Origin of the sequence: Bacteroides sp. Phil13 (assembly GCF_001940965.1) — a bacterium.
Lineage (GTDB): Bacteria > Bacteroidota > Bacteroidia > Bacteroidales > Bacteroidaceae > Bacteroides > Bacteroides intestinalis.
This window is the reverse complement of the sequence record NZ_MSHA01000028.1, coordinates 1-57,671: the sequence shown is the minus strand read 5'-3', so window position 1 is coordinate 57,671 and position 57,671 is coordinate 1. Positions and strand designations below refer to the sequence as shown.

At 42.2% G+C, this 57,671-nt stretch carries 38 protein-coding genes and 1 riboswitch (1 of these 39 running past the window's edge); of the genes, 11 read left to right on the top strand and 27 right to left on the bottom strand.

Annotated elements, in window-relative coordinates; translation table 11 throughout:
• From BWI44_RS04505 to BWI44_RS04455, 11 genes are all read right to left on the bottom strand, one after another.
• Window positions 1-2,013, bottom strand: partial view of a GH92 family glycosyl hydrolase gene (locus tag BWI44_RS04505; protein ID WP_286812053.1) — the 5' portion only. 255 nt of this gene lie to the left of the window's left edge; only the first 2,013 of its 2,268 coding nucleotides appear in the window; the start codon lies at window positions 2,011-2,013; its stop codon lies beyond the left edge, outside the window.
• A 28-nt stretch (window positions 2,014-2,041) separates the two neighbouring features.
• On the bottom strand, window positions 2,042-4,048 hold the full coding sequence (locus tag BWI44_RS04500) for a glycoside hydrolase family 97 protein (RefSeq protein ID WP_286812052.1): 2,007 nt from the start codon (window positions 4,046-4,048) through the stop codon (window positions 2,042-2,044).
• A gap of 149 nt (window positions 4,049-4,197) precedes the next feature.
• Window positions 4,198-6,171 (bottom strand): BT_3987 domain-containing protein, encoded by a 1,974-nt coding sequence (locus BWI44_RS04495; RefSeq protein ID WP_230372545.1) that lies wholly within the window; start codon window positions 6,169-6,171, stop codon window positions 4,198-4,200.
• 30 nt (window positions 6,172-6,201) lie between these two features.
• A complete protein-coding gene (locus BWI44_RS04490; RefSeq protein ID WP_286812051.1) occupies window positions 6,202-7,356 on the bottom strand; it encodes a DUF1735 and LamG domain-containing protein in 1,155 nt (384 codons plus the stop codon).
• A gap of 8 nt (window positions 7,357-7,364) precedes the next feature.
• Window positions 7,365-8,381, bottom strand: a complete 1,017-nt coding sequence (locus tag BWI44_RS04485; protein WP_118296408.1) for a glycoside hydrolase family 18 — start codon at window positions 8,379-8,381, stop codon at window positions 7,365-7,367.
• Between the two features lie 14 nt (window positions 8,382-8,395).
• Window positions 8,396-9,973, bottom strand: a complete 1,578-nt coding sequence (locus BWI44_RS04480) for a RagB/SusD family nutrient uptake outer membrane protein (RefSeq protein ID WP_007666457.1) — start codon at window positions 9,971-9,973, stop codon at window positions 8,396-8,398.
• Between the two features lie 22 nt (window positions 9,974-9,995).
• Entirely contained in the window at window positions 9,996-13,340 is a 3,345-nt protein-coding gene (locus BWI44_RS04475; protein ID WP_286812050.1) for a TonB-dependent receptor, read from the bottom strand.
• Between the two features lie 190 nt (window positions 13,341-13,530).
• On the bottom strand, window positions 13,531-15,810 hold the full coding sequence (locus tag BWI44_RS04470) for a GH92 family glycosyl hydrolase (protein ID WP_138291537.1): 2,280 nt from the start codon (window positions 15,808-15,810) through the stop codon (window positions 13,531-13,533).
• Window positions 15,811-15,851: 41 nt separating this feature from the next.
• Window positions 15,852-16,859 carry a FecR family protein gene (locus tag BWI44_RS04465; protein WP_007666461.1) on the bottom strand — a complete coding sequence of 336 codons (1,008 nt, stop codon included), beginning with the start codon at window positions 16,857-16,859 and terminating at the stop codon, window positions 15,852-15,854.
• Between the two features lie 31 nt (window positions 16,860-16,890).
• Window positions 16,891-17,451 (bottom strand): RNA polymerase sigma-70 factor, encoded by a 561-nt coding sequence (locus BWI44_RS04460; RefSeq protein ID WP_022394495.1) that lies wholly within the window; start codon window positions 17,449-17,451, stop codon window positions 16,891-16,893.
• Window positions 17,452-17,471: 20 nt separating this feature from the next.
• Window positions 17,472-19,706, bottom strand: a complete 2,235-nt coding sequence (locus BWI44_RS04455; RefSeq protein WP_118424699.1) for a GH92 family glycosyl hydrolase — start codon at window positions 19,704-19,706, stop codon at window positions 17,472-17,474.
• A gap of 137 nt (window positions 19,707-19,843) precedes the next feature.
• Here BWI44_RS04455 and BWI44_RS04450 point away from each other — a divergent pair, with 137 nt between their 5' ends.
• A complete protein-coding gene (locus BWI44_RS04450) occupies window positions 19,844-21,991 on the top strand; it encodes an HAD-IA family hydrolase (RefSeq protein ID WP_138291535.1) in 2,148 nt (715 codons plus the stop codon).
• A gap of 46 nt (window positions 21,992-22,037) precedes the next feature.
• Here the strand turns inward: BWI44_RS04450 and BWI44_RS04445 are convergent, their stop codons facing one another.
• The 4 genes from BWI44_RS04445 to BWI44_RS04430 are packed head-to-tail and all read right to left on the bottom strand — an operon-like array spanning window position 22,038 to window position 27,598.
• Window positions 22,038-23,021 (bottom strand): PKD-like domain-containing protein, encoded by a 984-nt coding sequence (locus BWI44_RS04445; RefSeq protein WP_138291534.1) that lies wholly within the window; start codon window positions 23,019-23,021, stop codon window positions 22,038-22,040.
• A 2-nt stretch (window positions 23,022-23,023) separates the two neighbouring features.
• Window positions 23,024-24,379, bottom strand: a complete 1,356-nt coding sequence (locus BWI44_RS04440; RefSeq protein WP_195209263.1) for a DUF5074 domain-containing protein — start codon at window positions 24,377-24,379, stop codon at window positions 23,024-23,026.
• A gap of 24 nt (window positions 24,380-24,403) precedes the next feature.
• On the bottom strand, window positions 24,404-26,416 hold the full coding sequence (locus BWI44_RS04435; protein ID WP_007666476.1) for a TonB-dependent receptor plug domain-containing protein: 2,013 nt from the start codon (window positions 26,414-26,416) through the stop codon (window positions 24,404-24,406).
• 9 nt (window positions 26,417-26,425) lie between these two features.
• A complete protein-coding gene (locus BWI44_RS04430; protein ID WP_021967055.1) occupies window positions 26,426-27,598 on the bottom strand; it encodes a DUF5074 domain-containing protein in 1,173 nt (390 codons plus the stop codon).
• Window positions 27,599-27,717: 119 nt separating this feature from the next.
• Window positions 27,718-27,925: riboswitch (cobalamin riboswitch) on the bottom strand.
• Window positions 27,926-28,354: 429 nt separating this feature from the next.
• Here BWI44_RS04430 and rplU point away from each other — a divergent pair.
• The 4 genes from rplU (at window position 28,355) to BWI44_RS04410 (ending at window position 32,924) form a co-directional block, all read left to right on the top strand.
• Window positions 28,355-28,672, top strand: a complete 318-nt coding sequence (gene rplU / locus BWI44_RS04425) for a 50S ribosomal protein L21 (protein ID WP_007666485.1) — start codon at window positions 28,355-28,357, stop codon at window positions 28,670-28,672.
• A 23-nt stretch (window positions 28,673-28,695) separates the two neighbouring features.
• A complete protein-coding gene (rpmA, locus tag BWI44_RS04420; RefSeq protein ID WP_195209262.1) occupies window positions 28,696-28,965 on the top strand; it encodes a 50S ribosomal protein L27 in 270 nt (89 codons plus the stop codon).
• A 144-nt stretch (window positions 28,966-29,109) separates the two neighbouring features.
• Window positions 29,110-30,384 (top strand): serine--tRNA ligase, encoded by a 1,275-nt coding sequence (gene serS / locus BWI44_RS04415; RefSeq protein ID WP_195209261.1) that lies wholly within the window; start codon window positions 29,110-29,112, stop codon window positions 30,382-30,384.
• A 233-nt stretch (window positions 30,385-30,617) separates the two neighbouring features.
• The gene (locus tag BWI44_RS04410) at window positions 30,618-32,924 is read left to right on the top strand and encodes a bifunctional dihydroorotate dehydrogenase B NAD binding subunit/NADPH-dependent glutamate synthase (RefSeq protein WP_195209260.1); all 2,307 of its coding nucleotides are present in this window, start codon (window positions 30,618-30,620) and stop codon (window positions 32,922-32,924) included.
• A gap of 332 nt (window positions 32,925-33,256) precedes the next feature.
• On the opposite strand, the gene panD is transcribed toward BWI44_RS04410, so the two are convergent.
• Together panD and panC are read right to left on the bottom strand one after the other, a co-directional pair.
• Window positions 33,257-33,610, bottom strand: coding sequence for an aspartate 1-decarboxylase (gene panD, locus BWI44_RS04405; protein ID WP_007212709.1), 354 nt, complete (start codon window positions 33,608-33,610; stop codon window positions 33,257-33,259).
• 27 nt (window positions 33,611-33,637) lie between these two features.
• Window positions 33,638-34,483 carry a pantoate--beta-alanine ligase gene (gene panC / locus BWI44_RS04400; protein WP_007666497.1) on the bottom strand — a complete coding sequence of 282 codons (846 nt, stop codon included), beginning with the start codon at window positions 34,481-34,483 and terminating at the stop codon, window positions 33,638-33,640.
• 246 nt (window positions 34,484-34,729) lie between these two features.
• On the opposite strand from panC, the gene BWI44_RS04395 reads away from it, so the two are divergent.
• Window positions 34,730-35,554 carry a glycogen/starch synthase gene (locus BWI44_RS04395; RefSeq protein WP_007666498.1) on the top strand — a complete coding sequence of 275 codons (825 nt, stop codon included), beginning with the start codon at window positions 34,730-34,732 and terminating at the stop codon, window positions 35,552-35,554.
• 20 nt (window positions 35,555-35,574) lie between these two features.
• On the top strand, window positions 35,575-37,122 hold the full coding sequence (bamH, locus tag BWI44_RS04390) for a BamH family beta-barrel-assembly machinery protein (RefSeq protein WP_195209259.1): 1,548 nt from the start codon (window positions 35,575-35,577) through the stop codon (window positions 37,120-37,122).
• 87 nt (window positions 37,123-37,209) lie between these two features.
• On the opposite strand, the gene BWI44_RS04385 is transcribed toward bamH, so the two are convergent.
• The 3 genes from BWI44_RS04385 to BWI44_RS04375 are packed head-to-tail and all read right to left on the bottom strand — an operon-like array spanning window position 37,210 to window position 41,855.
• Window positions 37,210-38,610, bottom strand: coding sequence for a glycoside hydrolase family 57 protein (locus BWI44_RS04385; protein ID WP_195209258.1), 1,401 nt, complete (start codon window positions 38,608-38,610; stop codon window positions 37,210-37,212).
• An 18-nt stretch (window positions 38,611-38,628) separates the two neighbouring features.
• Window positions 38,629-39,900, bottom strand: coding sequence for a glycosyltransferase family 4 protein (locus tag BWI44_RS04380; protein WP_007666504.1), 1,272 nt, complete (start codon window positions 39,898-39,900; stop codon window positions 38,629-38,631).
• A gap of 14 nt (window positions 39,901-39,914) precedes the next feature.
• Window positions 39,915-41,855: a glycogen debranching enzyme N-terminal domain-containing protein gene (locus BWI44_RS04375; protein ID WP_117706764.1), complete on the bottom strand. Its 1,941-nt coding sequence runs from the start codon at window positions 41,853-41,855 to the stop codon at window positions 39,915-39,917.
• A 192-nt stretch (window positions 41,856-42,047) separates the two neighbouring features.
• Between BWI44_RS04375 and BWI44_RS04370 the strand changes: the two genes are divergently transcribed.
• Window positions 42,048-42,701 (top strand): rhomboid family intramembrane serine protease, encoded by a 654-nt coding sequence (locus BWI44_RS04370; protein ID WP_195209257.1) that lies wholly within the window; start codon window positions 42,048-42,050, stop codon window positions 42,699-42,701.
• Between the two features lie 305 nt (window positions 42,702-43,006).
• Here BWI44_RS04370 and BWI44_RS04365 read toward each other — a convergent pair whose 3' ends face one another.
• On the bottom strand, window positions 43,007-43,603 hold the full coding sequence (locus tag BWI44_RS04365) for a MarC family protein (RefSeq protein WP_117706768.1): 597 nt from the start codon (window positions 43,601-43,603) through the stop codon (window positions 43,007-43,009).
• A gap of 175 nt (window positions 43,604-43,778) precedes the next feature.
• Here BWI44_RS04365 and BWI44_RS04360 point away from each other — a divergent pair, with 175 nt between their 5' ends.
• Window positions 43,779-44,444 carry a Crp/Fnr family transcriptional regulator gene (locus BWI44_RS04360; protein WP_117706798.1) on the top strand — a complete coding sequence of 222 codons (666 nt, stop codon included), beginning with the start codon at window positions 43,779-43,781 and terminating at the stop codon, window positions 44,442-44,444.
• A 115-nt stretch (window positions 44,445-44,559) separates the two neighbouring features.
• Here BWI44_RS04360 and BWI44_RS04355 read toward each other — a convergent pair whose 3' ends face one another.
• From BWI44_RS04355 to BWI44_RS04340, 4 genes are all read right to left on the bottom strand, one after another.
• Window positions 44,560-45,837 carry a rhamnogalacturonan acetylesterase gene (locus BWI44_RS04355; protein ID WP_118296399.1) on the bottom strand — a complete coding sequence of 426 codons (1,278 nt, stop codon included), beginning with the start codon at window positions 45,835-45,837 and terminating at the stop codon, window positions 44,560-44,562.
• Window positions 45,838-45,963: 126 nt separating this feature from the next.
• On the bottom strand, window positions 45,964-47,091 hold the full coding sequence (locus tag BWI44_RS04350) for a glycoside hydrolase family 88/105 protein (RefSeq protein WP_286812049.1): 1,128 nt from the start codon (window positions 47,089-47,091) through the stop codon (window positions 45,964-45,966).
• A 57-nt stretch (window positions 47,092-47,148) separates the two neighbouring features.
• A complete protein-coding gene (locus BWI44_RS04345) occupies window positions 47,149-48,570 on the bottom strand; it encodes a rhamnogalacturonidase (protein WP_044155128.1) in 1,422 nt (473 codons plus the stop codon).
• Window positions 48,567-49,247: a DUF4450 domain-containing protein gene (locus BWI44_RS04340; RefSeq protein WP_007666531.1), complete on the bottom strand. Its 681-nt coding sequence runs from the start codon at window positions 49,245-49,247 to the stop codon at window positions 48,567-48,569. The genes BWI44_RS04345 and BWI44_RS04340 overlap by 4 nt, the downstream gene beginning before the upstream one ends.
• Window positions 49,248-49,484: 237 nt before the next feature.
• Here BWI44_RS04340 and BWI44_RS04335 point away from each other — a divergent pair, with 237 nt between their 5' ends.
• Complete coding sequence (locus BWI44_RS04335; RefSeq protein WP_394368915.1) at window positions 49,485-51,524, top strand: beta-galactosidase; 2,040 nt, start codon at window positions 49,485-49,487, stop codon at window positions 51,522-51,524.
• Between the two features lie 36 nt (window positions 51,525-51,560).
• A complete protein-coding gene (locus BWI44_RS04330) occupies window positions 51,561-52,241 on the top strand; it encodes an SGNH/GDSL hydrolase family protein (protein ID WP_167507380.1) in 681 nt (226 codons plus the stop codon).
• A 256-nt stretch (window positions 52,242-52,497) separates the two neighbouring features.
• On the opposite strand, the gene BWI44_RS04325 is transcribed toward BWI44_RS04330, so the two are convergent.
• Complete coding sequence (locus tag BWI44_RS04325; protein ID WP_007666539.1) at window positions 52,498-54,588, bottom strand: RagB/SusD family nutrient uptake outer membrane protein; 2,091 nt, start codon at window positions 54,586-54,588, stop codon at window positions 52,498-52,500.
• Window positions 54,589-54,616: 28 nt separating this feature from the next.
• A partial coding sequence (locus BWI44_RS04320) for a SusC/RagA family TonB-linked outer membrane protein (protein ID WP_286812037.1) occupies window positions 54,617-57,671 on the bottom strand: 3,055 nt, incomplete at its 5' end.

Below are 57,671 nucleotides of genomic sequence, written 5' to 3'. Positions count from 1 at the left end.
ATTGAGAATGAACCACGCGGACATCTGTCCACAATCCTCATTGCCCGACAATCCGTCCGGATCATTGAAATAAAGGGTATGTAATACTTGATCCACCAGTTCTTGCGTTCGCCAGGGTTGATCCACATAGTTATACAGATGAGTAATATGATGGCTTGGTTCATTGCCATGTGCATATTGTCCTATCAAACCGGAGATATCAGCAGAAACCATATCACCCTCCAAAGCTGAATCGGCAATAAACAGAGAATCCAGTTTACCGATAAAGGCATCACGTCCTCCCATCAGTTCCACTAATCCATCTATATCATGAGGCACAAACCAAGTCCATTGCCAGGCTGTACCTTCGCAATAGTCGTCACTACGGTGATTGGATGAACGGGGATTGAAAGGAGTACGCCAGTTACCTTCACTGTCCAGTCCGCGCATAAAGCGGGTAGAGGCATCAAAATAAACTTGGTAGCCCTTAGCAAAGGCTGCATATTTTTCCTCATTCGGTTCATCTCCCATAGCTTCTGCCAGCACAGAAATACACCAGTCGTCATAGGCATATTCCAACGCCTTTGCTACCGATTCATTATCCTTGTCGCAAGGCACATAACCTATTTTATTCTTCCAGTATTTAGCTTGAGGCATCAGGTGAGGCAATACTAACGGCGGACATAATATACCGGTCGTATCATATTCCGCAGCGCGGATGCAAGCCTTGTATGCATCTTCCACATCGAAATTACGATAACCTTTTGTATAAGCATCAGCTATAATAGATGCAGCATGATAACCGATCATTGTTCCCGTATAGTTTCCGGCCAGTTCCCACATAGGATATACACCACCCTCATGCTGCTTCCGGATCAATGAACGGATAAAGGCTTCATTTAAATCAGGATCGATAATTGTCATCAACGGATGATATGCCCTGAATGTATCCCATAAAGAGAATACGGTATAGACAGGCTCTTCCACACTGCCCTGATGAGGTTTCAAATCCATACCCAGATAGCGTCCATCGGCATCTGTAAACAGATTAGGTTGCACACCGGTATGATAGAGTGCAGTATAAAACATCACTCGCTGATCCTTATCAGACGTTTCAATATCGATCTTGGCAAGATAATTATTCCATGATTCACGGGCAGCACTACGCACACCGTTAAAGTCCCATTCAGGTATTTCAGCTTCCACATTCTTTCGTGCCCCATCCATATCTACAGCAGAAACACCGACTTTCACAAGAACTTCCTCATTATTCTCTGTCTGGAACTGTAATAAAGCCTTAGCTGTCGGAAAAAGTGGACCACCTTCATCCAATGCCATAGAGTCGGTTACCAATGTATAGGTAAAAGGTTTGGAAAACTTCGCATAGAAATTGATATACTGGTCAAATGCCCAATATACTGTTTTCTTGCGTCCTCGTATCTCTGTATCACTGATTACCTCCAACTCCATCTCTTCATTCTTCTGACGCTGCAGGCTGTAATCCAGGTCCAGTATAAATCCGGCATCTTCCGCCTTCGGAAAAGTATAGCGGTGAATAGCTACACGTTTGGTAGCCGTCAATTCGGCTTTTACCTGATAACGATCCAAAAAGACTGAATAGTAACCCGGTTGTGCCACTTCATTGTCATGAGAGAAAGCAGAAGCGTATGCCATCTGTTGACTCTCTTCTCCCATTGCATGATAATCCTGTTTGCCTACGGTAGGCATCAGCAATACATCACCATAGTCTCCACAACCTGTGCCGCTAAGATGAGTATGCGAAAATCCATTCATAGTAGAATCTGCATAATAATATCCGGAACAGGCATCCCACTGATAAATGCGTGTGTCGGGACTGGGTTGTATCATTCCGTTCGGAACTACAGCCCCAGGGTAAGTATGTCCATGCCCTCCCGTACCGATAAACGGATTAACGTATGATGAATAATCCTGCGCTCCCGGGGTACAACTGTACATTCCGAATAACAGCACTCCACTCATCAACATAAAATTCAGTTTCATGTTTTTCTTCATATTCTTAATAGTATAACATATTCATAAATCAAAGTGGCATAAAGGTAATGGCTTGTCCCCCACCTCTTGCCATGTCCACGGACAGAATGTCTTCAGCAGTCACCTGCTTCTCTATAATCTCATAAGCCGTAGGATTCGTTATCCAGTCAGCCTCTTTACCATCAGCATAAATGACAGCCCTGTAAGTCTTGTCTGTTTCCAGAAAATCCAATTTGACTGTAACCTCACGTGCGTCTTCATTAGTAGCTGCACCCAGGAAATATTTGTCTCCTGCACGGCGCACTATAACTACATATTCTCCCGGCTCACCTGCCAGCGCTTCCGACCAGTCACAATCAGCATCAAAATCGCGAAAGAATTGAAAAGCAGGATGTCCTTCGTAATTTTCAATCATGTCGGCAGCCATTTGCAAAGGAGAATAAAGTATCACCCAGTTAGCGATCTGTTTCGCCAGCGTAGAATTGATCCGGCAATCCTTACTATCCTTCATATTCCACTTCTTGCGATAAGGAGACTTTTTGGCACGCTCATACAGTATGTCGAAGATTCCCGGAGTATAGTCCATTGGCCCTGACAACAGACGGGTAAATGGCAAAAGTACATGATGTTCGGGGGGATTTCCCTCGCTCCAGGCATTCCATTCCATGCCACGGGCACCCTCACGAGTCATCATATTGGGGTATGTACGGCGGATACCAGTGTCTTTGATCGGTTCGTGTACATCAAGAGTGGTATGATATTTTGCAGCAGTCTTTACCACTTTACGGTAATGGCGTACATTGTATTGTCCATGATGATTGTGCCCATTGGGAAGTCCGCCGGCATAACCGGTCTTCACACTATGAATACCCAAGTCAGCATACCATTTATAAGACTTATCCAGTTGTTTCTCATAATTGACTATGTTGCCACCCGTTTCATGATGTCCAATAATCTCAATTCCTTTTTCCTTAGCATAACGGACTATTTCCTTTATATCAAAGTCAGCATACGGACGCGTATAATCAAAGTCCTGAGAGCCTCCCCAATTTTCCCAACCGGCGTTCCAGCCTTCAAACATCACTCCTTCAATGTTGTTAGTTGCTGCAAAGTCAATATATCGTTTAGCATTCTCCGTTGTGGCACCGTGGCGGTCATTTATCACCCAGCTTTCTACCCCCAGATGCATTCCCCACCAGATACCTACATACTTCATTGGACGTATCCAATCCGTAGTTTCCAGTACACAAGGCTCATTCAGATTCAGTATAAGCCCGGAGTTAATTAGACCGACAGCTTTCGGAGCAATCTGTATGGTACGCCAAGGCGACTTGAAAACACTACCGTTTACCCGCACTTTAATGCCATCAGGCCAAGGAGCCAGTTCCGACTTGAAATTGCAACCACCTGTATTTTTCAATGTCATCTCGGGGAAGTCCGTCAATGCAGCTTCGTGAATGCTGGCATATACATTGCCTGCCTTAAATGTCATGGGAGTATTGGCATTGTCTATCCGGCTGACAGGCTGTGTACGATATAGCAATTCATAAGTATCATAATTGGCAGGTATGGACCATGAAGTACCATCCTGTGCTATATTGAACGCAGTCAGCTCATCCGTGATAAGAAGACTGTCTGCTCCGGCCACTTCATATTCGTAGCGGAATCCTACCCCGTCATCGAATACACGAAACCGTAAAATCAGTTTGGTAACAGCTGCATCAGACAAGTGAACAGCCATTTCATTGTAATGGTTGCGAATGGTTTTATTTTCTCCCCAAGGTTGCGTCCAGGTTTCATCCTGGGTAGTGAAATCAATATCTACAATGCGGAATTCTTTATGAAGATTAATCCCGTTCTCTGCTTCGAATCCCAAACAGGAAGAAGCTACAAAAGGAATACTGTCAACTTCAATTTGGTAGGTCATCCGGTTACTGTCATTCAGAGCAAACTGTAACCTGATACGACCATCAGGTGAAAAGACCTCTTTTTGCTTAGAAGAGCAACTACTTGCCAGACAAATAATTACAATAAAATAAATAAAATGTATTCTCATATTCGATTCATTATTTTGTTATCGGAAATATGTTTCACCAGAATTCATGTGTCCGAAGTTATCGGTCAGCAAGATAGTTAAGAGAATGTCTCAAAGATACATAAAATAGCATGATTATTTGAGACATTCTCTTTTAAAAAGCTAAAAGCTTACTTTTTAGTCAGATTATAATTAGCGCCAGGGTGATAATAAGCATCATAATATGCTTCCGGCAATTCTGCCGTACCATCTACTATACGGCACAGAGATATGCCATAACGTTGGCCTCTACCCGTCAAAGTCAGATTTCCAAGCGGATCGAATGCTCCCTTCGTAGCAGTCGTATTTGTATCGTATTTCCAAGTATTCTGGTTACCGTTCTTATAAGTTCCCCATCTCATTTCCCATGTTTCGGGATCCTCTGTATCACCTTCATGAATAACCTGAGGCATGGAAATAGTAAAGTTACCATTATTGGAATCAAATTCAGCTACCAAAGGATATTTATTGGTTATTTCAGGATATTCTCCCCAACCATAGATATAGTAAGTCTTACCATCCTCTTTAGTCTCAATACGAATATCAAATGTCTGATCTCCATTATAATCCCACCAGCCATTACCACCTTCGGGAGGTGTAAAGAAGAATAAAGAACTGGTAGAAGCTACTTGCCATTCACCCAGATAAGCCTCATAGTTAGACTTAACCCCTGTTGAAGCCGTGAAGTCCGTCCTTCCATAATACTTACCACTCCATTCTACCTCATCATTGAACAGAATCTTACTTACAGCCGTGAAATAATAATCATAAGAATACAATTGTGGTTTCGGGTTATAGAATACCTGCAAACCATATCCGGCATCTTTCAGGTCCTGAATCGTTTCTTCTTTAAAACTTGTCCAGCCACCTTTATATTCTTCATTAATCTTCAATGAATAAGGGCCATACTTTGATTTGGGAAGTCCGGTGAAATTAGATTCACGTCCTTTAACGTATCTCTGATAAGTTCCATAACACATATAATCTACCAATTCGCCAATAGACTTACCATCGACAGTTCCGCTTGGAGAATCCTCAAAATTACTTTTATATTCATAAATACCCAGCAATTTATCAGGCATCACCTTGCGACATTCGCTGATCAAGCGACAGTAATTCTCACGGGAACGTTGCTCGAAGCCCGGACTCGGATTCTCTTTGTAAACTGTATACTCGTCATCAAAATCAATGCCGTCCAAACCATAAATATCGACAAATGCTTTCAATTCTTTGGCAAAATCAGCCGCAGCAGCCTGCGATAAGTTACCCATACCGGCTTCATCATGATTACCCAAGATACTCATATTGACTTTGATACCTTTAGCCTGCAAAGGACGGATAAATTTATCCGCATTTTTCAACAGGAAAGATACCTGATCGTTACAATGAATATGCACACGACCGCTTTCACTATCCACATTGATATTGGCAGCAAAGATACTAACTACATCAAAGAACGGTTTTCCACTTTCCTTCATTACATATTCACCACAATTCAGGATATTTTCATCATTCACTTCCACAAAACAGAGGGTACGTACATCTCCCTTTTTAGAATCAGGCACAGCCGCCAATGGCTTCACCAGATAAATATAAGTCTGATTATTAGCTGAAACAGCCACTCCATCATTTGCAGTAGCTGAAACCGCTACTGCATAGGTTGAACCGATTGAACCTCCGGCATTAATAGTTAATTCTACTGCACCGGACTTTTTCTCTCCGGTTTTAACAGTCACCGTACCACCATTTGCCAAGCTCAATTTATCAGCAGGATACATAGCATAAGATGTACCATGAGCAGCATTATAAACTTCAAGCGCTGTTGCATCTACTTTAAAAGTAACCGTTATGTCTTTTTCAGCAGCTTTACTCAATTCAAAATAAAGATGTCCCGTACCGGATTTATCCCCGAAGAGAGAAATTGAAGTAAGTTCGCGTGCTCCGGCAGCTGATCTGACATAACCGTATACGCCGTCCACTGTATCCAGCTTTTCTGTATTAACGGCATTGATCGTAATGTCATCTTCACAACTTGTGAAAACAGTTCCTGCACAGGCAAAGGTAACTGCCAACAAGCCTAATTTTATGTGATTCATATATTTCATAATATACATCTATTTAAAATATAACTTAATTTATTTCGCAGGCAATTCTACTGCAGTCCAAGTAAGCGATTCCACCGCTGTAGCATGATTCTCATTCCCGCTATAATCGGCTATTGAAGTACCTACACCTTCATCAAATTTCCAATAGGCAACCAGTCCTTCCACCCCCGGTTCTACTTGGTAGAAATGATTCTTTGCATTAATCTCCTCCTGAGTTAAAACTTTATTCCAAATACGGCATTCGGACATTTCACCATCAAACCAACGATCACGGTTATAAGAGTGACCAATCCAGAAACCATTACCCTCATCTGTTTTGGTCTTTCCCAAATCCAATGCTCCCCAATTCGCAGTCGCTTCCAATTTATTCACGCCATTAAAATAGGCTATCACTTTTTGAGCATCAGCATCATAAGTCACAGCAATATGTGTCCATTCACCAGTAGCCACAGTCAGATCTTCTGAATTTATCTTCTTATCTCCAGGACCTACAATCTGCAAACAATTCTTCGCCGGCGCAGTATCTCCGAAACGGAGCAGGAAATATCCTTCAATACCCAAAACTGTACTGATAGCTTTATCGAGCTTGCTGGGATTCACTAATACTTCCACAGTCAGCTTCCGTAAACCATTTGCTTTTTCAGGTGTACCCCAATTTACATATACAAGATTCTTAGCAAGATCAGCTACTACATTGATAAGTGCAGCACCTTTAAATACGTAATACATGGTACGGGCACTTTGCAGAATACCTACGTTAGCCTGATCAATGGTTACAGGTAATACATAAACCTTTTCAGCATCCAGCTCTGTCAGATTACCAAATTTCAATGTGACTTTTTCTGAAAGAACAGATCCGGCAGGAATCACAGTCTGTGGAGTTTCCAATGTATAATGCTTACTCGGCAAAGCCTCAGCATTATCATAAAATGCAGCATTATAAGTATCAACCAACGCAGGTTCAGCTTTCAAGGAAATAGTTACATCTGCATTTTCCGGCTTAGCCATAGCAACCCTGAATTCACCTTTCGCAGAAGGAATCGTATTCTTCAGTAAAACATTACTAGTCTTCACCGAAGCATCTATATACACTTGGTTATCAAACGTTTCAGTATCATCACTACAAGCTGTTAAAGCTACAGACAGCAATGTGATCGATAATAAATATAAGTTTTTTAATTTCATAGCTTGATTTATTTTTTAGGAGCAGGGTTCATAATATTAATAGCCTCTTTCACATACTGGTATGTGTTAGTAGCATTGTAATAGTCATTCTGAACATTATAAATAGCCAATCCGGCACGGGTATAGCCATCAGATGGTTCCGTAGTCCAATAAGCTGCCTCCGTAAGCGCCCGGTCGGTACCGTAGAACCCGGTTTGCTTATCAGATGCATCCAGTGAAGCTGTGGAAACAGCAACTACGAAACGATCAGTCGGAACACCTGCAGCAGCCATGGCCAAACGGGCAAATACCGACAACTGTGCATCATCCGTTACATTATCCGTAGCCAGGATGATGTGCTTACAATTAGTCAAAATGGTCTGCTCAATCAAATTTTCCGGATATCCCTGAAATGTCAGCAACTTATCTGCATTAGCAGTTTTCCAGGTTGAAACAGCACTGAAAAAAATATCCTGATATTTCTTTGCCTCTGCTTTTTGTTCGGCAGACATATAAATAGGATTATTTCCTTTATATTCAGTAATCATACCATCGAAACTCCTTGCATAACCAATCTGTTTGTCCATTTCTGACTTCAGATAAGTATCGAAAGATCCGGTTTCCGTACCTTCCTTTACTTTTTCAGTATATTCTTTTTGAATCTTATCAAAACTGATAGTATATACCACCTTGGTACCCTTAGCATGTACAGTTTGCATATCAACTAATTCAAACGCAGCCAGTTCTGCTGGGTACATCATGGAAATTACGTCCAAACTGTCAGGAGCATCAGAGATATGCTGTCCACGACTGAACGGTGTTTTCTCGCTATTATCGAACCAGGCATATACAACCTTATGGTCCGAATTCTTATAGGCTACCAAATTTTGCAGATATTTGGCATACGCAGCCGGATCTTGTTCCTCTATTCCGGGAGTATTGATATTCACATTCTCTACTTCCGTCCAGTCGTCACATGCGCTGAAACAGGTTATGGCAGCGAAGCAGGAAGCTACGATGAATATATTTTTCATTTTATTTTTCATAATTCTTTTCTTTATTAGATGTTAGGGTTGCAGTCCCACCATACTTTGGAAGACATTCTATCGTTCGCAGGTTTCAAATCTTGCAGAGCATTCTGCACATTCGTACCATTGTCCTTGTACTCATCCTGCGGATAAGGCAAGCGGCGTGGAAAAGTACCTTCGGGAACTTCCGCCTTGTTTTTATTAACGGCAGCAGTCATCAGACGCGGGTAACCCGTACGACGGAATTCAGCCCATGCTTCGTTACCCAACGGGAATATGGCGATCCATTTCTGGGTAATTATACGTTCCAGATTTGTTTCAAAGACGGCGCTATTATCATACTTAATCGTAATAGTCGGCTGAGAACCGTTATAACTATAAGTACCCAGAGGATCTTTATACAGATCGGGCAAACTACTACCATCTTCCAGATAAGCATCCGCACCGGAAGCCCCCCATTGACTGAATGATAACTCTACGCCTTTCTTATAAAAACTTTCTGCAGTTCCACCCATGTTCCAACCACGCAATGCACCTTCGGCACGCAGGAAGGCAACTTCAGCAGCAGTCATCCAAACAAGTTTCGTATTGGCTTCAACATTCATGTTAGAATACTTATGAGCTGTTTCACTCGGAAGCGGTTCAGTTCCCAAACGAATACCATGATAACCGTTCTTCACTCCATCGGCTGTTGTAAAGGTAGATTCTACAAAATATTTTTCACGACGAGGATCTTTGTAGCCATTCATATAGGCAGTAATATCTGCCGCAATACGAGAGTCACCACCATTATATTCATACATAATAACTCTGAATGGATTAGTAGTAGCCTGAATGGTTGCATTATCATCATTTGATGTAAACACACCTCCTCTTTCTGAGTCAACGGCTTCCACCGCTTTAGCTTGCGCCGTAGTAGAATCTACATATACCATACGCATAGCCATACGCAATTTCAAAGAATTCGCTAGTTTTATCCAGTTTTCCACTTTACCACTATAAACCTTATCAGCTTTGGATGAAAAAGTCTCCGTACGATGTGGTAATAATGCAGTCACTGCCTCATCCAGTTCATTCAACATAGTCTCATAAACTTTCTTCTGAGTATCCAGCGGAGCAGTCAGGTCACCATTGGCTCCCAACTGGGAATAAGGAATAGGACCGTATCCATCTGTAACACGCAAGATAGCCGCTACCTTTACAACTTTTCCTACTGACAAATAAACGGGATCTTCTGTTGCAGCTTCCAACTGTGCATAGTTAGCATACACATTAGGAATAACATCTTTATATAATTTACCTACCCAGTCCTGAGATTGGTTGTAGTTGGAGAAACGGTTCGTGAAACCGGAATTGGATTCCGCCAGATAGCCACCGTAAGGTCCACCCAGAAGGGCCTCCAGAAACTGATTAAGAAGTACATCCGTAGGGATGACATATCCCTGCATACCTGTCAATGCCGAACGAGTCAAGTAGGCATCACGGTCCATCTGGTCTTTGGTTGCTTCATACGGATTGGTATTATAATCCATATAATCACCTGTGCAAGATGCCAACATGCCAGCTAACATTCCACCGCATAAAGCGAATTTTATAATTGATTTTCTCATTGTTTTTTCTTTCTTTAATCTGTTAGAACTTAAATCTTACATTGAATCCTAAGCTACGCGCACTCGGCGTCATAAAGTTGTCAATACCCTGATAGTAGTTACCGGTAGAAGCTACTGCTTCCGGATCGAACGGAGCTTTACAATAAAGCATCAGCAAGTTACGGCCTACCAGAGATACGGTCACGTCAGCCACATTCCAAAGTTTATCTCTCGGTATAGTATAACCAACACTAGCCTCCTGGAGACGCAGGTTAGTAGCACTGTAAGTGTAATATTGTGGAATACCAGACTGAGAACCGATAGTAGTATACCATTTCTGTGCATTTACCAAATCCGTTCCATTCACATAAACACCACCTTGATTACGCGCTATTTCTGTTGACTCAGAAACACCATACATATCCATAGCAGCCTGTGTAGCAGAGTAAACGATACCACCGATACGTGCAGAGAGCATGAAACCAAAATTCAGGTTCTTCCAGCTGAAATCATTTCTCCACGACATATTGCATTTTGCAAATACGCTACCCAATTTAATATCTTCTGCATTATAGTTAGCAGTCACACTACCATTCTGATCTACCAGAATATTGCCGTTACTATCACGTTGCAGGTCGGCAGTAGAATAGAGATCACCCAGAGAGCCACCTTTCTTCAGAATGAAACGAGCCTGTCCCATACCACCTACATCCAGGCGTTCTTTGGTGATGACAGTTCCGGTTTCAGGATGCACATAGTTTTCCAGCAGTTCAAGAATCTCATTCTTATTGGTACTGAACACGTAATTGCTGGACCATTTAAATTTACCCCATTCATTAGAGTAGCCTAATCCTAATTCAACACCCTTATTTCGTACGCTACCCGTCTGCACATACAATGTTGAGTAACCGGAAGATACGGAAATCTTAGGGTCAAACGTCTGATTATAAGTTTTAGTAGTATACAGAGCCAAATCCAGATTAAAATGATTCAGGAAACGGGCAGTAAGACCTACTTCCCATGAATCCGTTCTTTCCGGTTTCAGATTATACATCGGATAGTTACGTTTGGATTGCCAAACCTTATTGGAGTTATCCCATGAATAAGTAGGGTTGGCCAGGAAACGCGGGAAAGGAAGACCCACAGATGCAAATGAGCCGCGTACCTTCAGGAAAGAAATCTGTTGTGGTAATTTCAGTAACTCGGACAAAATAACAGAACCGCCGACTGAAGGATAAAGGAATGCACTCTGAGTAGAATTAGGACCAGCCAATTGTGAAGGCCAGTCAGAACGTCCGGTCAAAGTCAGGTAATAAGTACTCTTATATCCTAATTCAAGACTAGCAAAAACAGACTGAGTCTGATCATGAAAACCTGACTGCGTACGTTTTGTCTTACTGTCATCCAACTGGAATACATTGAAAACGTTAGGAATACCGTCTTCACTGATAGGACCACGATTTTGCAGTACATCTTGTTGCATATCCGATAAAGAAGCACCGATATTAGCTTGGAAAGTAAGATTTTCACCAAAGTTTTTATTGATGTTCAACATGATATCAGCATAAGTTTGCTTGTCATTCGTATTAGAAATACCATACAAACCGTTGTTAGAGCCTTCGGCCAATGTAGTATTACTTGTAGCATAAAGCTTTTCCGTATAAGTACTTGCAGAGTTATCCACACGCACACGGCCCGATACACTCAACCAATCTAAAATCTTATAGCTCAAGCTACCGCTCAGCATATAACGGTCCTTATTATTCTCACGCAGGTTACGATAAGCAATCCAGTACGGATTTTGTCCTGTAAAAGTATCGATACCCTGTGGCCAATATTGTGTATAGATGTTACGGGAAGTATCCCAGCGTTCGTACATCTTAATCTCATTCCAGTCGTCACCACGAGGGAACAAATAAGCTGTAACCAACGGATTGGAGTAAGTACCCTGATTCACCATGTTCTGGTCTTTCTGCTTGATATAAGAAGCACTTACATCCAGTGTCATCTTATCATTCAGGAAAGAAGTAGTGTTGCGGAAAGTAAAGTTATAACGGTCATAATCGTTATTCGGAACCATACCGACAGAATTCACAGCACTCGCAGAGAAGTAGGTCTGATTCTTTTCCGTACCTGTAGATAAAGAAACGGTTTCGGTAGCTACTACACCTGTTCTCAGGAAGTCATTGATCGGATCATATCCCATGTAATTGGAAGGGTTCAATTTATTACCCCAGCTTTTTTCTACAGAACCTGCACTGGACAGAAGATCGCCTGTACCATAGGAATTCTGAAAATTAGGAGTAACAAACGGACGGAGAAATTCAGTATTCTGTGATACAGTCAAACTCAGACGTCCTTCCTTACCTTTCTTAGTCGTAATAACAATAGCACCATTGGCAGCGTGACTACCATACAAAGCGGCAGCGGCAGCACCCGTCAGTACAGACATAGATTCGATGTCTTCCGGATTTATATCTGCAATCGCTTCTGAAGAACCTTTAGAGTCAAATTCCTGACCACCTTCACCTGAAAGATTGAACATAGGTACACCATCGATCACATAAAGAGCGTTGCTGGACTGATCAATCCCTTTCGTACCACGCATCACTACTTTACTGGCACCACCTACACCGGAGGAGCTGGCATTAATGGTAACACCCGCCACTTTACCAGACAAAGAGTTTACAAGGTTAGCATCTTTCACTCTGGTCAGTTCATCACTCTTGATTTCCTGAACATTGTAACTCAATGCTTTAGTGGCACGTTTAATACCCAAGGCCGTTACAACAACCTCTTCTACCAGTTGAGAATCGCTCTCCATCATCAGGTTGATAACACTCTGTTCCTTTGCTGCAATCTCCTGTGTTTTATAACCGACATAAGAGAATTGAATTACAGGATTTGCTTCTGTTGTGGTCAGCGTAAAATTACCGTCAAAATCGGTGATACAACCTACACTGGTACCTTTCACCAATACATTGACACCGATCAGAGGTCCCATATCGTCCGATACCTGACCAGTTATCGTACGTTCTTTTCCTTGTTGGGTACCTTCTTGTCCTGATTGAGACTTCTCTGAAAGATAAACGATGTTATCTTCTACTTTAAAAGAAATATTTTTCCCTTTAAGAATAGCAGTCAAGGCATCTTCGATAGATGCATTCTTCACATCGACTTTTTCCACTGTCGTGGCAGCAAGTTTGTCGTCATAAAAAAATTGATACTTGGATTGAGTTTTGATTTGTTCGATGACTGTACCTAATGTCGTGCGAGACATGTTCAAATTCAGTTGGGCAAAAGTCCACTGGACTGATACAGTCATGAAGAACAAGACTAATAAAGCCCGTAGAAATTTCGAACTTTGAAAAGCATGATTGTTGTCCATAAACAAAGTTTAAAGGTTACACATTGGTTAATTTTAATCTGTCAGGAGACCCTTTCTCCCGACTTTCATATATAAAACAACAGTCGGTAAAATTACACTTACTACAAAATGATATTTTTTTTCATTAAAACAAAAAAGGGAATAGTTTTAATTCCTATTCCCTTCTTTCTTACATTATTAACTTCAGCACTTACTTCTTTTTTATTTCATTAGAGAAAGAATATGGATAATCTTCCGGATGTATTCCTCTCTGCAAGTTGGGCTTATTACCCATATCAAATTTCAGGACACCACCCTTCAACAGGTCTTCATGTTTCACATAATTCTTCGTATATTCATTTCCATCCAGACGAAGCGATTCAATATACATATTTTCAGAACTATTGTTTGCTGCATCAATGACCAATGAACGACCATTCTCCAGATGAAGTGTAGCTTTCTTGAACAAAGGAGCACCGAGAACATATTCATCGGTTCCCGGACAAACCGGATAGAAACCTAATGCTGAGAACACATACCAAGCAGAAGTCTGTCCGTTGTCTTCATCTCCACAATACCCATCAGGACCGGGGGTATACATACGGTTCATCACCTGACGCAACCAATATTGAGCTTTCCAAGGCTGTCCGGCATAATTATACATGTAAATCATGTGCTGTATAGGCTGGTTACCATGCGCATAGTTACCCATGTTCATCACTGTCATTTCACGTATTTCATGGATCACCTGTCCATAATAGCTGTCATCGAAGATGGGAGGAACAATAAACACAGAATCCAGCATTTCGACAAATACTTTTTCACCACCCATCAAATCAATCAAACCTTGCGGATCGTGGAAAACAGACCAGGAATAATGCCAACTGTTTCCTTCTGTAAAGGCATCTCCCCATTTCAAAGGTGAGAAAGGTGCCTGAAACTGACCATCTTTATTACGTCCACGCATCAACAGGCTTTCCTTATCGAACACGTTCTTATAGTTCAGGGCACGATTGGCAAAAAGTTTCTGCTCTTTCTTCGGGCGATCCAGCGCTTTCGCCATCTGATAGATACACCAGTCATCATAAGCATATTCCAGAGTACGGGCAGCATTCTCATTGATCTTTACGTCATAAGGAACATAACCTAATTCATTATAATATTCATGACCGAGACGTCCGGTAGAAGAAACTTCCGGATGTACATTCTTTGTGCCATGGATAAGTCCTTCATACAAGGTAGCCACATCATCCACTTTAACCCCTTTCAGGTAGGCATCAGCCAGTACAGAGGCAGAGTTGTTACCAATCATACAACCACGATGTCCCGGGCTAGCCCATTCAGGGAAGAAACCGCTTTCTTTATATGTATTGACGAGACCTTCCTGGATTTGTTTGTTTACCGAAGGATACATCAGGTTGAGGAAAGGGAACAAGCAACGGAAAGTATCCCAGAAGCCGGTATCCGTATACATATATCCAGGTAATACCTGACCATTGTAAGGACTATAATGAACAGGATTGCCTGCCTCATCAAATTCATAAAAAGCACGGGGGAAAAGTACCGAACGATACAGACAAGAATAAAAAGTACGATACTGATCAAGATTACCACCATCCACTTCTATTTTACCTAATACCTCGTTCCAAGCATCTTGCCCTTTCTGAACCAAAGTATCAAAACTATCGTTTCCAAGCTCTTTCAGGTTTCCATCTGCCTGCTCAAAACCGATAAAGGAAGAGGCTACACGAGCATGCACAATTTCTCCTTTACGGGTTTTAAAACCAATAATTGCACCTGCATGTCCAGCCTTCTGCTCTTTTTGATTCTCTGTCAAAACGCCATCGGCAACAGAAGCTTGATAAGTGAAAGGCTTGTCGAACTCAATGACAAAGTAGTTCTTGAAGTTATCGGGCACTCCACCACTGTTACGGGTTGTATATCCGATAATCTTATTTTGTTCAGGAATAATTTTAATATAAGATCCTTTGTCGAAAGCATCCACTACAATATATGAATGTTCATTCTCCGGAAAAGTAAAACGGAATAAAACAGCACGTTCAGTAGGAGTAAATTCTGTCACGACATCGTGCTCAGCAAGATACACCTTATAATAATGAGGCAATGCAACTTCTCCTTTATGAGAGAACCAGCTGGCACGCTTATCTTCATTAAATTCGGGTTTACCTACTATCGGCATGATAGAAAACTGACCGTAGTCATTAATCCAGGGACTGGGTTGGTGGGTCTGTTTAAAACCACGGATTTTATGGGCGGTATATACGTACTGCCAACCATCTCCCATTTTTCCTGTTTGAGGAGTCCAGAAATTCATACCCCATGGACGTGCGATAGCAGGGTATGTATTACCTGTAGATAGTTCGAAACTGGATAACGTACCCATCAGCGGGTTAACGTATTGTGTTAAATCTTTAGCCTGCGCCCAGAGAGCACAGCCCAAAAAGCACATTGATAAAAGCAGCCTTCTCATACTATTATATTTATAAGATTATATATTTCAAAAGTTTCCTTTTATTTTTTGGGAGACAAAAATACACTATTTCCTACAATTTTATATTCAATAGGTATTGCATTTGTACTTTTAATCAAATTCAGGATATCCTCCACAGTGTTTTTCTTCTTCAGTGTACCCGAATATGTTTTAGTAGCATCCATATCAGGCGCCAGAATAATCTTCACTCCATAAGAATTCTCTAAAGTACGGGCAATCGTAAATATATCGGCATTTTCAAAGACAAACTGATTATTATGCCAATTCTCAATACCTGTATCCACTTGCTTCACTACCAGACGACGAGTTACAGCGTTCAATTCGGCTTTTTGTCCCGGGGCCAACACAATCATACCCTCATTGTGATTGCCTTTCACCTCAATTTCTCCCTTAATCAGTGTAGCTACTGCCGAACGGTTCATCTGATCACTCTTCAAGTTAAAGACCGTACCCAGCACTCTGACTTGCATGGCTTCACTTCGCACAATAAAAGGCTTTTCTACATTTCTCTTTACTTCAAAATAGGCCTCTCCCTCCATATACACATTTCTTCCATTTTCAGAAAACTCACGCGGGTACTTCAAGGTTGTATGCTTATTCAACCATACTTTAGTGCCATCGGGCAGCATCAACTCCTTCACCTCATCCCGGGCTACAACAGCCACTAACTGTTCTTCACTTTGAGACTGATAGATATGATAGCTCAAACCGGATACAAAAAAAATTCCTATGAACATAGCAGCATACTTCATCCAAGTATGCATTCTACGCACCTTGAACTGTTTAGCTTCTTCCTGTGCCAACCGTTTGAATAACTGCTTTTCTGCTTTTTCTATTTTTTTCTCATCAGTAGAATCGCCATTCTTTCCCAGATGATATATTTCCTCTATCCTGAACAATTCACGCGCATTATCGTCCGACTCGTTCAGCCAAGTGTTCACCTCACGGAGTTCTTCTTCAGAACATTCACCCATAAGGAATTTGACCAGTAATTCTTCATTCAACTTGTTTTTTCCTTCTTTCATCATACTAATAAAACAATCGTTTCGACAAAAACACTTATACCTTATTCAATAAAAACAGGACTAACATAAAGTTGAGGTAGCCCAATCTTTCACGCAGGAACTTCAAAGCTTTATACATGTGAGCCTCTACTGTCCGCAACGATATTCCCATTGTTTCTGCAATTTCCTTGTTCTTCATATCATGCAGATAACTGAGTTTAAAAACCATCTTGCATTTATCCGGCAGTTCATTAATGGCTTCGGAAAGCTCTCTTCTAAGCTCACGATCCTCTATCCTTTTCACTACATCATTACTATCCGGCTGATAGAATTCAACCCTCTTCTGATTAATTTCCGTTACGACAGCTTCGTAACTATTCTTGATGTCCCGGTGCTTCAAAACATTCAAAGCACGGGTATACACCGCCCGATACAGAAATGCCTGTATCTGCTCTCCCACCGTCACTGTATCTTTTCGTCGCCACAATTCCACAAATACATCTTGTACTACGTCCTCTGCTTCTTCCTCACCCACAATACGTGTGGCATAGAAAAGCAGATTGGCATAGTATTTACGGAAAAGGAGTTTATAAGTTGAATCAAAGTTATCACCCATAATCCCACAACTTCATTTTATCACTCTATAGCATACCACACTGCTCCCGGTTTATTCCCCATCTCAAATTCAAAGACAGAGCCATTCATTATTTGTTCATGTGTAATATAGCTTTTATCATAAGGTTTCCCGTCGAGTTTCACCGACTGAATATATATATTCTCTTTACTAACAGCCGGCGCCAATACCATAAATATCTTACCGTTATCCAAATGCATTTTCATTTCAGGATACATAGGAGTACCTATTTCATACCTGCCACTAACCGGATCTACCGGATAGAATCCCATTGCGCTAAATACATACCAAGCAGACATCTGACCACAATCCTCATTTCCGCACAAACCGGCAGGCGTATTCTTATAAAGTTCATGCATCACCTCGGCGGCATATTTCTGAGTCTTCCAGGGTTGCCCTACAGCATTAAACAAATAAATGACATGATGACTCGGTTCATTTCCATGCGCATACTGCCCAATCATTCCGGTACTGAAAATAGGCAGATCTTCATCCGCAGAAGGATTATAAGTGAACATACTATCCAGTTTCTGGGCAAAACGCTCCGTACCTCCGACCAAGCCAATCAAACCATCGACATCTTGCTGCACAGACCAAAAATATTGCCAACCGTTACTTTCGCAAATATGCGGAGTATAGTCATCCGGACTGAAGGGTTGAATAAAATTTCCTTTATTATCACGCGGCTGCATAAAAGAAGTCTGGGGATTATATACATTCTTATAGTTTTGAGAACGTTTATAGAATTCAGCTGCAATCTGCCTTTCACCCAACTTTTCTGCCATACGGGCAATACAATAATCATCGTAAGCGTATTCCAGAGTTTTAGAGAGCGACCAGTTCTCCGAGTTATAATGATCCGTCACATCATAAGGTACATAACCATACTTCTTATACAATCCAATTCCTCGATATTCATCTATATTGGCTGTAGCTACACAGGCTGCCAAAGCTTTCTTCGGATCAAAATTTCCTATACCTTTCAGATAAGCATCCACAATTACCGGTACAGCATGATAACCTATCATCATGTCCGTTTCACTTCCATAAAAGTTCCATACCGGAAGACGTCCGTTCTGTTCAAAAAAAGCAAGAAAAGACTGAACCATATCATTCACACGTTGTGGTTCTATATAAGTGTAAAGAGGATGAGCGGCACGATAGGTATCCCACAATGAAAAAGTACTGTAATTGGTCCATCCATCTGCCTGATGCACTTGTTTATCGGGACCGTAATAGGTACCGTCCACATCATTATAAATAGTCGGTGCCAGCATAGAGTGATACAAAGCCGTATAAAATTTGACTTTCTCGTCAGGATCATCGCATGTGATTTCTATTTTAAAAAGTTGCTCATTCCAATTTTTCCGGGTAACAGACAGATATTTATCGAAATCATCCTCCGGTGTTTCAGCAGCAAGATTACGGGCAGCACCTTCCATGCTTACACCTGATATAGCAGTGGTTACAAGAATCTGTTCCCCTGCAGTGGTATGGAAATCAAAACGGGCGATAGCAGACGTTCCAATTCGTTTGCCATCCTTGACAATAGCAGTAGTATCCAACTGCATTGTTGTAAACGGTTTAGAGAAGCGGGTACGAAAAAAAATATGCTGATCGCGTGCCCAACCGTCAGAAAAGCGGTACCCTTGTATAGTAACAGAATCGATTCTCTCAATATAAGTATCATTGGTAGAATCCCAATTCATAGCCTTTCGCAAGTTAAGGAAAATGGCAGCATCTGCTTCGGGGAAGGTATAACGTTGAATACCGCAACGCTCGGTTGCCGTCAGTTCTACATTGATATCATAGTCTTTCAACCGAACCTGATAATATCCGGCACTGGCAGTTTCTTCGGAGTGAGAAAATAAAGAATGAATACCTAACGGAGCATCCGCTTCTTTATAGGGCAAAGTAACAGGCATAAAAGATATATCATATAAATCACCTGCCCCGGTACCTGAAAGATGGGTATGACTAAAACCTGCAATTGTGCTGTCCGGATAGAAATAACCAGAGATACGATCCCATCCCGGAAGTCCGTTATCAGGACTTAACTGCACCATACCAAACGGGGCTTGTGCTCCGGGATACGTATTCCCGGTAAAATCCGTACCGATAAAAGGGTTGACATACTCCGTGGCATAGCACTTACTTTTCGTATCCGGTTGTTGGGACACACACGCTGAAAAGGAGAAAAGGAATAAAACCAGTAAAAACAATTCTGACAATTTCATAATACTACATAGTTAACGTGCATATGTAACAACTCAGCATCCGGAAACACTTAGCGGTTTCCCAAATAAATTCATCGAAAGAACAAATATAGGCTAAAAATTCCAATTAATTTATAACTTTGCCGCAAAAAGCGACAATGAGCTATACGACTTATCTCTTTGACTTTGACTACACGCTTGCAGATTCTTCTCGCGGCATCGTTACCTGTTTCCGTAATGTGCTCAATCAACATGGTTATACAGATGTAACCGATGAAGATATTAAACGTACCATCGGAAAAACTTTGGAAGAATCTTTCTCCATCCTGACAGGTGTGACGGATGAAGACCAACTGGCTGGTTTTAAGAGTGAATACAGAAAGGAAGCGGATACCCACATGACAATAAACACCGTACTCTTTCTGGAAACCAAATCCGTGCTGCTTGCACTGAAAGATGCAGGTGCATTCATCGGTATCATCTCCACCAAATACCGCTATCGCATAAAGGAAATGCTTGATCAACACTTCCCCGGCAGTTTCTTCAACATTATTGTTGGCGGAGAAGATGTACAAACAGCCAAGCCTTCGCCCGAAGGGTTGCTGCTTGCCATCAAACAGTTGCACGTCACCAAGGCAGAAACCCTCTACATTGGCGATAGTACAGTGGACGCTGCCACAGCCAAAGCAGCAGGTGTGGACTTTGCCGGTGTAACCCATGGAGTAACTACCGCCGAAGAATTAAGTAAATATCCGCATTGGAAAATTATGAACTCACTGGAAGAACTCTTGGAAGCAGATGAACAACCACCCCATCCGGTTGTCAATCCACCTTCCGTTCCGGTTATTGCCCCACGTCCCACTCCTCACAGAAAGAAAATGATCAATATCTGGCAAATATTAATCCTGGCAGTGCTACTATGGTTATCTTTTGAAGAAGGAGAAGATAGCAATGTCTTTATGTGGGCTTTCATTCTGGTGCTTTGGTATATCCTTACCAAACGCAGGATTCTGCCAAATCGAATATTAAACTCTTCGTGGTGGCTTCCCTGTAAGATACGCCTTCGCGCCCTACACATCAAAATGGTACAAGGAAAGAAAACACCGCCCATCAGTGAAGAAAGTAATATTTGCCTGAATTGTGATACCGTCTATACAGGTAGCTATTGCAACCGTTGCGGTCAAAGCCGGAATACTCCACGCTACCGTTTTAGTAATGCATTTAGAAATATATTAGGTGGATTCACTAATATTGATAATGGTTTCGGCCGTACCCTTCTGGATCTGCTCTATCGCCCGGGATACATGATCAGAGACTTCATTGCTGGCAAACGAATTTTATATTTCCGTCCCTTCCAAACATTATTTGTGCTTGCCGCCCTTTACATAATGGCTGTGCAACTGGTAGACCCTGAAGCCCTGAAAGAAAAGAAGGAAAAATCACAGGAAGTCCAAAGACAAGAAATACTTGCTGCACGTGAACAACTACAAAAACGAATAGAGGGAACAGAAGACTCACACACCAAAGATGTTCTGAACCAGGCCATAAAAGGCTTGAACAAGAAACTGGAAAATCTGGGAACAGAGGATTCTACGGAAATCCGGAAGAAGAATCTGATAGTCACACGCGAACTTTTGCAGAAACAGATAAAAAAGGCCAAAGAACCAGCTCAAAAGGAAGTTCTGACTCAAACTATAAAAGACCTGAATCTGGATTTGGAAAAACTAGAAACAAAAAGTTCTTTTAAAAAGGACAATATCACCATAAAAATAAATGGCGATGAAGATGATGAGCTCATAGACGAATTGCTGAAAGATGGGTCTTCAGCATTTGATAAACTTGAAAAAGTCATCCACAACACACCTTTCTTGGAAAAAGTATGGAACTTACTGAAAAGTTGGGGACATGGCAACAAGGCATTCCGCATCATTGCCACGTTACCTCTTTTTGCTCTGGCAACGCTCATGGCTTTCCGTCGTAAAAAGAACAAGCTGCGCTATAATCTGACAGAACATGTATTTATACAGGCCTATATCGCTTGCCAAATACTCTTGCTCAGCATCATTGTGCTTCCTTTCAACGGCAGTGCACAGGTAGGCGATTTATACGAATTGCCCATACTATTCATCTTTGCCCTCTTCTGCCTGGATTATAAGCAACTGTATGGATACACGTGGTGGAGAAGTTTTTGGACCACAGTACTTATGTTCTTCTACAGTCTAATATTGCTTATTATCTTTGCTATTATTGTAGTAGCCCTGATAGTTGCTGCGGTTTATATAATAAAAGTTCTCCCTATCAATTGATATGAGAGAACTTTTATTTATTTCAGGAAAAATCAATTCGTATCTATTATTGGGGATTTGCAAGAGCCCCTACCATCCATTCTGAAAAAGGATAAGTATTCATCATACCGGAATTGATTGAGGAACAAGTCCAAGCATCCCAACTGTTCTGAGTTAATGTGCGCAAGTCTGCCATATATGGAGAATATTCAAATGATTCCGGAACATTCTTCCCATCATCACCCAAATAATACGAACAATAATTCTCATACCAGCCACCCATCCAATAATCGGCAGGATCGGTTGATACAAATCCATCTCCCGTCACATCATCTTTCAGAAAGATTACCCCATCCGTAAAGTCCTTTGCATCATATGTAATAGACATGGATTCATTCTTTATAGAAAAACAACCATCACCATTGGCATCGTAGCCCAAACCACGAACAGACCGACTGTCATCACCACCAAAACCTGGTCCCATCACAACAAAGAAGCGAGGATCTGCTTTAGCAATTGCTAAGATCATCTGATATCCGGTAGATTGGTCGCTTTCTTTCCAACGATACCCCCAACTCAGGAAATGAACATTATCCTGTGTCGGATCTTCCCAGTTGTCACCACTTATCCATTGCACGCCTAATGCAGACTGACATTCTCCCTCTCCTGTCCAGAATTGAATATCACTCATAGACTTTACAGCATCATAAGCCACATATACATTCACCAGTATAGCGGCATAGGCTTCATCTTTATCCTTATAAGCTGCAAACTTCACGTCGTAGGTGCCTACCTTTGTGGGAGTAAACACATACTTCAGTTCAGTTGATACCTTCTCACCATCCACTGTCCACTCAAAACGAGCATTTTCACCATTTTCCACTTTCGCCTCCAAGGTGAGAGATTTTCCAAGTGCAACATCTTGTTTTTCACCATCGACAATGGATACTGAGAGTAGTAAAGCATTGTCGTTGGAATCATCGCTACTACAAGATTCCAATCCTATAGCAAGGACAAGACATGATAAAAAATAGATAATATTATTCTTCATAGTTATCTAAAATTAGAAGTAAAGAAGACTCCAGCCGGATATCTTGTACAATCATTATAATGTGCTTTCAAAGTAGGAGTTGCACCACTAAAATCGAATATACTAATCTGATTGATACCCACATTATCTCCATATCCTTTTATCGTATTGAAATAAACTCCTTCCGTTACCGGATCAACAGTAACTGTATTATAAACGATATTGGCATTTTCTACCATCTCTTTAACATCTACCATCAGTTTAGTTTCATTAGTACTAAAAATATGACGGTAAATTTTAGTAGCAAGACCACTCATATACAATGTATCTCCTTTGGCTGTTATACTGGGAGCAGCAGCAAATGAAGCTGACAACGTTTTTGTAGCATCTGTATTCGACGACAAATCGTTTTCTTTTATAATTGAATAATCTTTGGCACTGACTTTAGCTATTTTACCAGTTGAAACCGATACCCAAACGTTATTATCTGATGATTTTACCACACCCGAAATATTACCGTCAAATTCAACCGTTGCCGATACTTTATCCTTTCCGGATTCTATGACAAGAAGATTCTTGTTTTGCGAAGCAAAAACTTTTCCTCCAACAACTGCCATCGTATTTTTTCTGGCTCCTTTCGTTCCTTCGATAAGAGTCGCTTCTCCTGTAGAAGGATGAAACAACTTAATACCTCCGTTATCACGCAGATAAATGTTATCATCGCCCAACACTGCTACATGTGTAGGCCAACTTACCTGACTCTTCAATTCATCACCAAAAGCGGTTTCCAGTTTCAATGTTTCAGCATTGACTATCGTTAAAAAGCCTCCCTCGTTACCTCCGTTTTGAGAAACAATATACATTTTATTGTTGGCAATAAACACATCCTGCGGAACACTGCCTAACCATGATCCATTGTTCTCTTTTTGGAAAGCCTTCTCCACAAGTTCTCCCTCCGGACTTATAAAGATTAGGTAGCCACCTTTATCACCTCCCCAAGCTGCACCTTCGTTCAGTATAAAGGTTCCATACTTATACTTTCCATACACGTCGAGGTCTAACTTGGCTGCTGCTTCACCTTGCTCCGCATTTGAAACTTTCAGTTGAATTTCACTTTTTCCAAGATCCGTCGCAGTAAACTCATAAGCAGGGGTGGTAGAAACTTCCTTACCATTCAATGTCCAGACATATTTCACTTCTGAACTTCCTTCTACTACAGCCTTTAAATTCAGAGTTGCACCTTGCACTACTTCTTGTGCTTCGGCACCCTCTATCACAACTGTTAAAGGCGACAACGGTTCTTTGTCATCATCACTACAAGATACTAGTCCTACCGTAAGGACAAGGCATGATAAAAAATAAATAATGTTCTTCTTCATTGTTAGTATATAAAAAATTAAAAACTAAAATTCAAACATCAACGAGCACAGCACATTACGCAATGGCATCGGATAGTATTGTGTCGATTCATAATAGGTATTCAGAATGTTATCCACACGTACTTGCGAAGTAAGCTGCATGCCGTTCCCTAATTTCCACAAATAACCCACTAATAAGTTATGAACCGTATAAGGACGGGTTGAATAAGATTCATCAGTTGTGACATAACGTTTACCTATATAAGTAGTCTGCCACGAACAAAAGGCTTTTTTATAATCGAACGCCAGCCGTGCATTCCATTTCAATTCGGGCACATAAGGGATCTGCTGCATATAAGAGTTATCATCTACATGCTGCTTCTTCCGCGTACGCGAACGAGCCCAGCTGAAATTACCGGAAAGTGTAGTCTTGAAATCTCCAAAGCTAAGCACCATTTTACCAGTAAACTCTGCTCCCATCGAGAGGACATTACGTTTGTTCTGAGGTGTCCATATCCACTGGTTGCCATCTTTTGGAAGCCACAATATCCAATTGTCAATATGCATCAGATAACCGGACGCTTCTGCATTCAATGTCATCCAGGAGGTTAAATCATTCTTATAACCGATGGCTGCGTCATAAGAATAGCCGTCTTCGGGTTTCACATCAGGATTTCCACCGGGACGCCAATAAAGATCATTCATACTGGGAAAACGATAATTATACGACATGCTACCTTTTACGTAGAAGGTCTTATCGAAAAAGTTTGTGGCAAAACCAGCCGACCATGTAGACACGTTCCGGCTATTATTCTGCTCGAACATATACTGTCCATGCAGTTGTAACCATGGCAATAATGTCCAGTTCGCCGAAGCTTGCAACGACAATACATTGCGATGATGCTTCAATGGCGGTTCGGGTACCGGTATATTATAATACACATCGTCTATCAGGTACTTAGCGGAATCCACATCAATGTAACTACTCACATTTACCAAGTCGTGTGTATAGGTAAGCGTAGCATTCAATACCAACTCGTCAACAGGTGCACACGAATAATCAGCAACCCCCTGCCATGTCTGCGAAGAGTTGATATTGCCTTCCGGGTCGAACAACCCGCCATCAAACCATTTGTCATACTTCAGACGATAATAAAGCCATGCGCCTTTTACATGAAATTCATGGATGCCACGCACGTAGTCGAACCCTACATACCCGCGAATATTCGTTTCATTCTGCTGTTCGTGTGTCTTTCCCACAATGCCTAATGGTTGGGGCAACATACGCTTCCCTTGTTGTATCCAGCCTACAGCAGCCAGTTGTGCGTACGGATTCAGTTTAAAGTACCCTTCCTGCATCGCACTCCATTGTGAATATTTGGCATCTTGCCGCTTCTCACGGAAAGCTTCATTAGTAAGTACTTTATTAATATAAGTATAGTCATTATCCGAATGCTGATAAAACAAACGTGTTTTCGAAACCACCCGTTTGCCACTTACATTAATCTGTGTTCCTCCGGTATATGTGTTATAAGAACCATATTCTCCAAAAAATTTACCTGTAACTCCCTTTCCCCACTCCGGATCATTGAAGATGTTTACACTCCCACCCACAGCACCGGTACCACTCTTCACATGACTGCTTCCATAATAAAGGTTCACGTTGTCGGCAAAGAAGACAGGGAACTGCGAAAAGTCAAACACTCCGGACATCGGCGGCGTGATGTTGATTCCATTCCAGTTGACCCGGGTTTGCGCAGCACTTCCTCCACGGAAAGAGGCTGTAGATAATGCTCCCGTGCCCAGGCTCTTAATGTAGGTAGCTGAATTTTCGGTCAATAACTCAGAAAACGAACGGGTTTTATTGATTTGCAGCAATTCAGGCTCAAGATGCGTCACTTTTGCACCGGCATTTGCTTCATTGGCATGACGTATCCGACGGGCTACAATCTGCACCTCATCCAGATTCAGGCCATAGGCAATCGTATCCTTTTTTTGAGCTATCGCATCAGTCACCAGCAGGCATGCGGCAACTATCAGGAAAAACAGTTTTCTCATAAACTTAGATTATTGAACTTCGGATGATTCAGGGAAATAGACCTGATTGGGATAAATACCAACACGGTAACTTTCAACATTTCCACTCTCTTTATAATGACGAATATAGCCACGCTGTGCCGAATAGTCCAGACAGTCGCAGATATACACTTCCCCTTGCGGACTTACTCCACAACCATACATCATATCTACTCCAGGTACATGACGATGTAATTTAAAAGTGCCATCATCCGTATTCAACGTATAAATACTTTGTTGTGAGTCATTCGGAAGACCCGGTTTGCAGGTTCGCACACTAAAATAGATCAGAGTTTTAGTAGCATCCATGTCAGTCCGGTTATAGCTGATAGTTCCGGTTACATCCCCTTCTTTGGCTTCATTCTTACTGACAAAAGGCAGTCTGTAAGTAGTCACTACCTTCTCCGTCTGCGGATCAATACACTTTAACAGGATAGCAGTAAGTTTGCCTTTATCACGTTCGTTCATCAAAGCCCATATCTTGCCATTTTTGTCTTTCAGCAATTTACAGGTTTTAGTGACTTCCTCATTATAGACTTCTTCTATCATGCGGCTTCCTTCCAGAGTAATATTGTCCAGATCGAACACATAAACCCCTTTTGCTGTAATACCCAAAAGTTTATGTTCAGACACTTCCATATATTCTACCCATTTTCTGATAACGATATATTCCAAGGGAGTACCATAAGGAGGCACGGTACGAATCCGTACCAGCTGGCTGGGCAAATCAACACCGGAGACATTGTTACTTAAAAGATCGGAAACGATAGCAGTAGTATCCGATATAGCCACAATCTGACGTGGTAATCCTGCCTGTGTATAAAGTATCGTACCTTCGGATTCGAAAGTCTTGGAATTCACAATCTCGATTTTCTTAGAATTGTTCAAAGCGATGAAGTACTTCCCATTAATCATCGTAATAGATTGTGCTACATCCCCTAACGGTCGGTTATTCACAACACGAAAGACATCGGGACTCACCATCCCGTTACGGTACAATACAGATATAGCTCCCATATTCGTACCTATTCTTCCCTCGTTCAAAACAATAGCTTCGATATTACCCTCGCCCACTCCGGCAGGAAAATCATCCTCATATTCGCAGGCGGATAATGATACCATTAGCACTGCACAACATAACCTCAAAATGCGTTTCTTCTGCATACACACAATTATTTTCCGTTATGTTTCGAGGTACGAAGTCAGAGCAATGACCTCTCATATCTATAACAATATGAGTTGAAGCAATGTGAATCTCTTAAGTTCCTTTTCCCCCGAAACTGTAGATTGCAGACTTTGCAGGCAGGTCTTCTGACTCGCTTCCTCTCCGGAAGTCCTTCCCATCCTATACGGACAGTGGACAAGTGTAGAATTTATCCGAAAAGTTTAATGAAGCTCACAGCAGTGGGTCTGTTCAGGAGTTTCACCTGATTCCCTTTTCACCTCGTTTGATAAGATATATCACGAAGCACCCGAAAGCCGGATTCTTAAATCCGAGTGCAAAGATAGACATTATAAATCATGCAAGGAAGAATATTCTAAAAAAAAAGAAAATGAACTTAATGTTTTATTCCCTCTTATAAGTTTGCTTGGTTCAGTACTCAAGGCTTTATGAATAGGTCCCGTATATTCATTATATCTGAGTCTTATTTACTCCGTGTCTTCTCCGTATCTATACGCTTGGACTTGATACGGAGTTGGTACGGCCTTGACACGGAGTTGGTATGAAGCAGACTTGCAAGAATCCCTTCCTGACAGATTTCCTAAATCTATTCCTCAAAAAAAGAGGAAGAAACGTTTGTCTGTTCCAAATAAAAGAAGTACTTTTGTGCCCGATTATTCCGCACCGGGTTCGACAAAGTGCTTTCTAAGTGATTAGAGACCACCCGACGGAGCTAACTTATACATTATATATAAGAAATGTACGCAATTGTAGAAATCAACGGTCAGCAATTTAAAGCAGAAGCTGGCAAAAAGCTGTTTGTACACCACATCCAGAATGCAGAAAACGGTACAACAGTAGAATTTGACAAAGTTCTTTTGGTAGACAAAGAAGGTGCTATCACCGTAGGTGCTCCCACCGTAGAAGGTGCAAAAGTAGTTTGCCAGATTGTATCAAGCCTGGTAAAAGGTGACAAAGTTCTCATTTTCCACAAGAAAAGAAGAAAAGGTCATCGCAAGTTGAACGGTCACCGTCAACAATTCACAGAGTTAACAATCACAGAAGTAGTAGCTTAATCAATTTAAAACAGTAAGAAGAAATGGCACATAAAAAAGGTGTCGGTAGTTCTAAGAACGGCCGCGAATCACAGAGCAAGAGATTAGGCGTTAAGATATTTGGTGGCGAAGTTTGCAAAGCTGGTAACATCATCGTTCGTCAAAGAGGTACTGAATTCCACCCGGGTAACAACATCGGTATGGGTAAAGACCACACTCTTTTCGCTTTAGTAGACGGAACTGTACAGTTCAAAGTAACCAAGGAAGACAGACGTTATGTATCTGTAATCCCCGCTGAAAACGCAGAAGCGTAAGTTTCAGAATAAAAAATAAAGAAAAGGGATGTAATCCAATGGATTGCATCCCTTTCTTTTTATAACAAAAACAACACCTTATTTGTTTTTTACTTATCTTTGTGCTCTCAAATCAAGATTTTAATCAAAACAAAGTATCAAGATATGCTTACCATCAAACAAATTACAGAAAACACCGACGCGGTGATCCGCGGACTGGAAAAGAAGCATTTCAAAAATGCTAAAGAGACAATAGACCAAGTAATTGCCTTTAACGACAAAAGACGTAGCACACAGTCTGTATTAGATAATAACCTCTCTGAAGTGAACTCTATTTCCAAATCTATCGGACAACTGATGAAGGAAGGAAAGAAAGAGGAAGCTGAAACTGCCAAAAGTCGTGTAGCCGAGCTAAAAGAAACTAACAAGACTTTGCAGGCTGAAATGGATCAGGCCGCCGAAGATATGCAGAATCTACTCTATACTATCCCTAATGTACCTTATGATGAAGTACCCGAAGGTGTAGGCGCTGAAGATAATGTAGTAGAGAAAATGGGTGGCATGGAGACCGAACTTCCCAAAGATGCACTGCCTCATTGGGAACTGACGAAGAAATATGATTTGATAGACTTCGACTTGGGCGTAAAAATCACAGGAGCCGGATTCCCGGTTTACAAAGGAAAAGGTGCACAGTTGCAACGCGCACTGATCAACTTCTTCCTGGACGAAGCCCGCAAGGCTGGCTATCTGGAAATCATGCCTCCGACAGTGGTAAATGCAGCTTCCGGTTACGGAACAGGCCAGTTGCCCGATAAGGAAGGTCAGATGTACCATTGTGAAGTAGACGATTTATATCTCATTCCGACAGCTGAAGTTCCCGTAACAAATATCTATCGTGATGTGATTCTAGAAGAAAAGCAACTTCCGATCAAGAACTGTGCTTACACGCAGTGTTTCCGTCGCGAAGCCGGATCTTACGGTAAAGATGTGCGCGGTTTGAATCGTCTGCACGAATTTTCTAAAGTAGAATTGGTACGCATTGATAAGCCGGAACATTCCAAACAGTCTCACAAAGAGATGCTGGACCATGTAGAAGGATTGTTGCAGAAACTGGAATTGCCATATCGCATCCTTCGCCTGTGTGGCGGCGACATGAGCTTTACAGCCGCCCTTTGCTTCGACTTCGAGGTTTATTCCGAGGCACAGAAGCGTTGGCTGGAAGTAAGTTCCGTTTCTAACTTCGATACTTATCAGGCTAATCGCTTGAAATGCCGTTACCGCAGTGGAGAAAAGAAAACAGAACTTTGCCATACATTGAACGGATCTGCATTGGCATTACCACGTATCGTTGCCGCTTTACTGGAAAACAATCAAACTCCGGAAGGTATCCGTATCCCAAAGGCACTGGTGCCGTATACGGGTTTTGAAATGATTGACTAAAAATAACTGCGCTATACTGGCAGGCAAATAATGATTCGCTCTTACACAGGTAACCTCAGACGTTTATACTATTACGTCGATATGGCCTGGTAGGAGCGAATTATCATTCGCCCACATCAGTTACACAGCTTTTTAGAAGAAACTTTCTTTGTTTTTACCAAATAACCCGTATCTTTGCAATCCGTAACATTCTGAAAGTAATTACGTAATTATACCAACAAATTTTATAGATAATGAACAAAATCATTAGCAAAGAACATTTTTCTGAAAAGGTTTTTAAATTAGAGATTGAGGCACCTTTAATAGCCCGTTCACGTAAGGCAGGACACTTCGTCATTGTACGTGTAGGCGAAAAAGGCGAACGTATGCCATTGACAATTGCAGCGGCTGACACCGTACGCGGTACTATCACTTTGGTAGTACAGGAAGTTGGCCTCTCCTCTACCCGCCTTTGCGAACTGAATGAGGGCGATTACATCACCGATGTGGTAGGTCCGTTGGGACAAGCTACTCATATTGAAAACTTCGGAACAGTGGTTTGTGCAGGTGGTGGTGTAGGCGTAGCTCCCATGCTCCCTATCGTACAGGCTTTAAAAGCTGCCGGTAACCGCGTGATCGCCGTACTTGCCGGACGTAGTAAAGAGCTGATTATCCTTGAAAAAGAAATGCGTGAAAGCGCAGACGAGGTCATCATTATGACCGATGATGGTTCATACGGACGCAAAGGATTGGTAACCGAAGGCGTTGAGGAAGTCATTAAACGAGAGAAAGTGGACAAATGTTTTGCCATCGGCCCCGCCATCATGATGAAATTTGTTTGTTTGCTGACTAAGAAATATGAAATACCGACCGATGTTTCGCTGAATACGATCATGGTGGATGGTACAGGTATGTGCGGTGCTTGCCGCATCACCATCGGCGGAAAGACCAAATTCGTTTGTGTAGACGGCCCGGAATTTGATGGCCATCAGGTAGACTTCGACGAGATGTTGAAGCGCATGGGTGCTTTCAAGAGCATCGAACGCGAGGAAATGCACAAACTTGAAGAAGGCGAATCTTGCAAAGTTATACCGGAATCTGCACAGGAAGTAGACGAGAAAAGTCGTAATGCCGCATGGCGTTTGGAACTTCGCAAGGCAATGAAACCCAAAGAACGTACCGCTATTCCGCGTGTTGAAATGAACGAACTCGATCCGGAATACCGCTCACATAGTCGCAAAGAGGAAGTAAATCAGGGGCTGACAGAGGAACAAGCCCTGACGGAAGCTAAGCGTTGCCTCGATTGCGCAAACCCAGGTTGCATGGAAGGTTGTCCCGTAGGTATTGATATTCCTCGTTTCATCAAAAACATTGAACGCGGAGAAATACTTGAAGCTGCCAAGACGCTGAAAGAAACCAGTGCCCTGCCTGCTGTTTGCGGTCGTGTTTGCCCGCAGGAAAAACAGTGCGAGTCAAAATGTATCCACCTGAAAATGAAAGAAAAGCCGGTAGCTATCGGCTATCTGGAACGATTCGCCGCTGACTATGAACGTGAAAGCGGGCAAATCTCCGTACCGGAAATCAAAGAAAAGAATGGTATTAAGATTGCCGTCATTGGCTCCGGACCTGCCGGACTTTCTTTTGCCGGAGATATGGCTAAATATGGTTACGATGTTACTGTCTTTGAAGCTCTTCACGAGATAGGCGGTGTACTGAAGTATGGTATCCCCGAATTCCGCCTGCCGAACAAAGTGGTGGATGTGGAGATTGACAATCTTGCCAAGATGGGGGTTAACTTTATTAAAGACTGTATCATAGGTAAGACTATCAGTGTGGAACAGTTGGAAGAAGAAGGTTTCAAAGGTGTATTCGTGGCATCCGGTGCCGGATTGCCTAACTTTATGAATATTCCGGGAGAAAATTCCATCAATATTCTGTCATCCAATGAATACCTGACGCGTGTCAACCTGATGGATGCAGCAAGCGAAGACTCTGATACTCCGGTTCCTTTCGGTAAAAACGTAGCCGTTATCGGTGGCGGAAACACAGCTATGGACTCAGTACGTACTGCACGTCGTTTGGGGGCCGAACGTGCTATGATTATTTATCGTCGCTCCGAAGAGGAAATGCCTGCGCGTATCGAAGAGGTAAAACATGCCAAAGAAGAAGGTGTGGAGTTCCTCACGCTGCATAATCCGATAGAATACATTGCCGACGAACAAGGAAAGGTGAAACAAGTTATTCTGCAAAAAATGGAGCTTGGCGAACCGGATGCTTCCGGACGCCGTAGCCCTGTAGCAATCCCAGGTGCAACAGAAACTATTGATATAGACCTGGCTATCGTCAGCGTCGGAGTTTCTCCTAATCCGATTGTACCTTCTTCCATTCCGGGACTGGAAATGGGACGCAAAGGCACGATTGCAGTAAATGAGAACATGCAGTCGTCTATTCCGACCATTTATGCCGGTGGTGATATTGTTCGTGGTGGTGCTACCGTTATTCTTGCTATGGGCGACGGACGAAAAGCCGCTGCTGCTATGCATGAGCAACTGAGCAAATAAGCAGAATTTGTCAAGAGCAAGTTTACATAACATTAACAAAGCGGGAAGATTTCGGTCTTTCCGCTTTTCTTTTTCCAAAATAGATGATCTGTTTACTCCGATTACATCATTCATTTGCCCTAAACAGATGGTATGTTTCGAGCGATTACATGGTATATTATGAACCCAAACATAGTATCTTCTGATAAACCCTACATACAGGCACAAAAAAAGAGGGGCAACTTGCGTCACTCCTCTTACTATCTTCGTTCCCGAAACTAAATCAGGATTACATGGACAAAGATACGGAATCAAACAGCTAAAGTCAAGTTTTTCACCGTTTTTCTTCCCGTTTATTTCACCACTTTGTTCGTTGCCGGATCAGGGAAAATCACCGACGGCTTGAACGATTTGGCTTCTTCAAAATCCATCAAAGCATACGACATAATAATGATGATATCGTCCGGCTGCACCTTACGGGCTGCCGCACCATTCAGACATATTTTGCCCGAACCACGTTCACCTTTAATAATATAGGTTTCAAAACGTTCGCCATTATTGTTGTCGGCTATGTACACTTTTTCACCGGCAATCATATTGGCCGCATCCAGCAAGTCCTCGTCAATCGTAATGCTTCCCATATAATTGAGGTTAGCTTCTGTGACACGAGCGCAATGGATTTTCGACTTCAGCACTTCAATCATCATAAGGTCTGATCTCTCTTTTTAGGTTTATTACTTTTTATACTTAATGTTGTCAATCAAGCGAACCTCACCACAGAATACTGTAATGCAACCTACAGCATACGCCGTATCTTCCCAATTGGCTATTTTCTGCAACGTGTTGCCATCCACCAGTTCAAAGTATTCCAGACGCAAACCGGGAGCGGCCGCAATAGTATCTTCTACAAACTTCTGAGTCTCAGCAACTGTATGAGAAGTCGCAAAGGTACGACTTTCAAATAATGTTTGCGATATTTTTAAAGCATTTTTGCGTTCTTCAGCAGATAAACGTGCGTTACGACTACTCAGAGCCAGCCCATCCTCTTCACGTATAATAGGGCAACCCACTATTTCCAACGAATAATTCATCCGACGCACCATCTCACGAATGATAGCCAACTGCTGGAAATCTTTCTCTCCGAAGTAAGCGCGGTCCGGCTTCACTGCATCAAACAGCTTGCTCACAATCTGGCAAACACCATTGAAATGTCCCGGACGAAACGCACCTTCCATCACCGTATCCAACGGCGCATAGCTAAACTGGCGCGTATCCGGTTCGGGATACATCTCCGCAACCGAAGGAGCGAATACAAACGCAGCACCGCAAGCTTCCAACAAAGCACAATCGGCATCCAGCGTACGGGGATATTTCTCTAAATCGTTCTTGTCGTTAAACTGTGTCGGGTTTACAAAAACACTCACTACCGCAGCATCATTTTCAGCAACACAACGTTTCACCAATGACGCATGACCGGCATGCAGGGCACCCATTGTAGGCACCAATCCTACCTTTTTACCTTGGGCCCGTAAATCCGAAAGTCCGGCCTGCAAGTCCTTGATAGTATGTACTATTTCCATTTTTATAGGTTATATAATAACTTAGTTGTTCGCAAAAGCGGTGCAAAATAAACTATTATTTAGCATATAAAGAAGAAATATCGCAAATTAATGCAAAAGTTCTACTTAAGCAGCACTCCTCTTTGAGACAAAGCATCACTGATTAACAAGCAGTTAACAATTCATAAGGAATTATAGAGTCGCCTTATTTGCTCAAGTGCCCGATTTTTTTTATATCTTTGCAGAATAATTGAGAACATTGTTATTATGACAAAGGCGAATAAGGTTTTATTTATTACCCAAGAGATTACTCCTTACGTACCAGAATCCGAAATGTCCCTTGTAGGCAGAAACCTACCTCAAGCAATCCAGGAAAAAGGCAGAGAAATTAGAACATTCATGCCTAAATGGGGGAATATCAATGAGCGCAGAAACCAATTGCACGAAGTGATACGCCTCTCCGGTATGAATCTGATTATTGACGATACCGACCACCCCCTTATTATTAAAGTTGCTTCCATTCAATCTGCCCGCATGCAGGTATATTTCATCGACAACGATGATTATTTCCAGAATCGCTTGCAGGCTGCTGATGAGAATGGCGTGGAATATGGAGATAATGACAGCCGTGCTATATTCTATGCACGCGGTGTACTGGAGACGGTAAAGAAGTTACGCTGGTGCCCGGATATCATCCATTGTCATGGCTGGATGACTGCCTTAGCTCCTTTGTATATCAAGAAAGCATATAAGGACGAGCCTTCATTCCGTGACGCTAAAGTAGTATTTTCTGTTTTTGAAGATGACTTCAAAGAATCATTCAATGCTGATTTTGTAAACAGATTGGTATTGAAAGGCGTTACAAAAAAAGATATGGCTCATCTGAAAGCTCCTGTAGACTATGCTACGCTGTGTAAACTGGCTATCGATTATTCGGATGGAGTAATTCAGCAAAGTGAAAATGTTAACGAAGAGGTTATGGAATATGCCCGCCAGGCAGGAAAACCGATTTTAGAATATCAAACTCCCGAAACATTTGCCGAGGCTTGTAATGAGTTCTACGATAAAGTGTGGGAAACAGAACAAAAATAAACAAGATAACAAAGAAAACTATGAAAGTTAAGTACTTAGGAGCATTGCTTTTAGCAGCAACCCTTACTTTCTTTGGTTGCGATGATAATACCGGAACGTTAGGAATAGGAATGTTACCCGGATCTGACGGTATTAGCGCACATACGACAACATTCGATGTGACTACACGTTCTGTGGTTGCTGATTCTGTATTTGCAAAAACCAGTACCGGATATGTAGGCCGTTTTACAGATCCTCAATTCGGGTATTACGAAGCCAGCTTCCTGACGGAATTGAACTGTATAGATGACTTCAGTTTTCCTGAGAAGTATGATTTTGATAAGAAAACCGGTATTTTGACTGATGATACAGTAGCAGGTGTACGTTTAGTTGTTTTCTACTCTACATGGTTCGGTGACTCTCTGAATGCCTGCCGTATGAGTGCATATGAATTGGACAAAAAATTAGAGCGTAACCGTTATACCAATATCAAGCCGACAGATTATTATGACTGGCTGAATCCTACAAAGTCATTATTGGGTCGCAGAGCCTATACAGCTTATGATACAAGCGTAACGGATGAAGAAAGGAACGAAACCGATAGTAATGGTAACAAAACATACTATCCAAGTGTTATTTTCACACTCGACAAGGACAAATTTGGAAATGATTGGATTGATCTTTGCCAGAGTCATCCCGAATATTTCAAGAACTCCGATGCTTTCATTGAAAATGTATTCAAAGGTGTATATATAAAAAGCGATTATGGAGACGGAACCGTACTTTACGTAGACCGTGTAGACTTACAAATGAAATATCAGTACTATGTATTGAATGATACTACCAAAGTACCTTATAAACGTAAACAGGAAGGTTTCGAAGGTCAGGATTCTACAGCTTATAGATGGCAAACTGAATTTGCTTCTACAAAAGAAGTTATTCAAGCTAATCAATTCCTCAATTCTGATAAAATTGCAGAGCTTGCCAAGATAGAAGATTGGACATACATCAAATCTCCTGCCGGAATTTTCACAGAAGCAATTTTGCCATATGACGAAATCTATGAAAAGTTATCTAATGATACGCTTAATGCCGTAAAACTGACTTTCACTAATTACAATGAAAAAAGTGATTATGAATTCAGTATGAGTGCTCCAAGTGAGGTTTTATTGTTACGTAAAGTAGAATTCAAGAGTTTCTTTGAAGAAAACAAGTTACCGGACAATGTCACTTCCTTTACAGTGGCACATAATAATGTAACAACTAACCAATATACATTTAATAATATTGCCCGTTTGGTTACAACCTGCATCAAAGGAAAGGATGCTGCAAAGAAAAAAGCAAAAGAAGAAGCTGGCAGTGCTTGGACTGATGAGAAAGATAAACAATGGGAAGAAGACTGGAAAACAGTATACCTGATCCCTGTTACAATCAGTTACGATACAAGTAACAACACTAAAACAATGACTGGCATCCAGAATGACTTGAGACCAGGATATGCTAAACTGAAAGGTGGCCCGGCTAAAGAAGGTGACAAAGTTAAGAATCCACTAAAGTTGGAGGTAACTTACACCACATTTAATAAGTAAGCTTTTCCTAAAAAGTATATCAACAAAAAAGCCTTTCGTTCATTTGAACGGAAGGCTTTTTTGTTGATATACTCTAAAAGAAGTGGACTACTTAGCAACTTCTTTCTTAGTCACTTTCTTTGTCGCTGGTTTCTTTGCTGCCGGGGCTTTAGTTTTAGCTGTTGTTGCTTTGACAGCCTTTACCGGAGCAGCTTCCCCTTTTTCCAACTTAGTCTGTAATTGTTCTAATTCTTTATGCAATTCATCAATTTCATCACCTTGATTCTTAATAGTCGTCAACAAGGCATTCAGTTCCTCATTGTCTATATCCATTGGATAAAGCGACTCTACCCGTTTGATGAAATCACCCAAAACATTCATATAGTTGGTGAAAGCATCATACGGAGATTCATAAATACCCCTATTCAAACCTACACCACTATTTTTCGTAGTCATAAAGCGGAAGTTATTACTTGCCTGCAAATAATCCCAATCCTGCTTGATACGACGGTCATCAGACAAATGGATACGTTCAGCAATGCTATATAGCTTATTGAAAGCTTCGCGTTGCATACTGTTACCCAACCAGCAACTGGTGTCTCTTTCCTCATCAACCCAAGACATAGGATATGGCACATCCAGTTGGGATACCGATTTCAATTTACTGATAATCTCTGTTGGCGTAGAGAATGCAATACCTTTATCTTTTGCACAAGCAGGCAACGCCTTCAGGAATTCCAAGATATTGGATGAAAGTGGCTGGGACATTCCCAAAGCACTCAGTTCCATAAAGATATTGATAACCTGTTCTTCCTGTGGCAAAGCATCAATCCAGCCAATATATTTATCTGCAAACAACGGATACTCACTCCATTCCGAGTTAGAAAAACGCAAACTTATATCATCTGAAAGTTTAAAATCACGCAGCAACAATTTCAAGTTGGGGTTATGAGTGCAATGATATACATAGTGCGGGCTCTTCCAACCCAAAATATGTTTGGCACCTTCAGTCAACATACCTTTAAAGCCCATACTTGCTACCAGTCCTCCTATTTCATCAGAGTAAATCAAGCTGGAGTTACGGAATACCTTCGGTGACTTACCGAACATTTGTTTCATCTTAGCACACTGACGCTTCACTTCTTCTTTAAAACAATCCTCATTTGCCAAAGAAGAAAGCCCATGAGAATAAGGCTCGGCGAGGAACTCACAACATCCCGTGTCATTCAACTGATGTAGCAGATCAATGACAGCCGGTGCATGGATTTCCAACTGTTCCAAAGCCACACCGGAAATCGATAAAGCTACCTTAAATGCACCTCCGGAATTCTTTGCCATGTCAATGAGCGCACTCAATGCAGGAATATAGGAACGTTCGGCAACTTCGTTGATACTATATTCGTTGGCATAATCATCATAGTAATAATGATTCGTACCTATATCAAAGAAACGATAGCGTTTCAGGTGAATGATTTGATGAATCTCAAAATAAAGACAGATGGTTCTCATATCTATATTGTTTTATTGTTATCTATTATATTGTTTAATGACCTCTTCGTAGATGCGGCGCACTTTCAATCCCACATCTTCCCACTTAATGGCATCCACTTCCTTCTTACCTTCGTCACGCAAGTATTCATAAAGGGCAGGATAAGTACAGATAGCATAAATCGCATCTGCCATAGCGTGGATATCCCAATAATCGGTCTTAATACATTTCTCCAAAATCTCGGCACAACCGGATTGTTTAGAGATAATGGTAGGTACACTACACTGCATAGCTTCCAAAGGAGAAATACCAAATGGTTCCGAAACAGAGGGCATGATATACACATCACTTGCCTTCAGCATTTCATACACTTGACTTCCTTTCATGAAACCGGGGAAATGGAAGCGGTCGGCAATACCGCGTTCAGCTACCAAACGAATCATCTGGTTCATCATATCACCATTACCCGCCATTACGAAACGGATGTTACGAGTACGGTGTAATACCATTGCAGCAGCTTCTACGAAATACTCAGGTCCTTTTTGCATAGTAATACGACCTAAGAAAGTCACCACCTTTTCATTCGGTTTCTTCTGCGGTACGATATCCTGTATTTCCTGCGGAAGCGGAGAAACTGCATTATGCACGGTAGATACCTTGCGTGGATCCTGGAAATACTTATGAATAACCGTTTGACGAGTCAGCTCGCTTACACACATAATGTGATCGGCATGATCCATTCCATTCTTCTCAATGGCATACACAGTGGGATTCACATTACCACGGCTACGGTCAAAGTCGGTGGCGTGCACATGGATTACCAACGGTTTGCCTGATACCTGTTTGGCATGAATACCTGCAGGATACGTCAACCAGTCATGTGAGTGGATGATCTCAAACTCTTGTTGACGTGCCACAACACCGGCTACAATAGAATAGTTATTGATCTCTTCGTGCAAGTTGGCCGGATAACGGCCGGAAAACTCGATACAACCGAGATCATTAGTATGCAAATAATTGAAATCGGCATAAATATGATCACGTAAATCATAATAGAGTTGGGGGTTCATATAAGAACCTACACGTCCCTGAACATAATCCCAGTTTACATCACGCCACACTACAGGAGTGCTATTCATGCCTATGATACGCAAGAAGCTCTGGTCTTCATCGCCCCACGGCCTTGGAATACAGAAAGTAATTTCCATATCTTCCTGCTGGGACATTCCCTTCGTCAGACCGTAGCTGGCAGTTCCCAAGCCACCTAAGATATGCGGGGGGAACTCCCATCCAAACATTAAAACTTTCATTTTCGTTCCTCCTCTTATAAATTATACTTAGACAACAATTTCAAGATGCGCAGTATTTCAGCCACATTCATAGCAAAAGATACTGCACCACGACCTCTGAACGGTGGATTACCATCAAAGAGTTCGGGGAGCGAACCAATACAATGACTCGTCATCTCATCTTCAAAACCAATCAGATAACGCTCCACGAATGATACACCGCTCATCTTGTAAATACGCAGGTACGCCTCCATATAGAAACCCATAAGCCAAGGCCAGGCTGTACCCTGGTGATAAGCATAATCTCTCTGAATCTGAGGACCAACATAATTAGGATTGTACCCCCCACTCTTCGGACTGAGAGTACGCAGACCTTTCGGAGTAAGCAACTCTTTCGTCACAATATCAAGCACTTGTTTTTTCTGTGCCCGGTCCAGCGGAGAATAATCAAAGGCAACGGTAAATATCATATTGGGACGGACGCTCCAGTCCATCATATATCCATCTACATAATCGAACAGATAACCACTCTCATTACGGAAAATCTCTACAAAGGACTTCCCGGTTATTTCAGCCTGGGCATCCAGTTCATCTGCCAGATGAACATTACCAGCTTCACGGACCAGATCGGCTATGAAGCGAAGTGCATTATACCACAAAGAGTTCACTTCCACAATGTATCCTGTACGTGGTGTTACCGGACGACCATTTACCGTAGAATTCATCCAGGTAATAGCTTTCTCTGTTCCATTGGCATATAGCAGACCATTTTCATGCAGGAAAAGATTATCATGCTTACGGCTACGGATGTAATCCATGATATCCTCCAGCAAACGGCCATATTTCTGGCGACATTGTTCACGAGAGGTTTCTTTAGCATATTGTTGCAATGCCCATATAGCCCATAACAATACATCGGGATCTTCCATTTCGTAGATCTTATAGCTGACGGGCTCACCATTGATAAACTCACGTATAGCCTTTTCAGCAGTTACCATAACATCTTCGAACTCATTCTGTTCATCTACTGCCAGCGTCAATCCAGGCAAAGATACAAACAGGTCGCGGGCACGACACTTGAACCAGGGATATCCGGCCAATACATAATGATCATTACCCTGCTTGTTATGGAACTGGTGGGCCGAGTTCTGCAGACAGTGATAAAAACTGTCGCGTGGCGTACGATCTTCCACTTCCGCTTCAAATGTCTGTTTCAACTTACGCGGAGAAATCTCAGAGATACCGGCAGAGAAAACAATACTCTCACCCTTCTTTATATCCACTTCGAAATATCCGGGAACATACAAATCTTCATTAAAACTATATCCACGTTCCTGTTCTTTAGGGTATTCGATACCACGATACCAGTCCGGCTGATAGTGAAACTCATTCTTCTTATTCAATTGCATGAAGAGCTCAGGATAACCGGGATACATACAAGTTTTTATACCATTTTCTATCAACTGATAGTCGCGGTTTGCCTGTGGATTTTCGTGCGTATATTCGCGTACACTACGAAATGCCAGGAAAGGGCGGAAACGAAGTGTGGTTGCCGAATGGGCATCTACCAAGGTATAACGAATTAAAATTCTGTTTTCATGGTGTACAAAGATCTTTTCTTTGCGGAGAATAACTCCTCCAACACGGTAAGTTGTCGCCGGGATATGTTCGCAATCAAATTCGCGGATATACTTATGTCCGTTCGGACTAAAGTGGTTTCCTTGATATTTATGCAACCCCAGGTTAAACTCCGCACCGTGCTGAATTACCGTTTCATCCAAAGAAGACAGCAGCACATGATTTTCATCGTCGAGATTGGGGACAGGAATCACCAATAGTCCATGATATTTGCGTGTGTTACAATCTACAATCGTTGTACAATGATAGGCTCCTGATTTATTTGTCCGGAGTATCTCCCTTGGTAAAGATTCTTCCAGATTGATCATCAGAGTCTTGTCAAATCGTAAATAACTCATAGTTGTGCATTATTTAAAGGTTAATTGTTCAGGCATCATGCTCCATACCTCGCCTACTATGTTTACGGGTATGGTAGTGATGCCCAAAAATACAAATTAAAGACAATACGCAAAATAAAAAGTTCATTTATTTTCGTTTTTTACTTAAATATTCGTAGCATTGTACCAAAATAACAGAAACCTGTACGAAACATGAAGCATGATATCCGCCGGATAGCTCTGGCAGCGGTTATACCGTTATTCCTTATTTTTATTCTTTACTTGCTAAAATTCCTTGAAGTCGGCATGGACTGGGATTTCAGGAGGTTAGGTGTATATCCTATGGAGCAAAGAGGAGTATTTGGTATCTTCGCACATCCGCTTGTACATGGCAGCTGGAAGCATTTACTGGCAAATACATTACCGCTACTCTTTCTGATGTGGTGCTTGTTCTACTTTTACCGGCACATTGCCTCTTATATATTCTTTGCCATCTGGATAGGATGCGGTGCACTCACCTTTCTTATAGGTAAACCGGGATGGCACATCGGAGCCAGTGGAATCATTTACGGCCTTGCATTCTTTCTATTTTTCAGCGGCATTCTTCGAAAGCACGTTCCACTCATTGCGATTTCCTTATTAGTCACCTTTCTTTATGGCGGACTTATCTGGAATATGTTCCCGTTCTTTGCCAAAGAAACCACTTCCTGGGAAGGACATCTCAGCGGAGCGATAACCGGAACGATATGCGCCATAGCATTCATGGGGTATGGGCCTCAACGACCGGACCCGTTTGCAGATGAAAAAGAAGAAGAGGAAGGAATACCCGATGAAGAGTCCGGAGAAGAAGAGGAGAAAGCTTTTTGACACGGTTGTCCCTCAACGAAATATCATTACTATTTATATCGTCCTCACACCTTTACTAAAGCCTCTTTTCTTTTTTACTAAATCTTCGGTCAGTTTTTAGTAAAAATCCACTGGAGTTTTACTAAAAATCGGATGAAGATTTACTAAAAATTGCTACCCCCCTTCAGAATACCCTCTGACGAGAGTTCAGCTACAGGAAATCCGGGAAACGGTCTGTTTCAACCCTATCAGAAAGAAATGAACACTTTTCCTTTTCCGTGACACCGCCTACGGATTGTATGTGTCCACGGGCACGTGCTTCATGACTATTTTTGCAATGCCTCCACCAGCAAGGTAATGTTTGCCATAAACAACCTCACCGAGATAGCCAACAGAATGATGCCGAAAAACTTACGGATAATATAGATGCCGCCCTTACCTAAAAAGCGTTCTACACGCCCTGTCATGCTAACGACAAAATATACCCATAACATATTCAACACCAAAGCAACGATAATATTAACACTGGCGTATTCCGCACGAAGAGAAAGTAATGTAGTGAAAGCACCTGCACCTGCCAGCAACGGGAAAACCAGCGGCACTAAAGTAGCCTCCTTAATCGGCCCCTGATTCTTGAATATCTCTATATCCAGAATCATCTCCAGAGACATCAGGAAAATAACGAATGCACCCGCAACGGCAAACGATTCAATATCCACATGAAATAACTTTAACATCATATCTCCTGCATAGAAGAAGCCTATCAATAACGCAAAAGATATCAACGTAGCCTTCAATGCGTTCACCTCTTTACCTTTTTCCTTCAAATTGATAATGATAGGAATAGAACCAATGATATCAATAACTGCGAATAGTACGATAAATGCACTGATCATTTGTTGTAAGTTAAATGCTGCAAACATGTGTCCCTCCTTTTTTTTGCAAAGATAATCGATTTTTATGCATTCCGCAAGATTTAATTACCTGAATGAATAGCACGTTTAAGAAATAATAAAAAAAACAAAAAGAGAGGCAAAGTGTTTACGGTAAATAACTATTATGCCTACATTTGTTTTCAAACAAGAAGTTGATAAAGATATGGAAACGATGTATGACACCCTGCTCCAATTGCCACTATTTCAAGGACTCGCCCATGAGGACTTCACCAGTATATTGGGAAAAGTAAAATTACATTTCACCAAGCATAAGGCGGGCGAAATCTTAGTTAAAAAAGGTACAGCATGTGTACAGTTGGTATTTATCTTAAACGGGGAAATCGCTTCATCTACCTCATCTACAGATAATTCTTACACCTTTACAGAGTTCTTTCAGGCTCCTTACCTGATCGAGCCCCAATCCTTGTTCGGTATGAATACATCTTATGTATCTACTCACGTAGCCCATACAGAAGTGCATACCGTAACTATCAGTAAAGCGTTTGTGATGAACGATTTGTTCAGATACGAAATCTTCCGACTCAACTATATGAATATTATCAGTAACCGGGCACAAACCTGCTACAATCGTTTGTGGACGGAAGTTCCGGAAAGACTTGAAGCACGTATCACCGATTTTATACTCTCACACATTGAACGCCCCTCGGGAGAAAAGATACTGAAAATAAAGATGGAGGAACTTGCCAATGCTATTAATGACACACGCCTGAATGTATCGAAAGCATTGAATGGCATGCAGGAAAATGGCTTACTGGAGCTACACCGAGGCGAAATAGTGATTCCGGACTTAGAAAGATTGATCCCCTAAAAGTCTTTTTATAAGTATCAGAATATAAATTACGCGAATCATACAGAACTGATTTCTTTAAAGAATCAAAGAAAATATCTGTATGATTCGCGTAATTTATGTTCTAAAACCTTCTTTAGTTACCGTCCGGCTTTTCCACTTCCGTAAACGGAATGTCATTCCATTTAAAAGAGTCGCGATTATCCGGCTGTGACGGGTTATATCCCTGGTAATCTGCTCTCAGGAACTTCACAACAGGCAACCCGGCTTTCTTCATACCTTCAATTACACATTTAGCAATCTGATAGGCTCCATACGGATTAAAATGGGTATTATCCGCCAATGGTCTATCCTGTCCGGGATAAGTATTTGCCGGATAGTGCACAAAAGCATGTTTAGACTCCTCTACTCCCATAGCCTCATACAAGACACGTGTCATAGCATGCAGGTCTATTAAAGGTATATTTTCCTTTTCTGCCAACCAACGTACTGCATCGGGAAAATCCAAATGAGTGTTTTCTATCTTACCATTTTCATCAAAACGACGTCTTTGGGTAGGAGTTACCAATACAGGTTGAGCACCACGGGCACGAGCTTCATCTACAAAAGTTTTCAGACTTGTCATAAAAGAGTAAAAAGCACCCTTACCAGGGCCTTTCTGCTTTTGGTCGTTGTGCCCGAACTCCATAAAGATATAATCGCCCGGTTTCATTTGCGTCAGAGCTTTCTTTAAACGACCGGCACCAATGAAAGTATTGGCGGATTCGCCAGACTCAGCATAATTTGCAAAGCAAATGCTATCTGTAAAAAAGCGAGGTACCATCTGTCCCCAGCTGGCCCAAGGTTCATTATCCTGATCTACCACAGTAGAGTTACCACACAAGAAGATAGTAGGCACACTTTCCACACGCTCAATAATCAGCTCTGTTAACTGGGGAGCATCTCCGTTGAATTCTAAAGTCAGCTTATCGTCCCAGTTCAGTTTGCTACGCTCACGCGGCTTGATGCGCACGTCTTCTTTGTCGGAGATATGTATATCACGCTTATTTATAGTGAAGGAACAGGGTAGCAATTCCCCTTTTCTCGTTTTCACGTTCTCATAAAAGAGACGGCGTGATTCTCCTCGAAGCGTTGTTTCTCCGGCATTGCGTTTGCTGCCTACAATAGCTGTAACATGATAATTCCCATCCGGTACGGCTATAGAAAAGAAGAAAGGAGCCTTACTCTTTCCGTCAGGAGAAGGACACAAGTCATATCCATAGCCTTTTGCCTGATCATACCGGTCGGTAGATGTAACCTTAATATATCCGTCCTTCACTTTTTTACCAGAAGTAAAGTCGAACTTATAACTTTGTGCTCCCACACCGGAAGCAAACAAGAATCCTAAAATTAACAATGTAAAAATCCGTCTCATATTTCTTTCATTTTATGCTAGTTACTCAATTTATTATGCAAAGAAAAGGAACGACTTCACAGTCCCTCCTTCCCCCTAATTGACTTTTTAATCAATTATACTATAATCTATGAAATCTGTTACTAATTAATTTAATTTATACACTTCAGTCCCAGCCAACAGGAAGCAGCCGATACCATAATCCTCAAAATCAGGTATTTTATCATAAGTCACTGGCTGACCGTCTTTAGGTTCCTTTCCTGTTCCCTGTACATAGCCCAAACAACCGTTCGGATGAACAGCATCCTGTACCATTGCATTCCAAGCTTTTAACAATACGGGGAGGTATTCTTTCTTATCCAATAACCCATTGCGCACGCCCCAGGCCATTCCATAAACAAATAAAGCCGTACCACTCGTTTCTTTACCGCCAAAGTTTGTTTCATCATGCAAGCTCGCATTCCAGAAACCATCTTTACGCTGACATTTCTTGATTGCCTTACTCATAGCCAGGAAGTCATTGATGTAATCTGCACGATGTACCTCATTTGCCGGTAATTCTTCCAACACCCGCACCAATGCAGCATACGCCCAACCATTGCCACGGCTCCAATAGCAATCTTCTCCATTCGGTTCTTTATAGGGCGGAACAAAGTCATGATCTCTCCACCACAGTCCATCTTTAGGGTTGAACAGACCATTCTTGGCATACTCGTTGCGGGTATAGCTATATAATTCCCACATCTTATCAGTATATTTCTGCTCTCCTGTCAACTTACCCAGTTTGGCATAAATAGGCATTGCCATTTGTATGGCATCTACCCACCACCAATCGTTTACCTGCGGAGTATTAACCACCATGTCGATATTAATCTTGATATTCTTAATCATCTCCGGATTGGGGCAAATATTATACAAATCGATATAAACCTGTCCGCAACACTGGTCATCGGCATTACGGGTAATATTCCCGTTGCGCATTCCCCATTTATGATAATCAGCCCACTGATAAGCATAATTATAATAATCTTCCCGTGGAAAAATGGAATGCAGCGCCATCAATCCCTCATAATATACTCCCCGCGTCCAGATATTGCTGGGACGAATAATACCATTATAAGACGGCGTACGATAATCTGCATACTTCTTCATGAAGTAATCATTCACTTTTACCAAAGTTTTAAGTGTCTCTTTTCTGTCGGGTAATCCTTGTGCACTGACACTCCCGCAAATAAGACTCACAAAGAGGAAAACTCCTATCAATTTCTTTTTCATGATGTGGTTATTACTCATTAATACTGTTCTATATCTTAATCTACCTATTGTTTCACACTAATTATTATACCCTTCACCATCCACGGTTATATTCCGGTACACCACTCCCTCGGCATCATCCGTCACAAACAAAGGACGTCCATCCGGCTGTTTATAATGGAAATGTACATTATCCAGCGTCACTCCCTGTGCATGACGGATATAAAAACCTTTTGCCGGAATAATGCCGAACATCCATGGTTCCGGATAAGTCTTTTCATTCTCAGGCGGAATACGCTTGCCATCTTCCGCCGTATAGCCTCCCTGATGATAAATATGGATATTGCTGAAAGTTACATCCTCGATCCATGCTCCCGGCACCCCACTGATAATGGAAGAGTAACGTGAATCGGCATTGAATACATTGACATTACTGATAAGAATACGCTTCATTGAACCTACCGGAGTACCTTCGGGGCTACGCATACGTTTGCCAAGGCGCAGGAAGAAAGGGGCATTCACAATATCCCGCATTGTGATATTGCTGATAACAATATCTTCCAACTGACCGCCATCCACCGTTTCAAGGGCAAGACCGCGGCAACGCTCAAAGATACAGTTCGTAATAGCAATGTTCTTGAAGCCGCCACTGGATTCAGTGCCCAACTTTATACGTCCCGTTACATAGCCGTGATCGGGCGCCTGCGGTTCATCGCGCTGCCATGTGGCATCCAGCATCGTTCCACGGTCGTAACCGGTAACATAGCAATCGGAAATCGTCACATTCTCCGTGTCCCTAAAACTTCCGAGGGCGTAGGATGCCTTCAATACAATAGCATCATCCCACGGACTGTTGACACTACATCCCATTATACGGACATTTTTACAGCAATCTATATCGAATCCGTCACGGTTGGTATCCACTTTCAGGTTGATAATACTCAGATTATCCACTCCGGTAGCCAACAAGGCAAAATGTCCGCAACGCAACATAGAGAAATCTTTCAGTGTGATATTTTTGCAAAGCTTCAAGCTGATAGCCTTATTTCCCACTCCCGACAAACGACTTTCTTCACGAGTCAGTCCACGACCATAGATTAGTCCGGGACCGCTAATAGTCACATCTTCAATGCCGATTCCCCAGATCAGGGAGTTTTTCCAATGACTATGACCAAAGTCCTGATAACGGTTATGTTCGTTCGGCTCAGCCTCATCATATCCACCCTCCGGAGTAGGCGATGCCGCTATGATGCGCGCACCTTGTTCCAGATAAAGATGAACATGGCTGGCAAGCCGTATGGAATAGCAGACATATTCTCCGGCAGGGATATATACGGTACCACCACCTTCACCGGCAGCCGCAGAGATGGCACGATTAATGGCAGGCGAATCAATAGTCACCCCGTCGGCCCTGGCTCCATAATCTTTCACATTATGGATGGACGCCTGCATCAGCAGCACGCAGCAACAAACCGATATGAGCACAACCAAACGTTTCATCTCTTATTTTCTTTTTGAAATAGTTCCGGTAACATAAAGTAATTATAATCCGCCTTGGCATTCTGTTTATAGAAACAGAAGTAACAATTCTCTTGCGCAGTCCAGGAGTAGAAACCGGAAAGTACAGGAGCATCTGTTTTCTTTCCCGAATGATACAATTCAAGTGGAGTTTTCTGCCGATGGGCATCCGACAAGCGAAGTTCAGAACCAACAGGCATGATTCCCGAAGTAACCCGCAAACCCATGCTTTCGCCATAATATACAGTGACAACATTCTCTTCATCACTGAATACATTGTCCCGGCAAGCCCCGGGAGAGATTATATTTCCTTCTTTCGAAAGAGTTTCATCTTCATTGCAGGCTCCGAAAGCCCAACACAAAGATATATTTTCGGGTAAACGGGAGCCGGAAACCTCCATTACAAAACCCTTCGTATCTGCCAAAGGACATATTACCAACCTAACTTCACCCTTATCTAACAATGCATCCTTTATGGTATATATCCGGTCTCCCGTTTTCTTCAAATTACATTCATCCAACCAACGGCTTTCATCACCTGCTACTATTCCAAACCGGAAAGTACCCGACCCTTTAGACAAACAGAAAGGAAGCACCTGTGCTTTCACTTCCATCAGCACAAGGACTAACAATAATAATATCGTAATGCTTCTCCTCATAGTACCCAGTATTCCGTTAATTAATTCATGCTGCGAAAATAGGCCATTTCACAGTTTCAATAAATGGAAACATGTACATTTACATGGAAATTCATCTAAAAGAGTCCTATTTTGCAGGAAATTGCACTATTTTCCATAGGCTCTTTTTTCTGAGCCACTTATCTTTGCGTACATATAAATCCAACAAGAAAAACATCCATGAAAAAGCAAATCTTCACCCTACTTTGTGCATGCCTGATGAGCGAAATGCTCTTTGCACAATCAACATGGTTCAATGACAAAGACCTCACCCTGACCGGTGTTTACTACTATCCCGAGCATTGGGACGAAAGCCAATGGGAACGTGACTTCAAGCAGATGCATGACTTAGGTTTTGAGTTCACCCACTTTGCCGAATTTGCCTGGGCACAACTGGAACCGGAAGAGGGTAAATATGACTTCGCCTGGTTGGACAAGGCAATCGCTTTGGCAGACAAGTACAAACTAAAAGTAGTGATGTGTACTTCTACCGCTACCCCACCCGTCTGGTTAAGTCGCAAATATCCTGAAATCCTGATTAAGTATGAAGATGGTACAGTCCTCGACCACGGTGCCCGCCAACATGCATCATTCGCCTCTCCACGATATCGGGAGCTCGCCTACAAGATGATAGAAAAGTTGGCACAACATTACGGCAATGATCCACGCATCGTAGGCTGGCAGCTTGATAACGAGCCTGCCGTACAGTTCGATTATAGTGAGGCGGCAGAAATAGCATTCCGCAACTTCCTGAAAAACAAGTATCACAATACTATCAAAGAACTGAATGATGCCTGGGGCACTGCTTTCTGGAGTGAAGTTTATTCTACCTTTGACGAAATCACCCTCCCCAAGACTGCCCAGATGTTTATGAACCATCATCAAATACTGGATTACCGACGTTTTGCCGCCGGACAAACCAATGACTTCCTGAATGAGCAATGCCTGCTGATTAAGAAGCATGCCCGCAACCAATGGATTACCACCAATTATATCCCCAACTATGATGAAGGCCATATTGGTGGAAGTCCCGACCTGGATTTCGTAAGCTATACCCGCTACATGGTTTATGGCGATAACGAAGGCATCGGACGTCGCGGATATCGGGTGGGAAATCCGTTACGCATCGCCTTTGCCAACGATTTCTTCCGCCCCGTACAAGGAACTTACGGAGTAATGGAACTGCAACCGGGACAAGTAAATTGGGGAGGTATTAATCCACAACCGCTTCCCGGAGCTGTCCGCCTGTGGCTCTGGAGTGTATTTGCAGGAGGAAGCGATTTCATTTGTACGTACCGTTACCGCCAGCCGCTTTACGGAACAGAACAGTATCATTACGGAATTGCCAACACAGACGGCACTACCATCACCCCCGGAGGACATGAATTCGAACAATTCATCAAAGAAGTGAAACAACTGCGTACACAGGCAAAAGCACGTGATGTGAAACCCGCTGATTACCAAGCCCGTCGCACCGCCATACTTTTCAATCACGAAAATGCATGGAGCATCGAACGCCAGAAGCAGAACCGTACCTGGAACACGATGGCACACATCGACAAGTATTACCGTACGCTAAAAAGCTTCGGCGCTCCGGTCGATATTATTAATGAAAGCAAAGATATGTCACAGTATCCGGTAGTCATTGCTCCTGCCTATCAGATGGCAGACAAAGCATTGGTAGACCGTTGGACTGAATACGTAAAGAATGGTGGTAATCTAGTATTAACCTGCCGTACAGCACAGAAAGACCGTTACGGCCGTCTGCCTGAAGCACTTTTCGGTTCACTGATCTATGATTTGACGGGAAATGAAATAGAGTTTTACGACCTTCTGCTCCCCGAAGAACCGGGAAAGTTTGTTATGGATGGCAAAGAATACCCCTGGAATACCTGGGGAGAGATACTGAAACCAAGTAAGGATTGCCAGACCTGGGGAAAGTATATCGAAGAATTTTATGAAGGAAAACCGGCCATTACCACCCGCAAACTTGGTAAAGGTACTATCACTTATGTAGGAATCGACAGCACAGACGGAACTTTAGAAAGAGATGTGCTCAAAAAGCTCTATGCAAAACTGAATATATCTGTAATGGATCTGCCGTATGGAGTAACGATGGAATATCGCAACGGTTTGGGAATAGTTCTCAATTATGGCGACAAGCCCTATCAGTTCAATCTTCCTGAAGGAACCAAAACTTTGATAGGAACAACAGATATTCCGACGGCAGGAGTACTGGTATTTGCAACAAAGCAATAGTTTAGAGTCGGCATCTATTTATACACAATAAGTATCATGAGAAAGAAACTATTATTTATCATCTTCTGCCTGTCCGCCCTCACAGGATTTGCACAGACAGCAAACACTCACTCGCAAACGGATGATCTGAAAGGAAAACGTATCGGAGTCATTGGTGACAGTTATGTGAAGAACCACAAAGAACCTGTTGAAAATACCTGGCACTATGCGTTTGCTCAAAAACATGGCATGGAATACTTCAATTATGGTAGGAATGGGAATAGTATTGCTTATTCCAGCCCGCGCTGGGGCGAGGCCATGTACATAAGATATAAAGAGATGACAGACAGCCTCGACTATGTTATCGTAATCGGAGGACACAACGATGCTTTCAAGCTTGATTCCATCGGAGGAATAGATAATTTCAAAGCTAAGCTGGAAATACTCTGCAAAGGCCTCGTAGAGAAATATCCCACAGCCAAAATCTTTTTCTTTACCCGATGGAACTGTAAGAACTTTAAGGAAAGTGACTCCGAGAAAGTGGTAGACGCCATGGTTGAAGTCTGCGGTAATTACAGCATTCCCATCTTTGATTGCGCCAGGAAGGGAGGTATCTATGCCGACAATGACACTTTCAGAAGAATATATTTTCAGGGAGAGAAGGACACGGCACATCTGAATGCAAAAGGCCATGCCCGCTTCCTGAAAGTAGCGGAGAACTTTATATTACAGTATTGAAGCCACTGTGGGCTCTTTGACCGGAACACCTAGCTGTTTCCTTTTTTCATCTTTATCGTAAGTAGCAGTTCAAAATTGGTTTGATACATATAACTCGTTTTCGCATCATGTTTTGTTATTTGAAGATGCTCAGTGGAGCCATCCAGTAAGTGTAAAATCAAGATCATGTCAAGTAAACAAGAAAAGGGTTGCCTCATCTGCCTACAGAGGACAACCCTTTACAAATCAACAAAACTATATTATCCTATACCCTAAATTAATACCCCGGATTCTGCATATCCTTCTTTTCTTGATCTGTCAGTGGTTCACCATTGTCATTAGTCAAGCCATCAAGGAACGACTGAGGAATAGGACGCAGGTTATGATGTTCTTGAATATAGAGTGTTTCAGGATTGAAAAGTTTGGCACGCTTATAAAGAGTCTTCGTGCGGCTCAGTTCATCCCAGCGATTCCACTCACCCAATAATTCACGAGTACGTTCGTTCAGAATAAAATTAACCTTACCTTCTAGTGTATTAACACTCAGTCCCATTCCGTTCAATACAGCTTGGTCTTCTGCAGGGAGGTTGTTCCAACTGGAGATTTGAAGGCTAGATGCATTCCACGATTCACTTTCTACCGGACGTTCCACACCCGTAGAAAGTACATAAGAATTCTTCTGGATAAACGAATATTCAAATGCCTGCTGATTCGTCAACTTAGCGCCATTGGCATCTTTGTTACCTTTTGCACAATTGCCTGAAGCTGTTGAGTTACTCTTGAAAGCAATAGTACCATCTACATAATATTCACGGTCTTCACCGGCTTTCCATTCAGCACGTTTGCGCAGCAAGTTAATAGTAGCCAATGCGCCTGCATCATCACCATTACGTACTTGACATTCAGCTTTCACAAGGTAGGTCTCACCAACACGAGCCATCGTTACATCGCGGTGTGCATCCCCCTTTTCACCGGTACGGCTACCATCGGCTGTTTTGTTAATACCACAGAACATATTAGAACGATTGGCTGCCGATGTACCGTAAGTATTCATCACATATTGACCTTCAGCATAAACCGGGGCTACATTGGGTACCCATTTACCCGTTTCAGGATTGACAAATGTATGCTTAATAGCCGCACGACCAAACTCATCCTTACGAAAGCGTGTGTCATCCTTCTTATTCAACAAGAAGAGAACTCCTTGATCGCCAAATGTGGGCGCATTTTCAGCTTTAACATAATCGGGCGTTGCTACGTTATTGCAAATACCATAAACCGTTTTAAAGGTTTTCCACATACGAGAATCATTCACATTATCAAACACAGCATAAGTATATTCTGTAGGACGGCAACGCTGGAACTCCATGTCGCCGATATACTGACCACGGGGAACATAGCCACCTGAATAAGTGTTGTACTGCGAAGAGAAATAATTATAGGTACGATTTCCGTAACGGCCAACAGTAGTCGAAGCATCGTTATGCAAAGCCGACATCAAGATTTCTTTCGACTTTTCAATATTACAGTCCACCCCTGTCCAGTTGGAATACAAATTATTATAATCTTTTTCCAAGCCACGCGCATCAATGACTTCATCACAGAGCCGGATGGCACGGTCAAGATCGGTCTTTGCAGGATAATTACTCTTCCAAGTGCAACGCTCGCTTTGGCGATAGAGTAGAGCTTTAGCCAAGAAATGGGCAGCCGTATATTTAGTCCACGTACCAGCACCACGCCAATCGTCTGTACGAAGCAAATCATACGCTTTCTGCAAGTCGTCAATGACTTGATTCAGTACATCTTCACCACTAGACAGCTTGAAGTTACGTGGAACGCCTGCACTTACATCAATAGGTTCCAGTTGTAATGGGCAACGCTCGTATTGGCAGAACAGACGATAATAGTTGTATCCACGCAAGAAATAAGCTTCCCCCAAGGCTGAATTGCGATCCTGTTCACTGGCTATGAGAGGAGCTTTTTGCAACAGTAGATTACACGTTGCAATACCAAAATACAATTCGTTCCACAAATCTGCAGGCGAAGGATGGTTTCGACGCGACGATCCTGCCGGATTCATTTCAGCCGTATTATAGTCCATCCATCCAAGCGAAGTTTCGTCTGATCCCATTGAAAATTCATCACAACCATAAAGTGTAATGGCATAAGCCCATTCGTATCCAAAGTGCCAACGCAGGTTACCATAAAGACCGGCAGCCATGGCCAATGCGCCCGCACCAGTTTCAAGCAAAGCATCCGTAGTAGTATGGTTTGCATTTTCTTTCAGGAAGTCATCACCGCATGAGGTCGTACCAAACATTATTGAAGCGGCAAGAATACCCGATAATATTTTATTAGTATTTTTCATATTCGTTTTTTTGTTTAATGATTAATGATTAGAAACCTACATTCAAGCCAAACGTAACACCACGATTGTAATAAGACGTACCGAGATCGAGGTCAATGTAATCAATAGATGAATAGATGTCACCCAGATTACGTCCTTGTACATATACTTTCAATGAATTGATACCTATCTTTTTACAAATGTTTTGCGGGATGTTGTACCCCAAAGAAATATTACGCAGTTTCAGGAAGGAAGCATCCTTATAGCCCAACAGACCGGCATAAGAGTCACCCGAACCGTAGATAGGCATCTGCCATTCGGCATTCGGATTATCCGGTGTCCAATAGTCTATTTCACGCTGCTGGAACTGGCCGGCCTGTGCCTCGCCTCCTGTCGAAATCATGTAACCGAAACGACCGTACAATTCAATTCCCAATTCAACACCTTTCCAAGTAAAATAGTTACTCCAGCCCAACGTCCAGCGTGGGGTCTTATTACCCAAAATTATCTTATCATCGTTGGCATCAAGCTGGTAGTCTCCATTCTGATCTACCGGCTTCACCATGCCGACCTTGAATTTGCTTCCCTTCTCATTCCACTTAGCCATTTCCGCCGCATCTGATTCTTTCCAGATACCATCGGCAGCATAATCATAAAAGACTCCTATAGATTGACCAATGAACCATGTGTTGTCAATCATATCATTCTTGCCATTAGCCAGTTCAACAATCTCTTCTTTCTGATAAGCTGCATTGAGAGATGATACCCATTCAAAATCCTCAGTACGGATGGGAGTTACATTCAACGAAATGTCCACACCGAAGTTCTTTGTCTGCCCGATATTCTGCATTGTAGAAGGATACCCTGTCAGAGTAGGAATATTTACGGACATCAACAAATCTTTCGTCTTGGAGTGATAAACGTCTATCGTACCATTGATACGGTTACTTAAGAATCCGAAATCAATACCATAGTTCCACTGTGTAGTTTTCTCCCACGACAGGTCTCTATTAGCCATCGAATTGGCTTTCTTACTCATATCTACATAGTAAGGCTCATTAGTCACAAAAATCATTTGGTTACCCGTCGAAAATGGCATCCAACCTGTAAAGATTCCACCCAATGTACCATAAGGGCTGACGGAAGAGTTACCCGTTGTACCTACACCAATACGCAGTTTCAAATTGTCAATCCAAGTAATGTCTTGCATAAACTCTTCCTGGTTAATGCGCCAACCAAGGGCGGCTGACGGGAAAAAATCCCATTTATTGCCTGCCGCCAGTACTGACGAACCGTCGTAACGTCCTGATACAGTCAAAAGATAGCGATCATTGAACGAATAGTTTATACGAGCCATGTAGGATGCCATCTGGCTTTCGGTCAAACCGGTACCCATGCCTGCTTTGTAACGGGATTGCGTAACATCAACAATCCCCATGTTATTCCATAGCATTTCGGGAACAAGGATATCCAATGCACTCATTGAACCGCTTTCATGGTTATTCTTTGAAGCTGTCTGCAACAATGTCACGCCGATGTTGTGCTTGCCAAACTGGCGGTTATAGAGAATCATATTGTCCAGCGTCCAGGAAAAATAACGGTTAGACCCCCAACTGGCATAATTCGTTGAACCGGCAAGGGATGCCGATGAACTGTCGCGGAAGATACCATTGCGATTGTAACGAAAATCAGGACCAAAAGCAAACTTATAGCTCAAACCTTCCAACGGTTTCCACATCTTGCCGAAATCCAATTGTGCGTAAAAACTAGCCAATGCACGATAATTTTCACGATCATCGTTCACCTTCTTCCATTCATCCACTACCGTATAAGTACGTGATTCGGTATGCGGCGTAGCAATCACATTTCCTTCATCATCGTATGGTACAGCATAACGAGGAATGGATTTGGCCAGTCCGTAAATATCACCGGGGCCGTTATTCGTACCGGCCATACGATCCACACCATACTGTTGGTCTGCAAACGACATATTAATCGATGCTCCTATTTTAATCCAAGGTTTCGGTGTAATATCTACAGTTGCAGCCAGATTAAAACGCTCATATTCCTGTCCTTTCTGCGTACCTTTGTTATTTAAATAACCGAAAGAGAAAGATCCTTGTAGATTCTCACTACCACCAGTGGCGCTCAATGTATGTTCATGGGTGATACCTGTACGCGTTACGATGCCTGTCCAGTCGGTATTGCTTACTTTGGAACCATCCCAAGAATTACCTTCCCAGCCCTTGTTTACATTGTTCAAAGCATAGGTATCACCCGCAAAGATTTTTTGGTCGTTCTCATAAGTAGGCGCATTACCGGGAGCGTAAACCTCCGGATTATTGTTGTAGTACGCCCAGCGCTTCCAAGTAATGTAATCACTGGCACTCATTACAGGCGACTTGTCTTCTATAGTTTCCATAGTGACCGTTCCAGAGTAATTTAAGGCAAATTGCCCTACTTTACCGCGTTTGGTAGTGACAAGCACAACACCATTGGCACCACGCGAACCATAAATAGCCGTAGAAGAAGCATCCTTCAAAATGTCAATCGACTCAATGTCACGCGGATTTAGTGTCTCGATCCCCCCTGCACTCAAAGGAACACCGTCCACGACATAAAGCGGAGTATTACTGGCATTCAATGAACGATTACCACGGATACGAATAGAACCTACAGAACCCGGACGCTGACTGGAAGTAATATCCACACCTGCCGCCTTGCCTTGTAATGCCTCAAAAGCATTGCTTACGGGCTTTGCATTCAGTTCCTTACTCCCTACGCGTGTCAAAGCACCCGTCACGTCACTCTTCTTCTGAACGCCGTAACCTACTACCACTACTTCATCCAACATTGCATTATCTTCCTGCAATGTCACCTGGAAATTTGTTTTTCCTGCAACAGAAATTTCCTGGTCTTTATAACCTATAAAAGAAATAGAAATCGTACCATTATTAGGTACATTGGAAAGAGTAAATCGACCATCCAAGTCAGTAATCACACCATTAGTAGTGCCTTTAACCAGAACATTGGCACCAATAACCGGTTCACCGGTTTGATCAATTACAGTACCCGAAACGGTTTTGCTTTGTGCGGCGGCTCCT

Coding starts and splice junctions, on each gene's coding strand:
- BWI44_RS04500 (WP_286812052.1), bottom strand. CDS start 4,048: ATGAGAATACATTTTATTTATTTTATTGTAATTATTTGTCTGGCAAGT.
- BWI44_RS04495 (WP_230372545.1), bottom strand. CDS start 6,171: ATGAAATATATGAATCACATAAAATTAGGCTTGTTGGCAGTTACCTTT.
- BWI44_RS04490 (WP_286812051.1), bottom strand. CDS start 7,356: ATGAAATTAAAAAACTTATATTTATTATCGATCACATTGCTGTCTGTA.
- BWI44_RS04485 (WP_118296408.1), bottom strand. CDS start 8,381: ATGAAAAATAAAATGAAAAATATATTCATCGTAGCTTCCTGCTTCGCT.
- BWI44_RS04480 (WP_007666457.1), bottom strand. CDS start 9,973: ATGAGAAAATCAATTATAAAATTCGCTTTATGCGGTGGAATGTTAGCT.
- BWI44_RS04475 (WP_286812050.1), bottom strand. CDS start 13,340: ATGGACAACAATCATGCTTTTCAAAGTTCGAAATTTCTACGGGCTTTA.
- BWI44_RS04470 (WP_138291537.1), bottom strand. CDS start 15,810: ATGAGAAGGCTGCTTTTATCAATGTGCTTTTTGGGCTGTGCTCTCTGG.
- BWI44_RS04465 (WP_007666461.1), bottom strand. CDS start 16,859: ATGATGAAAGAAGGAAAAAACAAGTTGAATGAAGAATTACTGGTCAAA.
- BWI44_RS04460 (WP_022394495.1), bottom strand. CDS start 17,451: ATGGGTGATAACTTTGATTCAACTTATAAACTCCTTTTCCGTAAATAC.
- BWI44_RS04455 (WP_118424699.1), bottom strand. CDS start 19,706: ATGAAATTGTCAGAATTGTTTTTACTGGTTTTATTCCTTTTCTCCTTT.
- BWI44_RS04450 (WP_138291535.1), top strand. CDS start 19,844: ATGAGCTATACGACTTATCTCTTTGACTTTGACTACACGCTTGCAGAT.
- BWI44_RS04445 (WP_138291534.1), bottom strand. CDS start 23,021: ATGAAGAATAATATTATCTATTTTTTATCATGTCTTGTCCTTGCTATA.
- BWI44_RS04440 (WP_195209263.1), bottom strand. CDS start 24,379: ATGAAGAAGAACATTATTTATTTTTTATCATGCCTTGTCCTTACGGTA.
- BWI44_RS04435 (WP_007666476.1), bottom strand. CDS start 26,416: ATGAGAAAACTGTTTTTCCTGATAGTTGCCGCATGCCTGCTGGTGACT.
- BWI44_RS04430 (WP_021967055.1), bottom strand. CDS start 27,598: ATGCAGAAGAAACGCATTTTGAGGTTATGTTGTGCAGTGCTAATGGTA.
- rplU (WP_007666485.1), top strand. CDS start 28,355: ATGTACGCAATTGTAGAAATCAACGGTCAGCAATTTAAAGCAGAAGCT.
- rpmA (WP_195209262.1), top strand. CDS start 28,696: ATGGCACATAAAAAAGGTGTCGGTAGTTCTAAGAACGGCCGCGAATCA.
- serS (WP_195209261.1), top strand. CDS start 29,110: ATGCTTACCATCAAACAAATTACAGAAAACACCGACGCGGTGATCCGC.
- BWI44_RS04410 (WP_195209260.1), top strand. CDS start 30,618: ATGAACAAAATCATTAGCAAAGAACATTTTTCTGAAAAGGTTTTTAAA.
- panD (WP_007212709.1), bottom strand. CDS start 33,610: ATGATGATTGAAGTGCTGAAGTCGAAAATCCATTGCGCTCGTGTCACA.
- panC (WP_007666497.1), bottom strand. CDS start 34,483: ATGGAAATAGTACATACTATCAAGGACTTGCAGGCCGGACTTTCGGAT.
- BWI44_RS04395 (WP_007666498.1), top strand. CDS start 34,730: ATGACAAAGGCGAATAAGGTTTTATTTATTACCCAAGAGATTACTCCT.
- bamH (WP_195209259.1), top strand. CDS start 35,575: ATGAAAGTTAAGTACTTAGGAGCATTGCTTTTAGCAGCAACCCTTACT.
- BWI44_RS04385 (WP_195209258.1), bottom strand. CDS start 38,610: ATGAGAACCATCTGTCTTTATTTTGAGATTCATCAAATCATTCACCTG.
- BWI44_RS04380 (WP_007666504.1), bottom strand. CDS start 39,900: ATGAAAGTTTTAATGTTTGGATGGGAGTTCCCCCCGCATATCTTAGGT.
- BWI44_RS04375 (WP_117706764.1), bottom strand. CDS start 41,855: ATGAGTTATTTACGATTTGACAAGACTCTGATGATCAATCTGGAAGAA.
- BWI44_RS04370 (WP_195209257.1), top strand. CDS start 42,048: ATGAAGCATGATATCCGCCGGATAGCTCTGGCAGCGGTTATACCGTTA.
- BWI44_RS04365 (WP_117706768.1), bottom strand. CDS start 43,603: ATGTTTGCAGCATTTAACTTACAACAAATGATCAGTGCATTTATCGTA.
- BWI44_RS04360 (WP_117706798.1), top strand. CDS start 43,779: ATGGAAACGATGTATGACACCCTGCTCCAATTGCCACTATTTCAAGGA.
- BWI44_RS04355 (WP_118296399.1), bottom strand. CDS start 45,837: ATGAGACGGATTTTTACATTGTTAATTTTAGGATTCTTGTTTGCTTCC.
- BWI44_RS04350 (WP_286812049.1), bottom strand. CDS start 47,091: ATGAAAAAGAAATTGATAGGAGTTTTCCTCTTTGTGAGTCTTATTTGC.
- BWI44_RS04345 (WP_044155128.1), bottom strand. CDS start 48,570: ATGAAACGTTTGGTTGTGCTCATATCGGTTTGTTGCTGCGTGCTGCTG.
- BWI44_RS04340 (WP_007666531.1), bottom strand. CDS start 49,247: ATGAGGAGAAGCATTACGATATTATTATTGTTAGTCCTTGTGCTGATG.
- BWI44_RS04335 (WP_394368915.1), top strand. CDS start 49,485: ATGAGCGAAATGCTCTTTGCACAATCAACATGGTTCAATGACAAAGAC.
- BWI44_RS04330 (WP_167507380.1), top strand. CDS start 51,561: ATGAGAAAGAAACTATTATTTATCATCTTCTGCCTGTCCGCCCTCACA.
- BWI44_RS04325 (WP_007666539.1), bottom strand. CDS start 54,588: ATGAAAAATACTAATAAAATATTATCGGGTATTCTTGCCGCTTCAATA.